The organism is Pseudoalteromonas sp. SG45-2 (genome assembly GCF_014164115.1).
GTDB lineage: Bacteria > Pseudomonadota > Gammaproteobacteria > Enterobacterales > Alteromonadaceae > Pseudoalteromonas > Pseudoalteromonas distincta.
This window is the reverse complement of sequence record NZ_JACJEO010000019.1, coordinates 57,672-106,863: the sequence shown is the minus strand read 5'-3', so window position 1 is coordinate 106,863 and position 49,192 is coordinate 57,672. Positions and strand designations below refer to the sequence as shown.

Sequence of the window (49,192 nt, the reverse complement as noted above, 5' to 3'; positions counted from 1 at the left end):
TGACAATAGCGTTTTGGACCCACCTGACTCCATGCCGAACTCAGTAGTGAAACGAAACAGCGCCGATGATAGTGTAGCATTTGCTATGTGAAAGTAGGACATTACCAGGCTTCAAATTGTAGAGACCCGTTACAGCAATGTGACGGGTTTTTTGCTTTCTGGGATTTAGTAAATAGCCAAGAGCCCATGCCGAACTCAGTAGTGAAACCAAACAGCTCGAAGGCGAGCCCCGGCCAACGATAGTGTAGCATTTGCTATGTGAAAGTAGGACATTACCAGGCTTCAAATTGTAGAGAGCCCGACTAGAAATAGTCGGGCTTTTTTACGTCTGCAGAAAAGTGAAATACGCGCAATTAATACACACTCATATCGCGACACTAAGATAGTGTAGCATTTGCTATGTGACTTTCTACCGCTGTGGGCACTACGACATCATCAGGCTTCAAATTGTAAAAAGTAAAATGTGGTGAATTACTCACATATCGCATTATAATTTAGCTAATTTACATCCTACCAAGCACTTATGTTAAGCACTCAATCTTGGTGAACGAGATAAATTAAGAATCAGTTTGATCCCCTACTTAGTTGAAAAGTATCTATATAAATATAGTTAAGCTCTATCTCGATAATACTGAATGGGATTGAGGTAAAAACAGTGTTACCTAGGTACTTAATACTCTTATAGAGCACATATATTGTGCCAACATGTAATTCATTGACTATAATCATTAATCCTAGGTCGCGGTAAAGAGCGCTACTTAAAATAATTAAATAATTGATTATCCGAACTGGTGAATTATTTCCTTGTTAGCATAATTAATCTTCATTGTACTTTGCATAATTCAACAAAGGATTTAATTTTCTCTGATGCGATATAAAATATCTTGGTGCTTACTTTTTACCACTATGCTTACTCATTTTTCAGCTTTTTCTAATGAGTTAGAATTTTCTGGTTATGCTCGAGTTATTGGTGGTTACTTAGACGAAAAAAATGTCGAGTTTAAGGGATATGAAGACAGTCTTAAATTTTCTCCATCTAGTTTAATTGGATTCCAAGGCGAGTATCAGTTTGATGATAAGTGGTCTGCAACAGCTCAATTTTTGTTAAGAAGCAATAACACAACAGCTTCCGATAACTCAGGGTTAGAGTGGTTATATTTAACATATAGACCGACAGATAATATTCAAATAAAACTCGGAAAGTTACGCACACCTTTTTTTACCATGAGTGACTTTTCGGATGTTGGTTTTGCGTACCCATGGATCAATCCACCTCAACAAGTTTATGATACTTATTTATTTAAAACGTTTAATGGCATAGATGCTGTTTATAAATTTGGTGCAGAAAACTTTGATTTGAGCTTTGAAGGTTACTATGGTGAAGAGTCGGGTGATATAGGGATTGGCGCCTTAAGGACGGGCTTTGAAGTTGATAATCTTTTAGGGTTCATTGGTAAGATTAATATTGAAAACTTAGAATTTAGAGTTTCCCGTTATAATGGGAATATCAAGCTTGATATTGATGAGATAAGACAGCTAGAAAATGTGCTTAATAGCCTTAATTTTACAAAAAGCGCCAGCTCGGTAAAAACAAAAGGTAGAGCACATGCAAATCAATTTGGCGTAATTTACGACAATTTAGATTATTTTTTTAGAGGTGAATGGGTCCGCATTAAAACTGATTTAGGGATAGTGCCTATAATTCAAAGCTATTATTTAACTGCCGGTGTTAATCATGCTCCTTTTACTTACCACTTAACATTTGCAGATAGCGACGTAGAAACTCGTTCTGCTGAAAATGAAATTCCGTTAGGTATTAATAGCGACTTAGATCAACTTGCATATGGGTACAATCGTATTTTTGATGAATCTACGCCTGACTCAATTAAGAGTTGGACGGTTGGTGTACGCTGGGATGTGTTGCCAAACCTTGCCTTAAAAGCTGAGTTTTCAACCCTAGAAGGCGACGATGTAAAAGACTCGTTTTTTGTTACTCCTGATGACTCTGATTTTGATAAAAAAACTAATCTTTATCTTATTGGTTTGGATTGGGTGTTTTAATGATATTTTTTAAACCTATTAATAACATTAAAAAAATAATGATGCTCTTTGTAGTCGCTAGTAGCCTATTTGGTTTTAGCATTTCAGTTTATGCAGAAAATACAAACCCCTCGAACGTCATTATTGTAGTAAATACCACAGATAAAAACTTATCTTTTAGTAAGCAACAAATTCGCCATATTTATATGGGCGGAGCTATGAGCAGACAATTTAAAGCAGTTAACCTATTTGTCGGCAATCCGCTTAGAATAAATTTTAACACTAGGATGGTAGGTCTTACTGAGTCTAGAATACAAGCTTATTGGGCCCAAATGCGATTCACGGGGCGCAGCAAGCCCCCTGTTGAATTTGAGTCTACAGAAGAGGTTATAGAGTACTTACTAACCGTTGAAGACTCAGTAGCTTACCTTCCAGCAGGAATTACTATACCTAAAGAGCTCACCATAATTGCACTAAATTAAAAGTAAGCCGTTTGCTTAGTAAAAAATCAATTGCACTGAGTTATTTTGAAGTTATTGTTAGTTCTTTAAATAATATTTTCGCTCGTTCAATTGCGTGTGGTAGTTGTGCAATGCACACTGGTTTTGCAAAGTAATAGCCCTGCATTTCATCACTACCATTTGATACTAGGTAGTTAGCTTGGTCGGTTGTTTCAATTCCTTCGCTACATATTTTTAAACCAAGGCGTTGGCCTAAATCGAGTATTGCTTGTAATACTGCAGTGTCTTTTGCTGAGCTTGCATATTGATTTACAAACATTCGATCTATTTTTAATGTATCAATTTCAATTTTAGTAAGGTAACTCAATGAAGAGTAACCTGTGCCAAAGTCATCTAATGCAATTGAGCCTCCCATAACTTTAACTTGATTAAAAAATTGATTCGCGTTTTCAAAATTTTCTAAATAGCTTGATTCTGTTATTTCAAACTGAATATTTGAAATATCGACGCTATGTTCAAGTAGTTTACTTTTTACAGTATGAATGAAGTTATGATCTTTTAAGTCATGGCTTGAAAGATTCATGGAGACGAGTACATTATTCCCCATAAGTTGTTTTAGCATTTGCATATCTTTAAATACTTGTGTGATCACCCATTGAGTAATCGCTTTTATTTTACCTGCTTGTTCCGCTATAGGTATAAACTCACTAGGAGAAACAAAGCCTAGCTCTTTGCTTTGCCATCTTATTAAGGCTTCTAAGCCTTGAGCTTCGCCTGTATTCGACATTTTAAGCTGATAAAATAACTCAAATTCATTTTGCGCTATTGCGTGAGATATTAAGTTAGCGACTTGCGCTTTTCGTTTGTTATCTTCAAGCATTTTATGGTGGAATATTGTATATGCGCCTTTGCCTTTTTCTTTTGATGTGTACATTGCAATATCGGCATTACTGATAAATGTATTTATATCAAATTCAGCTTCTTTGGCACTTGCAATACCAATACTAATACCCGCTGGTACGTCCCACTCATTTATAGTGAATGGCTCTTTCATACCCTCAATGATACTTTCGGCAATATCTATAACAATAGATTGCTCAGTGATATTAGGTAGCATAATTAAAAACTCATCACCGCCTAAGCGTGCAATTATGTCGTTACTACGCAGATAACTTTTCACTTTTTTAGCCACAGCTTGTAAAAGCATATCTCCGGTTTCATGGCCTAGGGTGTCGTTAACGCCTTTAAAACTATCAACATCAAAGAACATAATCGCAACGTCTTGATCGTTACTTTTACTACTAGCCAGCTCGAGTTTGAGTAGGTCCATAAAAAACATGCGATTAGGTAAACCTGTTAATATATCGTAGTTGGCGAGGCGCTCCATTGAATGCGTTTGTACTAAAAGTTGTGCGGTATGTTTATGATTGGTTTGAACTTGGGAGTCAATTGTTTGTAGTAATGCATTAATGTCGTTACCAAGTTGAGATACTTCATCATGACCAGTGACTTGGTATTGAAGCTTATAATTTGTTGATTTTTCAACTTTCTGTGTGAACTTCGAGAGCGCTAAAAGTGGGCTTAATAAACGCTGATATATCCAAAATGAAATAATAATGGTGAGTGCAATAATTAAAACAACAAATGGAGCTGCACTATAAAAAAGGCTAATTTTACTTTCATTCAGTGGCTTTTTAAAGTCTTGCACAATGAGCAAATATCCAATAGGAAACTGCTCCTCCCCAATTGCCTTTAAGGCCACTAGTCCTTCATTGGTTATTGTAACCGCATAAGGTAAATTTTTTGGTTGAATACTTATAAGCTCAGGCTTAAAGCTCTCAAGCTCTAAATAGTTAGGGTGGACATACGATTGGATTAATTGCCAGTCAGCGTCAAATACATTAACAAACTTAATGTGTTCATATCGATCAAAACCGAGCAATTCGGTGGTTATAGAGAACAAATCAACTTGCTCAGACATAACACGTAATAAGCTATCGGAAATATTTGAAGACATTGCATCTAAGTTTTGTTTAACAGATTGGCGATATAAATCTTCGTGTTCATTAATTGCGAGGAAAAAAACTAAATTTGCGCTAAATATAATTAAAACCGTTGTTATTATAATAAATTTATATCGAATACTATGAAGCATCAAATCTAACCCTTAACCATCATTTAATTATGTTTTAGTTATTATTGTGTAATCAGGCAATCCATAATTACAAAAAAGTTACTTACTACGCCCTTTGTAGCACTAAAAGCTTAACATTGAGAATGCTTTTAAATTCATATACTAAATATAGCTGTTTATTTAATTTTGTACTGACTTACTTTGTTGCAATTTCATTCTTGGTTTAATAAGTGACCTGTGTAAAACTACCTAAGTTAATTTAGTAAATCAGGTGACATGAATGTCGAATATTAAAGCTTGGAAACTTATAAGCCTGTTTTGTTTGTTCGCAGTGCTTATGGGTTGTCAATCTAAAGAAGAGCAGCTGCAACAAACAATTCAAGAGTCTATTAAAAAAGCAGATACAGAGCTGTCACAGCTTGGTACTGCGCTTGATAATGGGAATGTGCGCAATGCTGTATTACTTAAAGAATATGGCGAGCTCCTTAAAAAACAACAGCCAGAGCTTACAAAAGTTGTTGATGTAATTACCCTTGATGCAACGCGCCGAGGCGCACTTTATAGTGGTTTAACACAGCGACTTAAAGATATTAAAGGAACTTACTTAATTCCTCCTTACGAAGATACGTTGCATAGTATTGATTTGTTGCGTGATGCGTCTAAACCTACGCTATTTTCTGATGCGTTAACCGATCCTATTAATATGCTAGCTGATATGTCCAAAGGCACTTTAGCGCGTGTAGGCGCAATTAGTAAGCAAGCTGAAGGTGAGGGTGTTGGTAACCAAATGGTAGGTAACCCTAACTATGGTAACTGGCAAACAAATAGTAATGGTATTAGCTTTTGGCAATGGTACGGCATGTACCGTATTTTAGGCGATGTATTTGACCGTGTTGAATATGGAAGTTGGAGCAAACGCCGAAAGTATAGTTATTACAATGACTATGGCCGTTCGCGTTATTCAAGCCCTAAACAAATTAAAACCCAAAGCGCGCTAGAAACACGCACGCGCCAAACATACCAACGCCAAGGTAAGCAGTTTACAAGCCCTTATGCGAGTAAAAAAACAGGTGCATCCGGTTTAAGCCGTAGTAGTTATACGCCACCAAAAAGCCGCAGTAGTTATTCTCGTTCGAGCAGTTATAGCAATAGCTCAGGATCGGTGCGTGATAGCGGTAGCAGAACCTCTCGTGGCGTGAGCCGTGGTAAGTAAAAGAATAAAGTTGGAGTTAGAATAATATGTATGAATTTAATGGAATAACTATGTGGTCGCTACAAGCATTGGCGATTGATTTTGCAATTATTGTTTTATTATTTGTAAGCCTTAAATATATAAAAGGCTGGGTTTCAAACTTACACGCAAATGATGAAATAACAGAGCGTGATAACTTTGCTTTTGGTATTAGCTTTGCCGCTGGTTTAGTGGCACTGGCGATTGTATTAACAGGTGTAAGTAGTGGTGCTTTTGCTGCAACACTGCAACAAGAAGCACTGCAAATGTTAGCTTACGGCGCATTAGCAATTGTACTTATTAAGTTGGGTCACTTTTTTCAAGATAAAGTAGCGCTTCGTAAAGTAAGCCTGCACGACGAAATAGTTAAAGGTAACGTTACAGCTTCAATAATTGATTTTGGTCATGTTGTTAGCGTTGCAATAGTTATTCGCTCAGCACTTTTATGGGTGGCTACTGATGGCTGGCATGGCCTTCCAATTGTAATTGCTGCCTTTATTATAGGTAGTGTTGTATTACTACTTGTTAGCCAGTACCGAGTGCAGTTATTTAAGCGTACAAACAAAAGTGGCGACTGCCTACAACAAGCAATTGTTGATGGTAACTTAGCTGTGGGTATTCGTTACGCTGGATTTTTAATAGGTAGTGCATTAGCTATTACAGCTGCAACGGGTGTTGCGCCATACGCTGCTGATAACATTAATGCGAGTTTACTATACTGGGCTATTAGCGCTGTAGTGAGCCTTGTCGCATTTATTATTTTGCACTTAGTGACAATTAAAATAATTTTATCTGGTTGCGATATTTCCGATGAAGTTAATCGTCAAAAAAATGTAGGTGTAGCAGCTATTTCTGCAGCAGTATCATTTGCTGTAGGTATCACTATGGCAACCTTACTAGGCGCATAATCAGTGTCATCAACCAACACTCCCCCAAGTAAGTCTCGCTTACTTGGGCACGATATATTACTAATTACTGTTATGGCCGTGCTTGCTGGGTGCGGCCTTATTTATGAATACTTACTGTCTCATTATGCGGGCCGTGTACTTGGCTCAGTAGAAAGCGCTATTTACGCCATGATCGGTACTATGATTGTAGCAATGGGCTTAGGCGCTTTTTTAGCGCGCTGGTTTAAAGATGCATTTACCGCTTTTGCTTGGCTAGAAAGCATTATTGCTTTGGTTGGCATGGGCTGCATTTTAGCGATAGCGGGTGTAATAGCTGTAAGTTATTCTCTTCCTCATTTATTTTCGAGCATTTTTAACTTACCCCCAGACGTTGTACTTAATGGTTACGTATTTCAAAAGCTACAAGAGTGGTCACGTTTTCTACCTTATGTTTTTGGTTTAATACTGGGTTTATTTATTGGTATGGAAATACCGCTTATAGCGCGCATTCGTCAGCACGTTTATGGCCGTTTTTTAGAAAACAACGCAGGGACTATTTATGGTGCCGATTATATCGGTGCTGGTATTGGTGCAGCCATTTGGGTAAGTATCATGCTCTCAATGCCTATAATGCAAGCTGCAGCGTGGACGGCGTTATTTAATATCATCGCAGGACTCGCTTTTTTATGGCGTTACCATGCCCATGTGCGCTTTGCTAAGGCACTTTTAGTTTGCCATATAGTACTGTTGGCATTGTTTGGCTTTATTTTAGTATTTGGCAGTAGCTGGATGAACAATCTAAGTAATGTTTTATACAAAGATAAAGTAATTTATTCGCAAGCAACCAAATACCAGCACGTAGTTTTAACCGAAAGGTTAAGCAAAAACCAACCTCAGCCAATTACCGATTTATATTTAAATGGGCGTTTACAGTTCTCAAGTATTGATGAGCAAATATATCATTCAATGCTGGTTTATCCTGCAATGCTTGCCTCTAACAGACACGACCGTGTATTAATAATTGGTGGTGGTGACGGGCTTGCACTTAGAGATGTTTTAAAATGGCCTGTGAGTGAAGTAACGTTAATAGATTTAGACGCGCAGCTTCTCAATTTATTTGGTCATAAAGACGGTGACTTTACGCCCCCAGAGCACATCAATAAGCGATTACTACAGCTAAACAATAAATCGATGCAAGACTCGCGAGCCAACATAATTGTGGGTGATGCATTTTTAGAAGTTGAAAAGCTGCTTGATCAATCTAAGCAGTTCGACACTATCTTAATTGATTTACCGGACCCAAATCACCCTGATCTAAATAAAATGTACAGTGACTACTTTTATAATCATGTACGTCAGTTATTAGCACCCGATGGCGCAATGGCGGTTCAATCAACTTCACCTTACCACGCTAAAAAAGCGTTTTTAAGCATTGCTAAAACAGTTAAAGTCGCAGGGTTTGGCTATGTTGAGCAGTATCAGCAAAACATACCTTCGTTTGGGCAGTGGGGCTGGACTATAGCCACTAAAATGGGTCAGTCGGCCAGTGGCCGTATTAATGATGCGACGGCTATGCCTGTGCCATCAAGGTGGATTAGTAAAGAATATTTATTGGCAAGCTTTGTATTTCCTAACCACTACTTTGAACAAGTTAAAAGTATTGAGGTCAATAGGTTAGGATCTGGTCAGCTGTATGATTACTACCGAACTGCATGGCAAATAGAAAGCGAATTGTATAAAAACTAACAAAACATGGTTGACATAATATGTCGACCATGAGAATCTTAACTCAGACATAATATGTCAAACGACAAAAGGCAGAGACATGGAATTAAATGAACTTTCAATAAAATTAGCTTCTTTTGAAACTGAAGGCGCTAACTTTGAGTCTTTCTTGATTGCCAACCCAGGCGAGCAAGATGTTTTACAAGTCATTGTTGATGGAAATGATGAACTTCCAATTTTTGTTACACAAACGCAAGAGCAGTTGTTATGTATTAGCTACTTGTTTGACGAAGATGAAGTTAAGAGTGAATTACGCAACGAGTTAAACGAAACATTACTACGTTTAAACGTGCCAATTCCACTGAGTGCATTTGCTAAAATCGATAACAAATACGCGATTTTTGGTGCACTGTCGGTAAATTCATCATTAGATGACGTTACCCACGAACTAGTGACATTAGCCGATAACGCTATCGATGCACTAGAAGCCGTGACCTTGTATTTAAACGATTAATAGCCAGTTAGTGGAGTTAAGATTATGAGTATTTTAAAAAAATTATTTACAGCAGTACGTGGCGGCGCTCGTGAAGCAGGCGAAGCAATTGTAGACAAAAATGGCATCCGTATTTTTGAGCAAGAAATTGCAGACGCGCAAAATGCACTTCACCGTGCTAAAAAAAGCCTTACAGAAGTAATGGCTAAAGAAATGCAAACTAAGCGTAAAATTAGCGCTGTAGATGCATCAATCGCTGAACACGAAGCGTATGCAGGCCAAGCTCTTGAAAAGGGCAACGAAGCGTTAGCATTAGAGATTGCAGAAAAAATTGGTGACTTTGAAGCTGAAAAAGCCGAAAACGAGCAAGTATTATCTGGTTTTAGTAACCATATTGTTGCGCTTAAGCAGCAAGTTAAAGATGCTGAAAAATCGATTAAAGAGAATCAGCGCCAGCTTACAATGGTTAAAACCACTGAAAGCGTACAGCAAGCAACAATGGCTGTTAACAGCACGCTTAATACAAACAGCTCGTCTATGACATCGGCTCGTCAATCGCTTGAACGCATTAAACAGCGTCAACAAGATCGTAGCGATCAGCTAGGTGCTGCAAAGCAACTTGAGTCAGACGTAAATGGCGATGACTTAAAAGCAAAAATGGCTGAAGCAGGCATTGGCGACACAAGTCCAAAAAGCGCTGATATTTTAGCTCGCATCAAAGCGAAGCAAAATAGCTAACCATTACGTTTATACTTTAAAAAGGTAACCGAGTTTTGCTCAGTTACCTTTTTTGCTTAGAAGGCAGCCTTCCTATGTTTAATTTTTTCAAATCTAAAAAAGAGCCAGAGCGTCAGCTTAATCATCCGAGCGAGCTAAAAAAAGGCGACATGTTTAGCGTTATCGACTCATTTGCTTATCCGGCATGGTTAAAAGGTGAAACACTACGTGTTACTGATATTCAGACTTACCAATATCAGCACAGCAGCGATACTGAATTTGTACTTGAGACAAATAGCGGCCAAGTTGTATTTTTACAAATTGAGCAAGATGACGGCGAAGAGTGGGCTAACTTTTCTATTAAAATTCAGCGCAACGAAGTTGAAGAGATATTTGGCCTTGATGAGTTTGCGCGTATTTTTGATGAAGAGTCGTTAACCCACATTACAGTGCAAAATACACCAGAGCGCTTTATGCAGTTTTTAGCTAAAAGTTATCAACAAAGCGAGTCGCCTTATGTGTGTTATTTCCATAATAAAGATTACCGCAACCAAACATTGCCTCGCTATGAGCAAGAAGGTGGTGAACCATGCGAAATGATTTGTTTAGCATCAGATAATGAAGGCTTTGGTTTAAATATCGAAATTTGGGATGGTGGCGAAACCGAAGTATCGCTAACGCTCATGCGTCCAATGTCTGATATTGTAGACTTGTTTCCCGGAGATGCTAAGTGAGTGATGCTAAAGACAAGTGGTTGCGTCAGGAACAAGCTGTACGTGCCACACAAATGGCATTTGATCTAAGCAGTGAAGTTCAAAAGCTGATAAAAAAGCAAGCTATTGACCAAGAGTTAACGCCGTCAGATATGATCCGTAAAATACTTGGCTTAGATGTAAAGTCTAAAAAAACGCGTCAACGTTTATCGTTTAATTTAAATGATGATGAGATTGCGCAACTAGCCAGTCGCTTTGATGTCCCAAGTGATGATAAGCGAGCCGTAAAACAACAAGTAGCTGACTTACTAATTGCTCACACTAAAAAAACTAAGTAGTTGCACTAGATTATTATGAATATTACTCTAATTGCTTATCTACTTATTTTTGCGTTGTTTGGTACTGCGGCGAGTTATTTTGTACGCTTTATTTATGCATATTGGGTGCTTAAAACAATGCCCATGAAGTACATTATAAAAGCGGGTATTTGCGTAGTGCTGGTTGTTGTAATTTCAGCGTTAATTCCGTATTTAGGTTAACGCTGAAATTAGCTTATACGCGACCGTTTTTATTTTATATCAAACGACTGGCATTGGTGATTAATACACAGCGATTGCACTTCAAGTACTGGTGAACAATCGTTTAAGCCTTGTGCTTTATTTTGTATTTTTTCTTGTTTTGTTATTTGTTGAGCAAGCTGTTCAGCTTCTTCTTGAGATGTGTTCAGCGTTGAATAAACAGCATACTTACTCGGTCCGCCGCATGCGCGGGCGCCCACTTCAAGTACTTTGCACTGAAAACTTGCGGTGCAGCTGTTATTACTCACCATGTTACTAAGATCATAGTTTAAGTCAGACAAGTTTTTACTTTGCTCATTTGACGTCACAGTACTAGCACAACCACTTAGTAATAAAATGCTGCTAGCAATGCTTAAAATTGATAGTTTAATTGCCGATGGTAAACAACTCATAACGTTATCCTTAAAATGCACTTACCGCTGAACCTTCAAGTTTAACACATTTATTTTCAACACACTGCGTGCTTGGCGTTGTTAAATGCTGACAAATGCTCATCATCCCTTTTTGTGAATTATAGTTACTTTCAAGCTTAGTAATTTTATCGCTAAGGGCTGTTACTTGTTTTTCAGACGCTGATTTTGTTGAGTACACAATAAAGCTGCTTGGCCCACCACATGCGCGACTGCCTACTGCACTTATTCTGCATTGGGTGCTGGTATCACATTGCTTATCTGTAATTAGCGTATTTAATTCGGCTTTAGCTGTTTTTATATCGTCTATTGAAACGCTTTCAGCAATTACATTATTTTTTGTATTTTCTTGTAATTGAGTATTTTCTTGTAATTGAGTGTTTTCTTTTAGCTTTTGTAGCTCTTTCTGTGGCGCTTCAGTTTCTGAGGTTATTGTTACTTGCTGCGTTTCAGTTGGCGTTTTATCTAAGCATGCAGTTAAACAAAGTGGTAAAAGTATGGCTAACAATCGGGTACGCATAACAAACCTTGATAGTGATGAAATATTCATCACTATCATACACGGTGCATTTTTTACGGCAATAAAAACTATATTATCAAGTAATTAAAGCCGTGAAAAATATCGTTTATTAAAGTCCACCCTGCGTTAGTTTGGTGGGATTAAGTAGCTTTTCGAGTTCACTGCGTGGTAAATCGGTTTCTTGTTCGGCTACATCAATAATAGGGCGGGCTTCCTTATAAGCCTGCTTTGCTATTTTTGCTGCTTTTTCATAACCGATCACCGGATTGAGCGCAGTCACTAAAATTGGATTTTTAGCGAGTGCTTTATCTATATTAGGCTGATTTACTTTAAAGCTGGCAATGGCTTTATCGCCCAATGCTTGTGCGCTATTGGCAAGTAATTCTATGCTTTGCAAAATATTATAAGCAATGACTGGCAGCATAACGTTTAGCTCAAAATTACCCGCTTGGCCTGCTACTGTAATGGTTGCGTCGTTACCGATTACTTGTGCGCTTACCATGGCTGCGGCTTCTGGTATTACCGGATTTACCTTACCAGGCATAATAGACGAGCCTGGTTGAAGTGCTTCTAGCTCTATTTCGCCTAAGCCCGCAAGTGGTCCTGAGTTCATCCAACGTAGGTCGTTCGCTATTTTCATTTGTGCTACAGCGAGTACTTTTAATTGCCCCGAAAGCGCTACTATGGCGTCTTGTGAGCCGATGTTATAAAAAAAGTTACTACTAGGCGTAAATCTAATGCCTACATTGGCACTCAGGTTTTCTGCAAATTTGGCTGCAAACTTAGGGTCTGCATTTATTCCTGTTCCAACAGCTGTACCGCCTTGTGCCAGCTCGCATACACGCTCTAAGCTATGTCTAATTCCTGCTGCGGCATGGTTAACTTGTGACTGCCATGCACTTAGTGTTTGATCAAATGTAACAGGCATTGCATCCATTAAATGCGTACGGCCCGTTTTAACTATATGGCCTATCTCAGCTTTTTTCTTTTCTAGGCTTTGCGATAAGTTTTCAAGCGAAGGAAGTAATTCATACACTACATTTATTGCGCTACTGAGTGCGATAGCAGTAGGGACTACATCGTTAGAGCTTTGCCCCATGTTTACATCATCATTAGGGTGAATGCTTTCACTGCCTAATCGGCTAGCAAGCGTTGCAATAACTTCGTTGGCATTCATATTTGAGCTTGTGCCCGAACCTGTTTGAAAAATATCAACAGGGAAATGCTCAACATGCTCGCCATCAATAATACTTTGGCAAGCTTGCTCAATAGCATTTGCTTTGTCTTTACTTAAATGGCCAAGCTCACAGTTACTTTGCGCAGCGGCTTGTTTTATATAAGCCAGTGCAGTGATAAATTGCTTTGGCATTGATAAGCCACTAATGGCAAAGTTATTAACTGCTCGTTGTGTTTGCGCCTGATAGAGCGCATCAGTAGGTACTTGTAGCTCGCCCATGCTGTCTGATTCTGTTCTAAAGTTGCTCATAAGTGTGCTCCTTAAAAAGGGTTGAATTCGTGACTAAGAATACGAGCTTCACGCTCAAGTATTAAAAATTGTGCAGTATTGTTATGCACCTTATAAAACCGTTTTAATGCTAATAATGGTTTGTATAGCTGCTCTAAACATTGTTTACGAATAGCATTATGTATAAGAGGGTCGCACATTTTGTTCATAATTTCATGGTGTGTGCGCCTAAGATAAAACTCTTGAAGCAAGGGATTATGTTGTTGCTCAAATTTTTTGGCGACGTTAAGGGCGGTTTCTATGTAATCGGCAACGAGCATGGGTGCATGCAGGCCAGGTCTTAAGCAATGACAAGAGAGTTCTTGATGGTAACGATGCTGGGCATAATTTGAAGACATAAAAAAACCGACTCAAGTTAACGATAATAGTTATCATTACATTCAATCGGTTTCAGTGTAAACAGTTATTATAAAAATTATTTGCGATACTAATTTGAGTATTAATTGTAGCCAAGAATAAATATCTGATCTGTTTCATGTTTGGTCATCGCCTGTTGATTATGTTTAGGGTGCGAAAGTAAATCGATTACTGTAGCTCTCATATCAACGGCGTAACTATGATCGTCGGTGGTTTTTTCGGTTATAGCAATGGCCGCGTCTACAGCGGTATAAGGGGGTATATGCATAATTTTATCCTTTGAAATTTAATATAAGTTAAACCCTTTAGTGGGTTAACAATATAAAAGCATATTACGTACCAACCATAATGAACCAGCTCAACCATATGATAGTTATAGTATTTAAAAATTAGCTTTTTTTCATCACGACAAAATAAGCTAAATTTGCTTTACTGTTGTGCATTAATCTACAATTTTGGTGCACAGTAATGACAAAGCCATTTTCACAAGCCTGTGAAAACAATAAAACCTCTATTTTAGAGCAATTAAAGGACGTATTAAAAAATACTAAAACAGTACTCGAAGTCGGATCAGGAACAGGCCAACATAGTGTGTTTTTTGCAGAGCAATTACCACATTTACAATGGCATACAAGTGATCGCGCTATAAACCACGAAGGGATTAATTTATGGCACCGCGAAGCTAATTTAACTAATTTACATGCACCACTTGAGCTTGATTTAAATAATGAATGGCCTGTAGATAAGGTTGACGCTATTTATACTGCAAACACATTTCATATTGTAAATTGGCAATTAGTTGAACGTTTTTTTGATGGTGTTAAACGTCACTTAAATAGCGACGGTATGTTGTGTATTTACGGACCATTTAAGTACCAAGGTGAATTTACCAGCCCAAGTAATGATGACTTTAGTGCCTTTTTAACAGAGCGCGATCCGTTAAGTGGAATAAGAGATTTTGAAGCAGTTGAACAACTAGCTAAGCAAGCAGGGCTTACGCTTATTAGCGATACTGCCATGCCTGCAAATAATCAGTTACTCGTTTTTAAACGGCAGTAATGAGCTACATTGCTCTTTATATATATCAATATGGCCGCGTTCACGCTTTAAGTAGTCGCTTATTGCATTACTGAAATCGCCATCAACAATATGGTGAGCAGAGTAGGTAAGTACGGGTTCAAATCCGCGTGCTATTTTGTGCTCACCTTGTGCTCCCGAATGAAAGCAGCTGAGTTTATGCTTTATTGCAAACTCAATACCTTGGTAATAGCACAACTCAAAGTGAAGCGAATCTACTTCCTCATTTGCTCCCCAGTAGCGCCCATAAAGTGTATTCTCACCTACTAAACTAAGTGTTGCAGCAATCACGTTGTCGTCTTTTTTGGCCAGCATAATAACGAGGTTATTAGCCATTAATGCATGTAAAAGCGTAAAAAACTCCATATTTAAATAGCCCAAATGACCAGATCGCTTTAAGTAGGTACGCTGATAAAACTCACAAAACAATTGCATTATCTCGGGCGTAATTTGCGTTCCTTGCAGCCATTCAATATCAATATTTTGTTGCGCTATTTTAGCTCGCTCTTTTTTAAGTGATTTACGTTTTCGTGAGCTAAGTATTTGCAAAAAGTCGTCAAAGGTTTCAAAACCTTTATTAAACCACTGAAATTGCACACCCACTCTTAGCATGGCGTGTTGCTCAGTTAATGATGTTGCTTGGGCTTGGTCGCAAAAATTAACATGCCACCCCGACCACCTTTGCTCAGCACTGTGTATGCTAAGTTGCTCTGTAATGTACTGATACACCGCATTTGGATTCGCGTGCTCGATAGCAATACGCTTGCCTTCAATAGGGCTAAAGGGAATGCCAGATAGCCACTTGGGATAATATTCTAAACCGTGTTTTTCGTATGCCTCAGCCCATGCCCAGTCAAATACGTACTCGCCGTATGAATGACTTTTTAAATACCCAGGTGCAAGCGCAATGAGCGTATCATCTTCAAAAATAGCGAGGTGATGGGGCTGCCAACCGCTTTTTTGTGTTACGCATTGGCTTTGTTCAAGGGCATATAAAAAAGCATGTTGAGTAAATGGTTCATCACCAAATAAACGTTGCCACTGCGCCTGATCAATCTCATTAATACTGCTAAACCATTGGTGCGAAAACGTTCCCATGACTACTTACCTTGTAGTTGTTCTAAGCTGTTCTACGTTTTTAATAAACGTACTAATTTGCTTTTTAAGCTCGGTAAAATGAGGATTATAAGTTAAGCGTTGTAAAGCCGGATAGTGTTTTAAGTTGGCGCTTGTACGCTCTCCTAGTTGTGGATTTTTTGTTGTTTTACATGTTTTATACAGGGACTCGTCGTTAATAAAGCTGCCACAATTACGATAGGTTGCGTTAATTCCATAATGTGGATTTTGCGGTGAGTTAACAATAGCAATATGCGACATACCATGAATTTTTTTACACTGAGGCGATGTGCATTGCGGGTTATTTACTGTGTAGTCACTAGCAAAGTCTGGCGGTAAAATATCAGTGCTTCCATAAAGTACTAAAGTATCGAGCGGCTTATATTTTACTGAATTATCTTTATGTAATGCACTTAATAATTTTAGCGTGGCACGCGTATCTATCGTGGTATCAATATCGCTAAGTACACTAAAAATAGGTAATTTAAGTGCAGAGCGTTTGTTTAAGCTACTTACGCTTACAAGTGACATAGCATAGTACGACGTGGCAGCTGCATTTAAAGGAAATGATTCATACTTAGCAAAGTCTACATCGGCGTCTTTATCTATCCAATTAACAAAGGGTATGGCATCAATCCACTTTGCTATCCAGCCGTACTTATTATGTGGCTCGGAGCCTGGCGAATAAAGCATAAGCGCTTTAATTTTGGGTGAAACAGTGTGCTTGGTTGCGTAATCAATAAGTAACGCTGCACCGGTAGAGTAACCTGCGAGTATCACCTCATCAAAGTCTTGCACCGAGCGTTTAATACCGTATTTTATTGCCTGTTGCCATTGGCTAACCTCTACATTGAGTAATGCACTTGCGGCGCTTCCATGTCCTGGTAATAAAATAGTACGCACAGTATAGCCTTGTTGATAATACACTTGTGCTAAATCGTGATACGTAAAGGGTGAGTCAGTTAGCCCGTGAATTAATAGTGCAACTTTATTGCTGTTTGGATGCGTAAGCTCAAAAGGGGCAATAATATCTGCAATAGTAGGGTCAGGTTTTCGAGTACCTTGTGTTACTAATTGCTGGTACGTTTGTGTAATAACAGGGCATGGCATATCTGCACGTGGATTGGTTTTATTTATATGTTTATATGCAAAATCTAAGTAATCGTTAAATGGTAAAAGTGCGTGGTAATTAAAGCGCTGGTGGTTGTGCTCTTTTTCAAAGCGTAATAAGCCTTGTTGCTTACTTTTTGTTATAAATTTAAAGTCGCTCGCCTGCGAGATACAGTTTTGAGCGACAGCTGTATGCGAAAAAACACTTAAAACAATACCAAAAGCGACTCTTAAAACTACTCTTAAAATTAAACCACTATTGTTCATTAACTTCTGCATATTGGACAAGACACTCGGTTAGCTTAATGAGTTCAAGCGGTTTTGCAAGATGCTGGTTAAATCCAACTGCTTGTGCATGTGCTTTATCCTCTGGCATAACGTCGGCAGTTAAAGCAATAATCGGGAGCTCTTGTTCAGTTTTAAACTGGCGGATCAGTGCCGTTGCTCTATAGCCATCCATTACAGGCATTTGGCAATCCATAAGCACTAAGTCAAAATGCTGCTTTTTAACTATATCAACGGCCAGTTCGCCATTTTCTACTATATACGGCACAATTCCTAATGAGCCAAGCATCGCTTTAATAACCATTTGATTTACCGGGTTGTCTTCTGCGACCAAAATATCTAGCGAAGCAATATTAGTATTATCAAATGCAATAACATGTTCTTTTTTAGGTTCTGTTGTTTCTAATCGCATTGAAAATGTAAAAGTAGAGCCTTTATTTACTTCACTTTTAAGTGTTATATCAGCCCCCATTAATTGGCTTAACTCTTTCGCTATGGTTAAGCCAAGGCCTGTACCACCAAACTGCCTTGAGGTAGAACTATCCGCTTGGGTAAATGCGTTAAATAATTTTTTATGTTGGCTTGGTTTTATACCTATGCCGGTATCACTAACGGTTATAACTAGCTGTACTTTATTGGCGGCGGTAAACTCTGTTTCTATGTTTAAAGTAACGCTGCCTTGGCTTGTAAATTTAATCGCGTTGCTACATAAATTAAGTAATATTTGCTCAATTCGCATAGGATCACCAATAAACCAGGTATCAACAGGTAGCTTTGAATTAACTTGCCATTTAATACCTTTGTTAACTGCGCTTTGCTCAAACATGTTGTTTATACGTGTTATTAAAGCACCTAAGTCGAATGCAATAGATTCAATAACTAACTTTTGGGATTCTATTTTTGATATATCAAGAATGTCATTAATTAAGTTTAATAAGCTTTTAGATGCTGAGTTTATTTTATCTAAATAGCCAATGAGTGTATTTGCATTGTCTGTTTCTCTAGCAAGTGAAGAAAAACCAATAACGGCGTTTAATGGTGTTCGTATTTCGTGGCTCATATTCGCTAAAAATTGGCTTTTAGCCTGATTAGCTAAATCGGACTGCTTCTTTGCTTGTGCGAGTGAGTGAGTACGCTCTGCAACTTGACGTGTAAGTGCGATTTGTTGCTGATTAAACAGCAGTAAAACCATTAAAATTAAAGAACATACGGCAACTTGAAGTATGAGTAATAATAAAGTTAGTTGACTATTATGTTGTGTTAAAAAGCTTTCTTTAAGGGCTAGTTTTACAATCCATTTTTGCCCTGCAAAGTCCACATCAAACGACATTAAGCGGCTGCCTTTAGCTTGCTGAACATTTTGAGAGTAATTACTATAAAACGGCGGAGTGTTTGTATCTTCGTATATACCAATCGAAAACATATCAGACTGTTCTTTAGAAATTGCCTGCTCAATAATACTACGCACTAAAAATACACCAGTGGCATAGCCTTTAATTGTTTTTTCATCACTATGCTGGGAGTACACAGGGGCAAATAATAAATAGGCTGGTTTAGGTTGTTTGGTTTGCACTAACTGAATTATTTTAGTTCCTACTGGCATGTACTTTATAGCGGGGTTAAGCAGAGAGCTTTTTCGATCAGGGTTTGAAAATACATTAAAGCCAATAGCTTTTTGATTACCATTAAAAGGAGCTATGTATTTTACTATCACAAGGGGATCGCTACTTTCAAGAGGCTCACCTACTACATCAATATCTAAATGATAAATGTTTGATATTTCTTGGGCAAAGACGTCGCGTTGATCTTGAGGTATTTTTGCGTTCCACGATAAGGCGTTAATAAATGCGTGCTGAGTTAGTAACTGGCTAGCATAAGAATAAAAATCTTGCTGGCTTAGCATGGGAGATGACTGTACCTGACTTGCTAGGCTCTGCACTGCAATAATACTACGATTTGTATATCTATAAAGGCTGTTTTCTATAACATGGACTTCACGTTCAGCAATTTTAATAGTGTTTATACGATTTTCTTGATCGTATAACTGCGTTGTTACCGCGACTGATAAAAATAAAATAGAGCATACTGCAATTGTCGGAAACGCCGATATATTATGTTGATTAGACTTTTGTGGTAATAAAGAAAGTAAAAGCGGAGTCGCAATTAATACTCCTAATGTATCACCAAGCCACCAGTAAGTAACATTCTTCCAATGATTATCAACACTGTAAACCGAGTTGAATTGGCTTAAGGCAAATACGCCAAAGTTAGCCGAAATTAAGCTGACCAATATTGCTATGACAAGGATAAAGTAAATTATATTCTTGCGCTTTTTAAAGCGCAGCGGGTGCCCAAGCCAATACTTTAAAAGAGCTGCGCCGACCATTGCCTGTATAACAACACCAAAGGCGATATACATAGCCTCGTTAAATGAGTTACCGACCAGGACTAGCTCATGAGCAGAACTGTCAAAAATATTTAGATTAAATGCAATTGCAGCTACAAATAAAGGCGGGATAAAGCGCCACCACCAAATATAACAACCGACTAGTGCTATGCCGGCAGGTAACCAAATTGGAATTATTTGCGAGTTAAAAGCAAGTTTAGTGAGTGCTATGCCGACTAAAAAATATGCTAAAGCAAACATGATGTAAAAAATAATGGAATGATTTTTAGAGTTAAAATTTTTCACATAAGGTCCAAGCAATTATTATTGTCGTTTTGAAATATCAGTATAGCTAACAGTAAGTTATTTTGGTTATTTTTATAAAGGTAACTGTTTTTTGCTAAATGATTGTTTAAGCACAACTGTTGATTCTATATTTGCGATACAGCTTAAGCCACCTAGTTGATGTTTCACAAACGTTTCGTAGCTCTCAAGATCATGTGCAATGATTTTTAATAAATAATCATAGCTTCCTGATATTACACAACACTCTAATACATGTGGTAATTTTTCTACATGTTGCTCAAATTGCTCTGCAGCACTGACCGAGTTTTGGCTTAATCGTACAAACGCATATACCAATACATTAAGATTAAGTGCTTTAGGGTTTATGGCAGCGTGGTAGCCGGTAATAATGTTTTCTTGCTCTAACTTTTTTATACGCCTTAAACAAGGTGTATCCGATAGGTTAATACTGCCAGCTAAATCTGAAACCGACATACGAGCTTGGCTTTGCAGTGCAATGAGTAATTGCTGGTCTTTTTTATCTAACATAGTTGTCGGCTTTTATTAATTATTTTTATATTTGTAGTGATTATTGCTAAGTATTGCAGTTTTTACTAATTTTTTTGGCGTTTTACCCTCATTGAACTCTGTTAGCATTTAACTATAAAAATAATAGAGCACAACAATGAACACACATACCGCTATTTTCGATCACTGGATACGAACTGAGTTTGTCACTTTAAATAGTGAATTAGAGCAGCTTTATTGGCAGCAAACCGATAAAGCAAATGTAGAAGGGGTAGGCGAGGCCTTAAAGCAACAATTAGAAAAGGAAGGCAACGTATTAATTAGCAATTTATTAGCCGAGGGAAACACAGATCAAGGCTTTGATAGCGCTTTTGACTTACTCGGTAACGTAGGATTATTTATGGCAGCGTGTAGGCGCCATGAAATTACTGAGCCAAGCAGAGAAACTACTTCACCGCTAATAGAAGCCTCAGCGCTTGCTATGCATATAGGCGCATCCATTGGCATAACCCCTCGTTTTGCTACCGCCCACTTAACTACTCATAACAAAGCACTTAACGGTATTTATAAACGATTTACTAATTTACCTGATGAAAAGCTATTTATTGATTACAACACCCAAGGCATTTTGGCCTACAAACGGGCAAGTGATGCATTATTAAAAATATTGCCGTTAGGTATTTCACATCCCTTGTGTGGTGAGTTATTAAAAGTAGCTAAACAAGCGCTTATAGATGTAATTGAGTCAAACAATGCACTTTATTCTGAGCTCGATACAGATCGCTTTTTTAACTGCGTTCGCCCTTATTATAAACCGTACCGTGTAGGTAAAGAGGTTTACAGAGGGGCAAATGCTGGTGACTTTGCAGGTATTAACGTGATTGATATGCTGTTAGGGCTGTGTAGTGCAAACGAGCCTAGTTACTCGCAAATGCTGGTGGATAAGTTTTTATATATGATGCCAGAGGATCAACAAATCCTGCGAGAAGCCATGCGTATGCAAAGCTTTATGGATGACTTTTTACAAGCAGAGCAATATAAAAATACAGATTGGTTTAAAAGCCACGCAACGTTATTTATCCAAGTGTGTAAATTACATGGCGACACCGCAGTCGGTCATCATAATCAACTGGTTGAAAAGTTTATTGCTCAGCCTTCAAAAAATATGCAACAGCAGCATATGAGCAAGGTAACAGCAAGTGGTCCGCCGCTTAATGTGTTACTTGATTCGCTCGAAAAATTAAGAGATAGGCGAGCCAGTGCCAAACGCGACGATATAAAAACACGTTTTGACGATCTAAATACACTTAAAGAATGGGTTAAATAGCATGCTTAAAAATGATTTTTGTATGGCTGATGGCTGTTATTTACTAAACCACTCGGTAGGGCGTCCTCTTAAAAATACGCAGCAATATTTAGCACAGCACTACTTTTTACCGTGGGAGAGCTCAAATAAAGAACCTTGGCAACAATGGCTGCCCGCAGTTGAGCAATTTACTACCGCGCTTGGTAAGTTATTTAATGCGCCTAGTTCGCAGTTTTGTCCTCAGGTTAATTTATCAAGTGGCTTAACAAAATTGCTTATGTCGCATCCACGGCTACAGCAAAAAAATTGTAAAGTGCTTATGGCGCAAAGTGATTTTCCGAGTATGGGTTTTGCAATGCAAAAAGCGTTGCCAAAGTGCGCGCAAATCATATTTATACCTGAGCACGAAAACCTAACTGATATTAGTGTTTGGCAGCGTTATATAACCGCCGACATCGATTTAGTTTTTATAAGTCATGTATATTCAAATACAGGTGTACAGGCGCCTGTGTACGATATTGTAGCTATAAGTAAATTTACCAATAGTTTATCAATAGTTGATGTTGCTCAGTCAGCGGGTGTTATACCGCTTGATTTAAGCGTGCTCGATGCGGACTTTATGATTGGCTCGAGCGTTAAATGGTTATGTGGTGGCCCAGGTGCAGCTTATTTATGGGTTAACAAAAATCAAATAGAGTATTGTGAGCCTAAAGATGTGGGTTGGTTTTCGCATCAAAATCCATTTGAGTTCGATATTAACCACTTTGAATATAACGCCAGTGCGCTCAAGTTTTGGGGTGGCACCCCTTCTGTAGCGCCTTATATTATTGCCGCAAATAGTATTACCTACTTTGCAGAGCTAACAGCTCACAAGGTAAGGGTGCATAACTTAGCGATGCTTACGCTTATTCATGAGCAACTAAGCGAATATGTTGTATCACCTATGAGTGGTGATAAATGCAGCGGGACTGTTATTTTGTTTTTTAACAAGCAGCAAGACCATGTACTTACAGAGCTTAATAAAGCGAAAGTCAGTGTAGATGCTCGCAAATTTGGAATACGAGTATCGCCACATATTTATAATACTCAAGAAGACGTTGCGCAATTTATTTCTATAGTAAAACGAGCGCTTAAGGGTTTTGGCTAAGCTGCTGCTTTCTTTGCTTTAATGACTCTATTTTTTGCTGCGTTTGACTAATTGATGCGTCGTAGGCTTGTTTTAATGAATTTGTTTTAGTTGCGATAGCATCAGCAATAGACGAAGCGCCTAAACGATTGGCCTTATCTTGGGTCATATAATCTATTTGTTGTTTTTTAGCTGCGTATTCTTTTTGGCTTTGTTCAATAGATAGCTCAAGGCGCTTTATTTCACGCTCTATTTGCTGAACCTCTAAGTAGTCATCAACAGAGGTATCGGTAATACCTTTACCGGGCGTAGAGCTTTTATATGCTTCAATTACATTTATATCTTTTAGAGTAATAACTTGTGCATCTTTAGCGCAAGGCGTTTGGCTAAAAGTAGGAACGCCCTTAATTACACACTTATACACTGTTGTACTTTGTGCCAAGGTAAAAAATGGTGCTGCCGCGCAAAATGATAGCAATATGAACCGGATCATAGCTAAACCTAAAAGTGGCTAAAGTTGTGTTAATAATGCCCTAAGTTATTACTAGGCACAATTTGTTTAGTTTTTATAAATTTTAGGCACAAAAAACCACAATCAAGTGGTTTAAATTACGTATGGTCCAGAGGGAGGGATAGACTTGCTTACATCCATGTAATCAATCGCTACGCGACGCTTGCAGCGGCCTAAAATATTCCAGACATTTTGTCGAACCATGTCGAGGGTTCTCACCCTCCCAATTTAGTATCGGTGTTAAATTTTAGGCACAAAAAAACCACAATTAAGTGGTTTAAATTAAGTATGGTGGAGAGGGAGGGATAGACTTGCTTACATCCATGTAATCAATCGCTGCGCGACGCTTGCAGCGGCCCAAAATGTTCCAGACATTTTGTCGAACCCTGTCGAGGGTTCTCACCCTCCCAATTTAGTATCGGTGTTAAATTTTAGGCACAAAAAAACCACAATCAAGTGGTTTAAATTAAGTATGGTGGAGAGGGAGGGATTCGAACCCTCGATAGAGCTACAAACTCTATACTCCCTTAGCAGGGGAGCTCCTTCGGCCACTCGGACACCTCTCCAACGCATAACCGTTTGTATTGATGGAAGTAAAGAAAGCCACCAATTAAAATATGGTGGAGAGATAGGGATTTGAACCCTAGATGGGCTATAAACCCATGCCGGTTTTCAAGACCGGTGCATTCGACCACTCTGCCATCTCTCCGTGACGCAGAATAATACTTAGGTGATACCGCTGTGTAAATAGCAAAATGACTGTTTGCCTAAAAAATATACGTAAATGAGGTTTTTTTTGTAAATAAGGGGAAATTAAGGCAATTTTTAATAAAATAAATAGGTTGCAGCAAACAATGGGAGCTAAATAAGTGACTTCATTTAGTGGTTGAGTGTTCGCTGCACCGAAAAATAATCATGGTTGGGTGATTATTTATATTGAGCTGCACCGCTAAGTGCTAGTCTTTTACCAATCGTGTTAAGTTTAGCTAACATTCTTGCTTTACGGTTAGTTGGTTTAACGGCTACTTGCGCTACTGCTGTTTGATTTAATGTATTAATTGGTTTCATTATTTTGCTCCGGTCGTATCTGTTGAAATCGCGTGCATTTTGCACGTTGTTTGATTAAAAATACAACGATAAAAATTGAGCCTGAGGGATTAGTTAAACTAATCTGAATTGATTTTATTAATATGCGATTCAGTAAGTTGCATTACTGTTTTTGCATAGCTATTTATATGACGGTTGGTTTTAACCCCTTTGATGTTGGGGTTTTTGGTTTTTTAATTTATTTTTATGCATTTTATACAATGTTTTTTGATTATTTATTCAGATTAAAAAAATTTAATTAAACGTTTGTTATCTCACTCTAAAATACATTGCTGGAAACAAAAGCTTGTCACTACTTATAATTATTAAACCAAGTATCAAAAAACAGAGCCAAAAATCATTGGCATGGCTTAAAAATATCTGTAAAAAACGCAGCTTTTCTTATTGTATATTTACTACAACGGGAAGCTTTGACGATGACTGCGCTCAAATAAGGTTGTTACTGAGTAAATTTCCCAAAGTAGTTGCACTAGGTGGCGATGGTACATTGAACTTGGCGGTCAATGCGCTAATAGGGAGCAGTTGTTCGTTAGCATTATTACCTTGCGGTACAGGTAACGATTTCTCCAGAGGGTTTAATTGCAAAGAAGATGATTGGCGAAAGGCATTATTTAATACACCGACAGCAATTGATATAGGAAAAATTAATAGCCGCTATTTTATTAATATTGCAGGGGTAGGATTTGATGCTCATGTGATTAAAACTATTAACGATAAAGCTAATTTTTCATCTTTTGATTACAGTTGGACGAGCATTAAAGAGCTATTTTATTATCAAGCTCAGCAGTTACAAGGTACGTTTAATAACGATGCTCGGCAGTATCAAAATTTAATTACTGTATTTGCTAATCATAAGTACTTTGGTGGCGGGCTAAAAATAGCGCCAAAAGCAGATTTAACTGATGGCCAGCTTGAGTGTTATCAAATGCGATCGGGTGGGCTTTTTTATAATCTAATAAGCTTTATGAAGTTGTTTTTTAAGCGCCATCAGCATATAAAAAACCTTAACTACAATCGCTTAAATACAGCTTCTATAAAAACTGAAGGGTTATTGATTGAAGCAGATGGTGAACTGGTAGGTAAAACTCCAGCCGTTATTAGTGTGCATGGGCAGGCTTTACTTTTTCATATGCCAATAAAAAAGCGCCTACAGTAGGGTAGGCGCTTTTGTGTTAGTTGCGTTAATAACGCGTCTAACTGGGGACGGAGCCACTTTTAGCTACTGCTCTATTAGCTAAAAAGGCGTTAATTCGTTTTGTTGGGGTAAGCACAATGGCGTTACCTAATAGCACTAGGCTAAATCCTGCAAAGGTATTTGCGTGCCATTCAAAGCCTTCAAAAAAGCTACTCAGTGTTACTGCCACTAATGGGAATAAAACAATAACGTAGCTGGCTTTTTCAGGGCCTATATTTCTTAGTAGAGCAAAGTAGCAACCAAAAGCGATTACAGTGCCAAATATTGATAGATAAAGTAGTGATAACCAGTAACTTGGTGGAGCATTCAAACTAAATTGCACATCGTTCATTAATACATATAAAGCCAAGCCTATAGCGCTGTATAGCATGCCCCATGCATTGCCTTGCAATACACCAATTTGTTTACGAGAATTACGAACGCTTACCATGTTTCCTAATGAAGCCACAAAGGTGCCACCAAGGGCAAGTAGTAACCCGACCAACGCACCATTACTCAAGTCGAACTGCTGTAACTGTGGCCAAAACAGACACGTAATACCTAATACAGCGAGAACAGCACCTGTATAAATTCGTTTTGAGATAGGTTTACCAAAAAATAGTCGAGTGTTAACTATGTTCATAACCAGCAATAGTGAAAAGGCGATAGAGGTCATAGCGGAGGTTAAGTAATTTTGTGCCCAGTAAAGCATTAAGTAATTTAAGGCAAAATTACAAATAGCCAACAAAGCAAAAAAGCCATGATCGATTAATGAAAAGCGCATATCCGGTTTTTTGTACGCTACATATAACCACATTAAAAGTGCTGCAATAGCAAAGCGATAAAATAACGATAGCTCTACCGCAATATCACCTAGCTGAAATTCGATGGCTAACCAAGTAGAACCCCAAATTAAAACGGTTGTAATGTATAGCGCTGCACTTTTCATGGTTACTCTCCAAAGCCCGATTGAATGGCTATTTTAAGACCTGTCTGTATACTTACCATATACAGAAAAGTAAAAATGTAACCTATACAGATTTGGATGCGTGATGATAAGACAAAAAAATAGCCAGGGGCATGAGTTTCTATATCAGCAAGTTATTCAGTTGATCAGAGATATGAGCGCCCAGCAGGTTTTACTTCCTGGCGAAAAACTTCCATCACTGCGTAAAATGGCAGATAACTTAAACATTAGTATTCCGACAGTGAAGCAAGCTTATCAAACACTTGAAGATCAGGGGTTAGTAGAGGCACGTGAAAAATCAGGGTATTTTTTAAAAGTCGTTAGCATGGCGCATAATTTACCTAAGCGAGTTAAATTAAGTCGCGAACCTGTTGTGGTAAATAAACAAGCCTTAATAGAGCAGGTATACAGTGCGATTCATCAAGCTAATGTAGTTCCTTTTGGTATCGCTAATCCAATTGCTGCTGCACCCACCGATAAAGCACTCGCCAGAAACATGCGCCGTGTAATGACAATTGCGGGCAGTAAAGCTATTAACTATGGACCAACAGATGGGTTTGTACCGCTGAAAAAGCAATTGGTGCATCGCTATTTAGATTTTGGTATTGGCATAAATATGGACGAGCTTGTGATCACCAATGGTGCGCAAGAAGCCATGGCTATTGCACTTAAGTGTGTGACAAAGCCAGGCGATGTAGTTGCCATTGAGACGCCTTGCTATCACGGGATTATCGAGTTAATAGAAAGCCTAGGGCTTAAAGCGCTCGAAATACCACTGTGCCCAGATAATGGTATTTGGTTAAGTGATTTGGAACGCGCTTTAAATGAGCATGATATAAAAGCGTGTTTATTCTCGACTGCAATTAGTAACCCTGTGGGCAGCTTTATGCCTGATACAAACAGACAGCAGCTGGTGGAGCTACTTGAAAGTCATGACGTAGTGCTTATTGAAGATGACGTATATGGCGATTTATATTTTACGGCAAAACGAGGCACACCTGCTTTAGCGTACTCTAAAAAAGGATTAGTGATTAGTTGCTCATCTTTTTCTAAAACGGCAGCGCCGAGCTATCGTGTAGGTTGGTTAGTTGCGGGTAAATTTGCAACGCAAGCAAGGCGATATAAAAGAGCACTAAGTTGCTCTGCTTCGTTAATAAACCAATGGACGTTATCTGAGTTTATTGCCAGTGGTGAGTACGACCGAAATTTAAAAGTACTTAGGCAACGCTTGCGCGATAATAAAGAGCGTATGCGATGGTGCTTACAACAAGCTATGCCAAAAAACACACGTATAAGCGATCCAAAAGGAGGCTGCGTTATGTGGCTAGATTTAGGAGGCGAGTACGATAGCCAAACATTGTTTTTACTTGCGCTTGAGGTTGGTATTAGTATTACCCCTGGGCTTGTTTTTTCGGCCTCTAATAAATATAAAAGCTGCGTAAGATTAAGTTATGGTGTGCAATGGAACGCGCAAATTGAGCAAGCAATAGTTACATTGGGTAAGCTTACTTTATTAGCTAAAAAATAAGTCAACGAAATACAAAAAAGCAGCATTTAAGTAAACTTAAGTGCTGCCAAAGGGATGTTAAATAACATTTGCTGTACTAATTTTGTTTAAAGCTAAATAACTGGTAACCTTCAAGCTCAGGCACTTGCATTACTAATTGCTCTTCTTGTTTTGCAATATCAGCAAAGTTTCCACATAAAGAGTTGGCACGTTCTTCTAGTGCGCTTGCATGTAGCTCTACTTTTTCTTCTATTTGTGCACCCATATTTTCCATACGTTGTTCAAAGGCATCCATATCACCGCCTGAACCAAGTAACTCAGAACCTAAAGCTACTAAAATACTGCCCATTGATTGCATTACTGCTGATTCAACCGCTGTTTCTATCTGCTGCTCAAATTGTTGTTCAAAGTTTTCGCCAAATTGATTAAAACTTTGTTGGCCCATCACAAATGTACCTTGCTGGTAAAATGTGTTTTCTACTTCGATTTTAATGTCATCCATAAGCTCAGACATATTATCAAGACCGTCAATATTAAATGCATTGCCTACTTCTTCTAATGCTACTCCGGCAATTTTAACCCCCTCAAGCGCTATATTAGCTACTTCAGGTAATTGAGTGCGTAAGCTATCAGAGTACTTGGTTAGCGCGTCGCGCTGCGAACTATTCAGCGCTACAAGTTCGCCATTTACGGTTAAGCCACCATGGCTATTAAACTGCATGGTTTTATTGTTGGCGGTAAAAATTTCCAATTCGTTTGGCTTAATGCGCACATCATTTTTAAATTCGACGTTACATTCATCATTACTAAATGAAATTGCAGAATCGTTATCGTTATGAGCCATAGCGGCTGGTGAGCAAATTAATGCGCTAACTAATAGTAATTTTTTCATGTTTGTTCTCTACTTTTGTTGATGACGATTAATTAATAACAAGTTTGATGCCAGTTTTATTTTTTAATATAAAACATATGCTTAACTGTTTTTGTTTGTTTTTTAGTAAATGAAATTAATTAATAAATAACTATTTTTTAGTCAAATTGGCTAACTAATAAAAATTAATAAATTTTATTTATCGATACGATAAAAAACTCTCACTTTCCTCAATTCAAATTTAGCGCTATTTATTCACATTACTGACATGAAGACTATTTACAGTAGTCACGTGGCTTTATTTTGATGTTAATTTGCACAGCATTTTGACGTTAAACATTTTAATTTTACCGACTATTGCGATAATAAAATCCTTGGTTGGTCTCAAACACTTTATGGAGTGGGTTGTGGGTAAGACATTTAGTTACGATGCGCTAGATGACGATTTTGTTGAAGACGAGTACGAAATGCTCGGCCGTAATCAACACGATAAGAACAAGCAAAAGGTTAAAAAGAAGTTGGAAGACTACCTTGAGCAAAAACGCTTGCGTAAAAATCTAGGCGAAGACGATTTAAGCGATTACACCGATTAAATTTCACTAGTATAAATAAAATACCAATTAATATTGAGAGTTTAAATGTGCAGTTATGCGTATGTTTAAGTTTCAATAGTATTGGCAATAAAGAGGCCTTGCGCCTCTTTATTACTTTTTAAAGCGTGCTTTTAGCCTGTGCCAAAGCTTTTTGAATTGTAAGTTCTAGCTTTTCGGGTTTAGTAAAAGGTGCATAACGTTTAATTGGCGTGCCATCTGCGGCAATTAAAAATTTAGTAAAATTCCACTTTATTTTACGTGTTAAAAAACCAGGTAAAGCCGATTTTAAAAAACGAAAGACTGGGTGAGCATGCTTACCGTTTACATCTACTTTGGCCGCCATTAAAAAACTCACACCAAAATTAATTAAACACCCTTGCTCTATTTGTGTAGCGTCGCCGGGTTCTTGCTGACCAAATTGATTACACGGAAACCCTAAAATAACTAAACCTTGGCTGTCATATTTATTATGCAAAGCTTGCAGCGACTCGTATTGGTAGGTAAATCCACATTTACTTGCGGTATTAACAATAAGCACAACCTTACCTTCAAAATCACTAAAGTTAATAGGTTGACCCTGCAAGCTTGTTGCGCTTAATTGATGGAATTTGTGCATATTGGCGTCTTTTTTATTATTGTTATAGGTATTTTAACCTGAGTACAGTATTTCATAAAGTATAAAGAGCGCTCTAATTTAAAATCAGAAATAGCCCCATACCGGCAAGCGTTGTGTAATAAATATTATGTGTTTTATAGGCAACAATGATGGCGACTATCGCTGCGCTTAAATAAGGGTTTTGCCAGTTTAAGTTAATGCCATCTTCATTCAAAAACACGATAGGCACCCAAATTGCTGTAAGCACCGCAGGTGCGCTAAAGCTTAAAAATTGCTGCATTTTAGGACCTACTTTAAACGGTAAAGCGCGGTGTAAAAATAAATAACGCGTAAAAAATGTAATGCACGCCATGAGTAAAATAGTTGTCATCATAGCGTTGCTTCCTTTTTAGCGGTTAGCCTTGCTGTGCTATAACCTGCGGCCATTGCCAGCAGCGCTGAGCAAACAAGCCATAACTCAAATCCGGTACTTTTTAAAAGCGTTGCGCTAACGCCTGCTACAATTACCGTAACGAGTGAGGCCAAATTTTTGATTCCCGGAATAACTAACGCGATAAACGTGGCAGCAATCGCAAAGTCGAGCCCTAAATTAGTTAAGTCGGGCAGCATTGTGCCCGCTACAATGCCAATTAACGTCCAAATATTCCATGCAATATAAAAGCTAAAACCAGCGCTCAATGCGTATATTAAGCGTGTTTTTGTTCTATATGCTTTTCGATGATGAGAAAACGCAAACAGCTCGTCGGTTAAAACAAAGCTCACCGGTAAGCGCCAACGCATAGGTTGATCAATGACCTTATGACGCACAGCTAAACCGTATAAAAAGTGTCGAGAGCTAATAATAAATGTTGTGAATAAAATTGTGAGCAATGGTGTGTTGCCCGCCATAAGTTCAATCGCAACAAGCTGTGCAGAGCCTGCAAATACTAATAACGACATTGCTTGGGTTTCAAAGGCGCTAAAACCATTTTGAATCGCTAAAGAGCCGCATAAAATACCCCAAGGAACAACGGCTAAACACAGTGGTAGCATATCTAAAAAGCCTTTTAAAATAGCTTTTTTAACTGGTTGCATGATATTTACTCTCACGGCTTGTAGAATGGATCATAAGGATACCTTAATATTATGATGTTAAAGTAGTTAACAAATTAAATAATACTGTTTTTTTAAGGATAGGCACAATGACGACGTTAAAAGTGTGGGATGGGTTTATTAGATGCTTTCATTGGTTTTTGGTTGTAAGTATTGCAGTGCTTTATTTTAGTATTGAAGAGGGCATGATTGAGCTTCACTTTGTCGCTGGTTTTTTTACTTTAGCACTTATAGTAACACGTTTAATATGGGGTGTTATTGGTAGTAAAACCGCGAGATTAAGTGGGTTACTGCACTCTTCTCGTGCTATTTTAAAGGCGCTAAAAACACCAAGCGAATCGTTAGGCCATTCAGCACCCGGCAGCTGTATGGTGATAGTTTTTTTTATATTGATCATAACGCAACTTGTAAGTGGCTTAATGAGCAGTGATGGTATTTTAACTGACGGGCCGCTTGCTCAATATGTGTCTAGCGATACGATTGATTTTGCCAATTGGCTACATGAGCTGAATTTTGACATTTTACTTTATGCTATTGGCTTGCACGTATTGGCTATTATCATTTATAGAATAAAAGGCAAACCGCTAGTTAAGGCTATGATCACAGGCTCAAAAGAGTTAAAAGCGGATGACTCTGAGGCTAAAGTAACTAAAGCGTCTTGGCCTGCGTGGTTAATATTTATATCTTTATTGGTGTTGCTGGTATTTACGTGGGCGAAAGAGCCTTTAACTTATTTGTTTAGTTAAAAACACATTAAACCAACCTTAAAGGGTTGGTTTTTGTTTTTGGTTACATTCTTTTGTTTGATTGTTATGCGGGGTCGAATTATAATCGCCGCATTGCTGGCAAACTAGCCGAAAGGTTAGGACGCAAAGTTTCCGGTCTAAGGCTTTTTAAAAGCTATGGTAGCGGGACTACTGCATAACGTGTTGTTATGTATCACTTGCCCTCAGTGTATTTTTTGTGTATCCATAGTGTATGGATAAGATTTTGTAACTCTTAAGGTGTTGCCGTGTTTATGCATACGTCGTTGGCCTGTGGAAAGTGGTCAACAATAGGTTGCTTAAATCATCATACCCAATTATTTATTGGTGATGTGGTGAGTGTAACCTTTTACGACATGCAAGGAGAGCTGGTTAGTTTATCATTTGATTACAAGATCACCTCGCTTGAGCAAGGTGAGCCTCACGCATGGCCACGTTTAGTTGCCGAGCATATTAATGTGCATGTTCCTCTGGTTAGCGCAGGTAAAATGACCGAACAGGGTTTAATTGTAGCCTATAGAAATAATGAAATTTTTGCTTTGCAAAGCAGTGGTATATGTAAAGCACACGTCGACTTTCATTGTATTGCAAAATGCGATGAGCGTGTTGTTAAGAACCTTGATACTTATGATTACGTGTACCCTGAAAATTGTGAAAACTATAATGCGGGTACAAAGGTATTGCAGCCAAAAACTGGGCATGTATATCAATGCAGGCCTTGGCCATTTAATGAGTTTTGCCGCACGAATGACGATAATAAGTCTATGTTCGAACCTGGTGTGGGGCAAAGCTGGGCTATGGCTTGGCAGCAAATATAAAGCTTAAATTATCTTCCCAAAGGTATAGCGGTTTTAGTAATGAAGCGTTTACCGTTTTAGCCCATCCAACTATTGGATGGGCTTTTTTATTTTTATGATAAACTGCAAATCACATTATTTTTTTAATTGGTTTTGTTGTGTCTCGTCCTGACTACTCTTTAAGTTTATTACCTAATTTCCCGATTGCTAAACAGCAAGCCCATACATTAAGTACTCATAATAAGATACGTACCGATAATTACTATTGGATGCGCGATGACGATCGCCAGGATGAGCAAGTACTTGCGCATTTACATGCTGAAAATGCGTACTGCGATGAACAGTTAGCTGCTATGAAGCCACTACAAAATACACTTTTTGAAGAGTTAAAAGCACGCATTGTAAAAGATGATAATTCGGTACCCGTTAAAGACGGGAAATACTGGTATCACTCAGAAGTTCGTGGTGATGATGAATACTCGCGTCATTATAGAAGTACGAGCATAAAGGCCGATAATAAAGAGCTTTTACTCGATGTGAATGTATTAGCTGAAGGATTTGAGTTTTTTGAGCTGGGCGAAGTCGCACTAAGCCCATCCGAGCAGCTTATGGCTTACTCTGAAGATACTGAAGGTCGTCGTATTTATAATGTTCGCTTTAAAAGCTTAGCGACCGGTGAAATGCTTCCTGATGTGCTTGAAAATACAGAAGGACAAGTTGTTTGGGCTAACGACAATAAAACTGTTTTTTATGTAAAAAAAGATTTAAAAACGCTATTAGGATACCAAGTATTTAGGCATGAGCTTGGCAGCGAGCAAAGCCAAGACGTAATGGTCTACGAAGAGCAAGACAGCAGCTTTTTTATGGGACTTGGTAAAAGCCGCGATGAAAGCTTAATTATTATTGATTTAGCATCGACAGAGACCAACGATACATGGGTGCTTGATGCTAATAAGCCCACTGGCGAATTTAAAGCATTAATGCCGCGTGAAGATGGCCACGAGTTTGACGTAGATAAGCTAGGTGACACATTTTATATTGTGACTAACTGGCAAGCTAAAAACTTTAGGTTAATGACGGCAACAAACGAAACAATTGCTGATAAAACACAATGGGTTGAGCATACAGCTCACAGAGAGAATGTACTGCTTGAAGGTGTAGAGTTATTTAATGACTTTTTAGTATTGAGTGAACGCGAGCAAGGGCAAGCTCGATTTGTAGTTGTTAATAGGCAAGGGGATCGTATGGCACTTGAGTTTGCCGATCCTTGTTATTATGCTGCAATAGCAATGAACCCAGAGCCAGACACAGGCACTGCGCGTATTTATTACTCAAGTTTAACAACACCAGGTTCTTTATATGATGTTGATTTAGCAACTGGCGAAAAAACACTACTTAAACAGCAAAAAGTACTCGGTAGTTTTAATGCCGATGACTATCAGTCTGAGCGATTAATGGTAACTGCTCGCGACGGAGTTAAAGTACCCGTATCAGTTGTTTATCGAAAAGACAGCTTTAAAAAAGATGGCACAAATCCGTTATTTCAATACGGCTATGGTGCGTATGGCTATACGATTGATCCAAGTTTTTCAAGTTCATCGCTGAGCTTGCTCGATCGTGGTTTTGTTTATGTAATAGCACATGTTCGAGGCTCTGAAATGCTAGGTCGTCAGTGGTACGAGCAAGGTAAAAAAGAGCATAAACAAAATAGCTTTAGTGACTTTATTGATGTGACAAAAGCGCTTGTTGCACAAGGCTATTGTGATAGCAGCAAGGTGTTTGCCTCAGGCGGCAGTGCAGGTGGTTTATTAATGGGGGCGGTTGTAAACCAAGCACCAGAGTTATATTGCGGTGTTGGCTGTCATGTACCATTTTTAGACGTATTAACCACGATGCTTGATGAAAGTATTCCGCTCACAACAAATGAATATGATGAATGGGGTAATCCAAATGAGCCTCAGTTTTATGATGTAATTGAAGCTTACTCGCCGTATGACAATATTCGCGCCCAAAACTATCCGAACATACTCGTTACTACCGGTCTTCATGACTCACAAGTGCAGTATTGGGAGCCTATGAAGTGGGTTGCAAAAATGCGTGAACTTAAGACTGACAGTAATATTTTAGTATTTAAAACCGATATGGATGCAGGGCACGGCGGTGCATCAGGTCGCTTTAAAAGTTTAGAGGAAAAAGCACTCGAAATGGCCTTTTTTATTGCTTTATTAAATTAACTGCAAAATCGGAAAATTGTATTATCCTATATATAGAAGTTGATATATGTAAGGCGATATATGTTTGGTGCACATGGTGAATTTCAAATTTGTTCACAGCCCCCTCAGATGTATTTAGAATTGAAAGGGAGCTTTAATAATGAAGGCATTACGCTGTTAACTAATGGAGTTGTTCAGGAGTTGAGCACTCACCCTGAAAATACGATTAAGTTTGTGGTTGTTAATTTAAAAGAGTTTGAGCTGTTAACTTTGGATGGCCTCGATTCATTAGAGGCCTATTTTGCCGGTGTAAAAGAACGAGGCTATCAACGAGTTGATTATATAAACATTAATATCATAGCTAAAAATATGTTTGAAAAAGTATGGAAAAATAGCGATGTAGAAGTTAATTTTTATAAAGATACCGACAGCTATTTATTAGTGCACCCAAATGACAGTTATATAAAACAGAACTGGTAACTAACATGAGTATTATAAACCGCTATTGAAGAGGGCTTATAATACTCTCTAAACACCCTTTATAGCGCCGTGAAAGGTTTAAACACATATCGTTTTTCAGCCTTACTCTATAATCGCCACTGTCAGTAGGCATCAGTTCGCAAATAGCTTGTCTTCTTACCAGCGTTGAGCGATGAATGCGAACAAACCCTTCTGGTTCTAGTTGTTGTTCAATATTTTTCATGGTTTCGCGATGTAGTACCGGCGTATTACCTTGGGTAAAATGCAGCTCTACATAGTTGCCCGCGCCATTTATCCAAATAATATCATTGATATCAATTAGCCTTACCTTACCTACATCTTTAACCACAATGTGTGATGATGGCTTTTCAGCTTGTGTGCTCTGTTGATATTGGCGCTCAGCAGCACTTGCAATCGGGCAAAGGTGAATCAGCTTATCAAAGCATTTATCAATACGTGATGCAGTTGAATCTAATATTAAAAAATCTACAGCGCCAACTTCAAAGGCAAAACTCGCAAAATGTCCCGATTGAGCAATAATGACTAACTTCAGCTTTTTAGCAAGCTCTGTTAAATGCACTATTTGCATAGGATCAGCCAGGTTGGTTAGTTCGTAAAACAGTACATTGTATTGATCTGTGTCTATTTGATCTAATCTATTTGTTTGAAGAAAAGATTGAGATTCAAAGTGTCGGTGATCTTGCACACGCTTTGTTAAAAATGTTGCAAACTTAGTGTTACTAACAAAAGTTAATGCATGAAAAGAAGCGATCATTATTTTATATCTCTTGCTGTATATAATAATAAAGACCGTGCTTAGCGGAAAAAATGTTATGAAAAGTACAATATATTTATAAAATAATTGTGACGTACTGATTCATCCCATAAAAGCTGCTATTCGTACCAAAGACTACGCCTCATAAATAATGCCCGTAGAGTGTTTAAATAAATCCCCTTACTGTAATCCGCGAAGTAACCATTTAGTTACAAAAATAACAATTCAGGGGAATTATATGACATTAACTAACAAAGGTAGCGCGCGATTATTTAAAAAATCGTCGTTAACAGTTGCGCTAAGCAGCGCGATACTTGCAAGCTTTTCATTTCAAGGTGTTGCAGCAGAAGATGACGAAATAACTAAAATAGAACGCGTACAAGTTACAGGTTCTCGAATTCGTTCAGCTGAGGCAATGTCATCGGCTCCTATTCAAGTTGTAGATAGTGCTGCTATTGATGCATCAGGGTCGTTAAATATTCAAGACTTATTATTAGAGAACCCTGCATTTGGTACACCAGCTATTAGCCGTACTAACTCAAACTTTAATACCGCAAGTGCGGGTGTTGCTACTGTTGATTTACGTAATTTAGGCTCTAACCGCACATTGGTTTTAGTGAATGGTCGTCGTTATGTATCAGGTGTACCAGGTAGCTCTGCTGTCGATTTAAATACTATTCCGAGTCAATTCATCGAACGTGTTGAAATTATGACAGGTGGTGCTTCATCTGTTTATGGTTCTGACGCTGTTGCTGGTGTAGTTAACTTTGTACTAAAAGATGATTTTGAAGGTATTGAATTCGAAGGCCAATATGGTGAATCAAGCGAAGGCGATGATGAATCACGTCAATTCAACTTTACCTCGGGCTTATCAAGCTCAGATGGGAAAGGGCACGCGATGTTCCATCTTGGGTATTCTGATCAAGGTGCTGTTTTTTCACGTGACCGTGACCGCTCGGCAGTAGACCAATTTTCAGGTATCTTCTTTGAAGATGATCCAGTAGCAAACCCAGGCTCTGTATTTGATGCTGTAAGTCCATTTTTATCTTCATTTCCGCCACAGGGTCGCTTTAGCGCTGGGGATGAAACATTTACGTTTAATGATGCAAACACCCTACAAAACTCGTTTAGTACTAACGGTGGCGATGGCGTAGCTGCAAATGGTTTTAACCGAAGTGGCGTACGTACGATAGCGATACCTACAGAACGTTACTTATTTGCCTCAAATGGTAGCTACGAGCTAAGCGACAAGCATAGCTTTTTTTATGAAGGTACTTACGCTGCAACAACAACCGTTTCTGAATTAGAGCCATTTCCTTTTGCCTCTGACGACATCTATGCAAATGGCCAAGTACCAATTGAATTTAATGTAAACGGTGAAATATTGCGTAACGCATTTGTACCTGATGATATATATAACGCAGCAACCGACACCGACGGTGATGGTATGCGTGATATCTTTTTTGCAAAGCGCTTAAGTGATATCGGTAACCGTGGAGCACGAGCTGAGCGTGACACATTCCGTTTAGCACTAGGCTTTCAAGGTGAAATAGCAGATGGTTGGTTCTACGATACTTACTATGTATACGGTAAAACAAAAGAGCAGCAAGTTTCTGGTGGTTTAGTTAACGTACAAAGCTTTCGTCAAGGTTTAGAGGCTGTTATCGATAGCCAAGATTTAGATGGTGATGGTATTACTGATGAGGCTATTTGTATCGATGCGACAGCACGTGGCTTTAACTGTGCGCCGGTAGACATTTACGGTTTCAATTCGCTATCGCAAGGTGCTATTGATTTTGTAAGTGCACCTAGCTCACTTTCAACGTCGGTTGAGCAAGAAATCATTGGTGGTAATATTTCAGGTGATTTATTTGATTTACCGGCAGGTACGGTAGGTATCGCTGCTGGTTTTGAATACCGTGAAGAGTTCTCACGTAGTGAATTTGATGCTCTACAGCAAGCTGGCCTTAATGCGGGTAATGCAATTCCAGCAACAGAAGGCTCGTTTGATGTAACTGAATATTATGTAGAAGCAAACATCCCCGTGCTTGATTCTGTAACAATGAATGCAGCAGTTCGTTTGTCTGACTACTCAACAGTAGGCAATACTGAAAGTTGGAACGTGGGTATAGACTGGGAAGTAATGGATAGCTTACGTTTACGTGCTACCCGTGCACGTTCAACACGTGCTCCAAATATCGATGAACTATTTTCTCCACCTTCACAAACTTTCCCAAGTGGTTTAAACGATCCATGTTTAGGTGTTACTAATAGTGGCGGTGGTGCTGCAGGTGATGCTTGTCGTACAGATGTTGGTGTTACAACTAATATCGCTTCAAATGGCGAGTTCACGCTTAACCAGTCTGACTTACAAGGTATTAGTGGTTTTAACCGTGGCAACCAAGATTTAAAAGAAGAAGTTGGTGACTCTGTGACAGTAGGTTTAGTATTTACACCAGAAAATCTAATATCAGGTCTAGACATTACGCTTGATTACTTTGATATCGAAATTACAGATGCAATCGTATCAACACCTCGTCAGTTTATTCTTGACCAATGTTATGGTGGTGGCGATACAAGCTTTTGTGACTTTGTAACTCGTCGTAGTGCGCCATCAGGTAATAATAGTGCTGGTTCACTAGAGTTTATTGACAGTGGTGTATCTAACAGTGGTGGTTTAGGTACAGAAGGTGTTGATTTAACACTAACGTACTCTACTGATATTGGCCCAGGTGCGTTTAGAACTCGCCTTGCTTATACTTACCTAATTGATGGTTATAGCATCCCACTTCCAGGCGCTGATAAAGATGAGTTTGCTGGAGAAATTGGTGCATCAGAGCATAAAGCTAACTGGAACTTTGGTTATAAACTTAACGACTTTGATTTTAACTGGAGCTTAACTTACATTGGCGCTGCAGACTTTGATGATCAATTCTTAAGTGGTTTTGGTATTGCTCCAGGTGGAGTAGGGATTGGTTCAGTGACATATCATGATGTTCAAGCAAGTTACCATATCAGCGATTCAACAGAGCTTTACGCTGGTGCGAGTAACTTATTTGATAAAGAGCCACCACGCATTTTATCGGGTGTGAGCGGTTCAAGTACTGGTACTGAAACAGATGCAGGTACGTATGACCCAATTGGCCAATCATTCTACATAGGTTTTAGAAGTAAATTCTAACCAGCAATAACGACACTAATATAGTTACTTAATTAGTTACGTTCACAAAGCCTCAGTATTGCTGGGGCTTTTTCATGGGGAAAAATAATGTAGTAGTAATGCTTATACATTGTTTATCCCAATATATGAGCATTACACCCACTTAAACCCAAAACAACGCCACTGGTAACAGGGGCGTTGTTTAGTATGGGGAGGAGGCTAATATAGTAACCGAATCGCTTGATTATTTAACGATTTATCCCTATTTGTGGCCCTCTTCATTGAGGGCTTTTTTTTGCTGGTTTAGTCTAAGTAAGCCTTTAGCATCCAAACCAGTTTCTCTTGCTCTGAAATGTAATCGCTCATTAGTGAGGCTGTACCTTCATCGTCTGCATCACCAGCTTGGCTTAAAATATCACGCTGCATGTGAATTAATGTACTGTAACCAGCAAGTAGGTTTTCTACGGCTGTAACACCATCACTAATACCTTTAGCTTCTTTAATTTTACTTACTTCAAGGTAATCAGAAAATGCATGTAGTGGTGCGCCATCTAACGTTAAAATACGTTCTGCAACTTCATCTACCTTCAAAAGTAGTAAGTTATAAATTTCTTCAAACTTAACGTGTAGTTCAAAAAAGTTACGGCCTTTAATATTCCAGTGAAAACCACGCGCATTCATGTATTGAATCTGGTAGCTACTCAATAATGTATTGAGTGACTTTATGATGTCTTCGCTTTTTGCGCTGTTTAGACCAATTGCGTTTACATGTGACATAACTTGCTCCTGAATAACCGTTTGTTTGTGAACTTGTGATAAGTATTACTAATTTCGATAAATTAGTAAAATCGTTTAAATGTATCTAGTTAATAGTTTTAACCTATTAGCTGTTTTGATACCTGTATTCACTTTAGACTATTAATAGAAATGGGACTGATTAATAAAAATACTACCCCTCAAAAATAAATAAAACCCAGAAGTATATAAATCATGATCTAAAACAAACTTTATTCAAGGTAATAACTTAGCTATTTTTTTATTGATGTAGGTCAAAAATCATCCACCCTAACGGCGCATAATAATGTTGTCGAAATAATTAGGAGAGATAACATGCATGCAAAAACAGCGAAACAAAATAAAGCAGAGTTAATCGTGGTAGGAATTGCAGTCATCGCATTTGTGCTTGGGCTAGTCGCGCACTTAGCAGGAGCAAGCTTTGCGAACTCAGATTTTTTTGGTTACATTGCGGCGCCCATTCCGTTGATACTGGCTGTGATATTTTTAATTAGTTATAAAATAGCAGCCAATGCTGAGGATTAATCTTTCTCGTTTAAGCACTTTAAAATGTAATCGAGTACTTGGCGCGAGTAAATCATACTGGTATGGCTTAAATGAAACACTTTATGTTCGGCCATACCTTTAAGTTTGGTTTCATCTAGTAATACAGTGCCATCTGACTGGCTACCTTTGACTATTAAAGGCATAAGCCCAATAGGTAAATCCCCTGCGATACTATAAAGCTTAGCTTTAAAAGGCCAATTACCATTTTTAGTAAGCAAAAATTCAACACTATTTTTTAAAAATGATTCAAACCCTTTTTGCTTCATTTTTTGCGCTATATGGCTGCCTTTATGTGGAGTACCCAGTGTAATTACCTTCGTAATATTCTGGCTAGCAGGAGAGTTTGCCTCTAGGTAAGCACGTGCAATCAGCCCTCCCATTGAGTGGCATACAAGCGCTGCAGGTTCGTTAGAAATACACTCATCAATTTGTGCAAATATGGTATCGCGGTGAGGATCGAGCGTATTATAGGTAATGTTTAATACCGTCATACCCGACTCTTCAAGTCGTGAACAAAGTGGGCGCATAACAAAGCCAGACATATACAAGCCATGTAAAACAATAACGTGTTTAACTTTCATATGCTCCCTAATACCAATTTTATTAAAAACATGATCATCCTAGCGTATTAAATAATCCGCTACCTGCGTTAAAAGTTATTTAGATAGAACAACTATATGTCATAATTTTCGCCTTGTTATCGACTTATTTATTTGTCGCTATAATAGATAACTAATTTAATGCAATTGATATAACTACCGTAATTACATTAACTGTAGCGGTTTTATTTCAATATTGGTTGTATCGGTATTTACCCATACTTCACCATCTTGAATGGTAATGGCGAGCTTAATTCCACGATCAACCAAAGCAGCAAGTGCTTGTGTTGCTGCGTAATCAAGGCTAAAAATACTTAGATTTTTAAATTCATACAATTTAGGTTGATGTTTTTGCCACCAAATTGCTTGATTGTTTTCACCATAAGTATATAGCACCACTTTTTTAGATTTATTACAGGCTTTTTTAAGGCGTTTCTCATCTGGTAAGCCAAGTTCAACCCATAGTTCTATTTCTTCACTATAGCTTACATGCCAAAGTTCAGGCTCATCATCAGCACTTAACCCTTTAGTAAATTCTAAACCATCACAGCTATTTAGCGCAAAAGCGAGTAAGCGAATCATCAACCTTTGGTCGGTTTCTGATGGGTGTTGAGCCAAGGTTAAATTAAAATCTTGATAAACGTGGCGGTCCATATCGCTAAGCGATAACTGCACTTTCATAATGGTGGATTTAAGAGCCATAACAACTAATCTGAAAAAATTTGCGCCAGTATAGCGCAATTAAATGAATTGCCAGTTAAAATAGCGGTTAATTATACGTTAGGAGTTAAAAATGGCTATCCAGTGGTTCCCTGGGCGCTAGCATTAACTTCCACTCACATCCGTGGTGAGTATTTTGTTTTTATAAAATCAATGGTTTATTTGTTTTTTGTTCCGTTACATTCCGCAAGGTGCTTGCTAAATCCGAACCGACCAGTACCCCACTCAGTACCCCCGACTATAAAAATGCTATATACTCACGCTACTAACTGTATATATAGGTTCTGCGAAATATGCGTTTAACTGATCGCAAGATAAAGTCAATTGTGGCTAAGGGTAAAGAGCAAACCTTCTCTGATGGTAACTGTTTAGTGTTGCGCGTTAGGGCAAATGGCACTAAATCTTGGCGATTTAAATATACAGTTAATAAAAAAGTAACCAAACTCTCTTTAGGAAGCTACCCGGCAGTTACTCTAGCTGAAGCCAGAAGTGTGGCAGTAAACTATATGCAGCTTTTAGCTAAAGGCACTGACCCTAAAGAATACGAAAGTGCGAAAAAGCTTGAAGCAAGTAGGAAGCTAGCTAATACATTTTATGCTGCCGCAGAGCTTTGGTTTGAACGCAAACAGCCTACTGTGACCGCTCATCACGCAGCTAGGGAGTGGCGAACGCTTGAGATGTATATTTTCCCTAAGATGAAAGATATACCGTTAGAGAGCATTACAGCGATTGATACTATTGAAATACTTAGGCCACTTGAGACTGACGGTAAACACTCCACAATTAAGCGTATTTGCCAAAGCTTAAACCAGATCATGGATTACTCGGTAAATCATGGTTTTATCAATGCCAATCCACTAGCAAAAATTATAAAAGTATTTACTAAAAATACTGTCGAGCATATGGCAACGATTAGACCTGAAGAGCTACCTGATTTTTTAACGGCTTTGAATAACTCTCGAACCATTCAGAACAAAACAAAGCTTTTAATTTTGTGGCAACTGCACACTATGACTCGCTCAAAGGAAGCCGCAGGCACTAAGTGGGCAGACATTAACGTTGAAGAGGCTGTTTGGATTATTCCAGCTAAAGAAATGAAGCGTAGAAGGGATCACAGAGTGCCTTTAACGCCTGCTACCTTGGCAATACTTGAACAAATAAAGCCATTAAGTGGCCATCACGAGTATGTGTTTCCGAGTGAGCGTAATGAAAAGGGCCATGCAAGCACCTACACAGTCAATGCCGCGATTAAACGAAGCTTAGGCTACAAAGATAAGTTAGTAGCCCATGGCTTGCGATCCGTTGCATCTACAGCGCTTCACGAGAAAGGTTATGACAGCCTTTTAGTTGAAGCGTGTTTAGCCCACGCAGATGAAAATGAAACAAGGGCGGCATATAACCGCTCTGACTATTTAGAGCAACGCAGGCCAATAATGTTGTGGTGGAGTGAGCATGTAAATTCTTAGCTCTTGCTTATGGACTTAAACTCACTATCAATCAACGCTTTTAAAGCTTTCGATTCACTTACGCCATAGGCTCGAGATCTTCAACGTTAAAACGAAAGGAATTATTCTCATTATTAAAGGGATGAATGGATGAAACCAAGTACCATATATAATAGCAGTCTAAGCTATTCGTTTCATTTAACCAGCTAAATTCAGATTCATTAAACTTACCTTTTTTAAACATCAAAAGGCAATATTCTAAAATTCCATTGGCTTCTTCTTGGGTATTTAAATAAATACGCATAAAGTTATCTAGCTCTAAATTTGAGAGCTTAAAAGCATTATCCGCATCATTAATTTTCAGTTCGCTAACTAAGCAATTAAATAAGTATGTGTTTTCGCGCCTACTTTTTAGGGGTCTTTGATTGAGTTTCTTTAACTCTACACTTAGTTGCTCCCATTTCATTTTACATACCTCTTAACGGATTAATTTCTTATTATTTAAGCTTACCATAAAGATGATTTTTATGTTTTATTTCTATTTTTAGTAATTTTTAATGTTGCTTTAAATTTGCATTTTTTGTGATTTATTTATGACTTAAATTTATTTAACCCTTAATTATAGTGGGGTTTAGGCGTTTTTTTGTTTTAAAGCTAAAGTTTAAAAATAAATAACTTCAGAGTAAGTTTTTTATAAAGCAATTAAGTAGTCATAGGATTTTAGCTTAATGATGTAAGTAGCCTTTAACTTAGAGATCCTTCTTAGTGTCGGATAGGTAAGATATACCAATTTAACTTAGCCATTTATAAACACTAATAATGTAAGAACATACACAAAAGTCTCTTTGTATAGCTAACCAACGAAGAGACTGTAAAATGACAAAACAACTTTCATATAACTCAGCATACCAACAACGCATTGAATTGGTTTTAAACCATGCCATTGAGCAATACCCTCGATTGAATGTAGTAAGATTTGACTTATACCTCCCTGATTATTATCAGTGTCTTGATACACCTAAAGCAGTAGCGAATAATTTAATATCAAGGTTCTTTGCTTCATTGAAAGCAAGGCTTAGCAGTGACGCAATACAGCGTAGACGTTTAGGGCATAGAGTTCATGACACGGAATTGTACTATGTCTGGGCGAGAGAGTTTGGAGAGCTTGCAGGTAAAGAGCACTATCATATTGCGATTTTTATAAATAAGGACAGATTCCACTCCTTAGGTAGCTATGATTATAATTCCGGTAGCTTAGCATCATTAATAATACAGGCTTGGGCTAGTGCACTCGATATCCCTGAGTATGAAGCACAAAGCCTTGTTAACTTTCCTGATAATGCCTGTAACTGGGTTGAAAGAAACTCTAAAAATTATCGTTCACAAAGAGATATATCTGTATCTCGATTAAACTATTTAGCAAAAAATAAAACAAAAGTTTATGGTACTGGTAAGAGAAACTTTGGTACTAGTAATATACCTAAGCTTTTCTAATGGTTCTTTTAAGAAAGCGCCCCAAGTAGGGCGCTGGTTTATTTAATATCATCTTCATAGATCTTCTGAATTATCTTCAAAATAGCAATCGTATGAATAATGATTCTTACCGTATTAGAATTTAGCAATATATCCTCCTCTTAGTTGTTACTGTCTAAACTTAGTAGCTGCCTTTCTGCAAAAGAAACACATGTTTCACCTACGATAATGTGATCAAGCACTGTCACGTCTATCAGCGCTAAAGCACTTTCCAACTTCTTTGTAATGAGTTTATCTGCCTGTGATGGCGTGGGATCACCTGAAGGGTGGTTATGGGCAAAGATAACGCTGGTGGCATTTTTATTTAGTACAGATTTAACAACCTCCCTTGGATAAACCGAAGCGGCATTAATAGTTCCAAAGAAGAGCTCTTGATAATCAATAATTCGATTCTGGCTATCCAAATACAACGCTGCGAATACTTCACGCTCGTATGCACCGAGTTTTGCTTTTAAAAAGTCTATTGCCGTAGAAGGGCTGTTAAGCGCCCCTAAGCGAGCATACCTTTGCTGCATTATTTCAGCAGCTCTTTCTAAGATTTTATCTTCTAAACATTTAAATTTTGATTCGTATTGCTTGGTTTTAATTAAAGCCATGATCAAGTCCTTAGGTGGGTAATGAATACACCTGAGTGATATATGCCTTCAATATTTTTGATTTGGTCACCAGCTTAAAAAGTAACTTTCTACATAACTGACATATCTCTTGAACCTATAACGGAGATAGAAAAATGCGGTTAATCAAATTAAAAGAAGTTATTCAAAAAACGTCACTTGGCCATTCAAGTATTTATAAATTTATTGCTGAAGGCACATTCCCAAAACAAGTGTCGCTAGGTGCTAAATCAGTGGCATGGTTAGAATCAGAAGTTGATGATTGGATAATTGAAAGATTAGAAGAAAGAGGTTAATTGTTTTATTTTGTAAGGTAATAAGAGCTATCTAAATAGATAACTCTTGGAGAGCAGTTGCTACGGTGTGTATTCTGTTTCATGACATTTAGGACAAGGTGGCAAAGTATCATCATTATCGTCAAGTGTTACAGTGTTGCCACAATTATCACATTGGTAGGTACCGGTACCTGGTTTTTCCCCTGTTGTAGACATTTTTATATCCTCTGAAAGTTTACCTAAAAAGTGACTTCTATTAGTGAATGCTTTAATGAAAAGATTCTTATAAAACTTAGTAATAAGATATCTATCTGTAAAGGTATTAGAGTAATTTATAGTCTTAAAATCGTTGGCAATATATTGGCTACTTATTTAACAGCGAGGTAAGGATATTAACGCTGAGGATTAATTAGTCTGTAGAAGCTTTGCCACAGTTAACCCTAAAGCAGCACCTAAAACAGGGGGTACTGCATTACCAACTTGCGTATATTGAGGGACTTCAAACTTCCTCATTTGCCCTCCTGTTGTGATCTTAGAGCGAAATACAAAGTTATCAGGGAATGACTGTATTCTAGCCATTTCTCTCACTGTTAAAACTCTTAGTTCGTGTTCATCATAATGACAAGCATCGTCTGGTATTGATAGTGCGGCAGGAGCTGGTAAGTTCGCAATTAATGCTTTCTGTGTTTGTTTTTTGGTTGGGTGAGCTTTAAGGTAGCATTCAAACTCTGCTTTAGAGGCAAACTGATATAGCTCACCATTTTCATGCAAGTACTCAAAACTCGAAAGGGTTGACCAAACAGCAACATCCAAAGAGCTCGTTTCGCCTTTTAAGATTTTAAAGACAGCCTGGGTGATAGGTCTTTGGCCAACTTGCTGCAATACTTGATAGAGCCTAAACCTTCTTTTTACAATCGGACTATTATTTCTTAACTCATGGTTTTGTAGCTCGGAGCGAGATTCGAGTATGTTAAATCGGTCATTTAAGTTCTGGACGAAACTTGATAGGTTCGATGGATTATGAACTTTAAGATCGTCAATAGCTTCACTTACTGACACTTCCACTGAGCCCACCAAATTGTTTAAGAATGACCCCTCAAAAATGTGTAAATCGCTTGGCTTATTAGAGTCATAATAATTTAATTTACCGAACTCTAGCTTTTCACCATTTTCTTCAACTAGCTTAAAAAACTCCACGGATTGCGAGAATATTTCTTGTTCTATATGGCTGAAGTCATTTTTGATCTTGTCCAAGTGATCTTGCCTTACACCTATTAAGATAAAGCGAGGGCGGTTTTGTGCTACCCCTGCTTTTCTTGCATTAACGTGTAAACATAAAGGTATATAACCAATAGAAGCAAATACTTTTGAAACTTCATACCAAGCATGGAAGCTATTGCCTTCTTCGTCCTTAAACGGACGAAGAATACCGCTCACGTTTTCAAGTAAAACCACCTTTGGGCGAGTGATGTTTACAAACTTCGCAAACTCCCATGGTAGGGTATTTTTATCACTATTCTTCTCTCTTTTCCCTGCCATTGAGAATGACTGGCATGGAGGCCCTCCAGAGACTAGATCTAATCCACCTCTTCGGTTAAATGCACTTTGAAGCTGTTCTACAAGTGCAGGAGAAGATTCTAATAACTTATTTAATTCAATAATACTTCCCACAACTAATTTTCCATTTAACGTGGATAGATCATCTGGAATATCTGAATGACCTGCTTGTTTAAAAGATGGGAATTCAAAAGGGTTCTCTCGTAAGCGAGGTTTGAGATCTGCAAATTTACTATTTAGCCAAATAGCATTCTCAGCACTTTGGCTTTTATTTGCTTTTTCTTCTAAGTTTTCATCAAAAAAGTTATACGTGAAAGTCTCCGCTGCCATAGGGGATAGCTCATTAGCTAAAACTAACTCAAAGCCGACACTTTCAAGGCCAAGCGATAAACCACCACAACCTGCAAATAACTCAATATGATTCAATTTAAATACAACTATTATTACGAAAACTTAAAAGCCATTTTAAAGCTAGGCAATTCAAAAGTCCAGGTATTTTGAACTTTTATTTTACTTTATCAGTTCAATCACTTAGGATATTGATTGCTGTTTGAGAGCAGCAATTGAATTACTTCCTAAAGATCCCCCTGTGGTCCTCTCTGTAGATACCGAAATTTTCGGACGTTTACAGTGAGCGCTTTCTAAATCACTTAGTAAACATATCTACGCACTCGGTTAGAGCCTGAGGGTGTACTATTTTTTCTATCCTCATCTTCTCTAGCCATTGGCTCGGGATATTAAGCCTTCCTATTTAGGTAAAGCAATTTATGCAAATCCTTTAATTCTAGTTTGTGCCGTTAGAGCACTTAATTTAAAGGAATAGTAGTTATGTCTAATACAAACTACCCTAGTGAAAAAAGATTAAAGCAACTGGTAAAACAGTTTAAAAAAGAAAAACAAGTTAAGACTCATCAGGCGTATCAGCTTATTAGCCAATCACTTGGTTATTCGAGTTGGCAGGAGCTAAAACCTATTTTAGAACTCCACTGGAAAACTCAAATCCCATCCCCTCAAATATCTCTAGATTTTATTGCTGATAACGATGTAAACCTAACAAATGAAGAACTGAAAGACATTGGTTTGGAGCGCAGTGCAGAGCTTGAAAAAGCCATGAAAGAAATCGTTGAGAAAAATAAAATTCAATTGGCGAAATTAGGTGTAGAGTATTCTATATTTGAGCCAACATTAACAGGCTTAAAAAAGTCGATTCTAGATGCAACTCAACCAGTAAGAACTCATTTTGAACTTGAAAAATTTCACTATTATTTTTCTCAAGGTCAAGGTCCTGATCATAAAGTTGTAAAAAAAGCTTATCTACTGACCCCTGAAAAAACTATCAATTCTTCAGCTCGTTTATATCGCCCAAATACAAAGAAAGGCGATCCACGGATGTGGTTTAGTAAGTTGGGTGAGCTAGCAAGCGCTGGGGACCAGGTTGCCATTGTTATATATGAGGATGAGCCATACCTCA

The 49,192-nt window shown here is 38.1% G+C and carries 51 protein-coding genes, 2 tRNA genes, 1 rRNA gene and 1 riboswitch (1 of these 55 running past the window's edge); of the genes, 27 read left to right on the top strand and 27 right to left on the bottom strand.

Annotated features, from left to right (window positions below):
- The 3 genes from rrf to H5116_RS14680 form a co-directional block, all read left to right on the top strand.
- Positions 1 to 110: ribosomal RNA gene (gene rrf, locus H5116_RS14690) — 5S ribosomal RNA — on the top strand; the annotation flags it as partial.
- A gap of 757 nt (positions 111 to 867) precedes the next feature.
- A complete protein-coding gene (locus tag H5116_RS14685; RefSeq protein ID WP_182716512.1) occupies positions 868 to 2,061 on the top strand; it encodes a porin in 1,194 nt (397 codons plus the stop codon).
- Positions 2,061 to 2,522, top strand: coding sequence for a hypothetical protein (locus H5116_RS14680; protein WP_024597417.1), 462 nt, complete (start codon positions 2,061 to 2,063; stop codon positions 2,520 to 2,522). The genes H5116_RS14685 and H5116_RS14680 overlap by 1 nt, the downstream gene beginning before the upstream one ends.
- Positions 2,523 to 2,562: 40 nt before the next feature.
- Here the strand turns inward: H5116_RS14680 and H5116_RS14675 are convergent, their stop codons facing one another.
- Positions 2,563 to 4,656 (bottom strand): bifunctional diguanylate cyclase/phosphodiesterase, encoded by a 2,094-nt coding sequence (locus tag H5116_RS14675; RefSeq protein WP_182712672.1) that lies wholly within the window; start codon positions 4,654 to 4,656, stop codon positions 2,563 to 2,565.
- A gap of 259 nt (positions 4,657 to 4,915) precedes the next feature.
- On the opposite strand from H5116_RS14675, the gene H5116_RS14670 reads away from it, so the two are divergent.
- The 8 genes from H5116_RS14670 to H5116_RS14635 all read left to right on the top strand — a co-directional run bounded on the left by H5116_RS14670 (position 4,916) and on the right by H5116_RS14635 (position 10,940).
- Positions 4,916 to 5,848: a hypothetical protein gene (locus tag H5116_RS14670; protein WP_033020991.1), complete on the top strand. Its 933-nt coding sequence runs from the start codon at positions 4,916 to 4,918 to the stop codon at positions 5,846 to 5,848.
- Between the two features lie 26 nt (positions 5,849 to 5,874).
- Positions 5,875 to 6,774 carry a DUF350 domain-containing protein gene (locus H5116_RS14665; RefSeq protein WP_024597420.1) on the top strand — a complete coding sequence of 300 codons (900 nt, stop codon included), beginning with the start codon at positions 5,875 to 5,877 and terminating at the stop codon, positions 6,772 to 6,774.
- Between the two features lie 3 nt (positions 6,775 to 6,777).
- A complete protein-coding gene (locus H5116_RS14660; RefSeq protein WP_182716511.1) occupies positions 6,778 to 8,499 on the top strand; it encodes a polyamine aminopropyltransferase in 1,722 nt (573 codons plus the stop codon).
- A gap of 79 nt (positions 8,500 to 8,578) precedes the next feature.
- Positions 8,579 to 8,992 (top strand): YjfI family protein, encoded by a 414-nt coding sequence (locus H5116_RS14655; RefSeq protein WP_004335098.1) that lies wholly within the window; start codon positions 8,579 to 8,581, stop codon positions 8,990 to 8,992.
- Positions 8,993 to 9,016: 24 nt separating this feature from the next.
- A complete protein-coding gene (locus H5116_RS14650; RefSeq protein ID WP_004335088.1) occupies positions 9,017 to 9,709 on the top strand; it encodes a PspA/IM30 family protein in 693 nt (230 codons plus the stop codon).
- A gap of 74 nt (positions 9,710 to 9,783) precedes the next feature.
- Positions 9,784 to 10,422: a DUF4178 domain-containing protein gene (locus H5116_RS14645; RefSeq protein ID WP_024597422.1), complete on the top strand. Its 639-nt coding sequence runs from the start codon at positions 9,784 to 9,786 to the stop codon at positions 10,420 to 10,422.
- Positions 10,419 to 10,739 carry a hypothetical protein gene (locus tag H5116_RS14640; RefSeq protein ID WP_024597423.1) on the top strand — a complete coding sequence of 107 codons (321 nt, stop codon included), beginning with the start codon at positions 10,419 to 10,421 and terminating at the stop codon, positions 10,737 to 10,739. Before H5116_RS14645 ends, H5116_RS14640 begins: the two co-directional genes overlap by 4 nt.
- Positions 10,740 to 10,754: 15 nt before the next feature.
- Positions 10,755 to 10,940: a hypothetical protein gene (locus tag H5116_RS14635; protein ID WP_024597424.1), complete on the top strand. Its 186-nt coding sequence runs from the start codon at positions 10,755 to 10,757 to the stop codon at positions 10,938 to 10,940.
- A gap of 29 nt (positions 10,941 to 10,969) precedes the next feature.
- Here the strand turns inward: H5116_RS14635 and H5116_RS14630 are convergent, their stop codons facing one another.
- The 5 genes from H5116_RS14630 to H5116_RS14610 form a co-directional block, all read right to left on the bottom strand.
- Positions 10,970 to 11,371 (bottom strand): hypothetical protein, encoded by a 402-nt coding sequence (locus H5116_RS14630; protein ID WP_182716510.1) that lies wholly within the window; start codon positions 11,369 to 11,371, stop codon positions 10,970 to 10,972.
- 10 nt (positions 11,372 to 11,381) lie between these two features.
- Positions 11,382 to 11,909, bottom strand: a complete 528-nt coding sequence (locus H5116_RS14625; protein WP_182716509.1) for a hypothetical protein — start codon at positions 11,907 to 11,909, stop codon at positions 11,382 to 11,384.
- Between the two features lie 109 nt (positions 11,910 to 12,018).
- Complete coding sequence (locus H5116_RS14620; protein WP_182716508.1) at positions 12,019 to 13,395, bottom strand: aspartate ammonia-lyase; 1,377 nt, start codon at positions 13,393 to 13,395, stop codon at positions 12,019 to 12,021.
- 11 nt (positions 13,396 to 13,406) lie between these two features.
- Positions 13,407 to 13,772 carry a hypothetical protein gene (locus H5116_RS14615; protein ID WP_223231703.1) on the bottom strand — a complete coding sequence of 122 codons (366 nt, stop codon included), beginning with the start codon at positions 13,770 to 13,772 and terminating at the stop codon, positions 13,407 to 13,409.
- 101 nt (positions 13,773 to 13,873) lie between these two features.
- The gene (locus tag H5116_RS14610; protein ID WP_010554833.1) at positions 13,874 to 14,059 is read right to left on the bottom strand and encodes a hypothetical protein; all 186 of its coding nucleotides are present in this window, start codon (positions 14,057 to 14,059) and stop codon (positions 13,874 to 13,876) included.
- Between the two features lie 200 nt (positions 14,060 to 14,259).
- On the opposite strand from H5116_RS14610, the gene H5116_RS14605 reads away from it, so the two are divergent.
- Complete coding sequence (locus H5116_RS14605) at positions 14,260 to 14,850, top strand: DUF938 domain-containing protein (protein WP_182712677.1); 591 nt, start codon at positions 14,260 to 14,262, stop codon at positions 14,848 to 14,850.
- Here the strand turns inward: H5116_RS14605 and H5116_RS14600 are convergent.
- From H5116_RS14600 to H5116_RS14585, 4 genes are all read right to left on the bottom strand, one after another.
- Positions 14,827 to 15,966: a GNAT family N-acetyltransferase gene (locus H5116_RS14600; RefSeq protein ID WP_182716507.1), complete on the bottom strand. Its 1,140-nt coding sequence runs from the start codon at positions 15,964 to 15,966 to the stop codon at positions 14,827 to 14,829. The genes H5116_RS14605 and H5116_RS14600 overlap by 24 nt on opposite strands.
- A gap of 6 nt (positions 15,967 to 15,972) precedes the next feature.
- Positions 15,973 to 17,361 (bottom strand): carboxylesterase, encoded by a 1,389-nt coding sequence (locus H5116_RS14595; RefSeq protein ID WP_182716506.1) that lies wholly within the window; start codon positions 17,359 to 17,361, stop codon positions 15,973 to 15,975.
- Positions 17,351 to 20,071: an ATP-binding protein gene (locus tag H5116_RS14590; protein ID WP_182716505.1), complete on the bottom strand. Its 2,721-nt coding sequence runs from the start codon at positions 20,069 to 20,071 to the stop codon at positions 17,351 to 17,353. Before H5116_RS14590 ends, H5116_RS14595 begins: the two co-directional genes overlap by 11 nt.
- Before the next feature lie 72 nt (positions 20,072 to 20,143).
- A complete protein-coding gene (locus tag H5116_RS14585; RefSeq protein WP_024604725.1) occupies positions 20,144 to 20,599 on the bottom strand; it encodes an Lrp/AsnC family transcriptional regulator in 456 nt (151 codons plus the stop codon).
- Positions 20,600 to 20,735: 136 nt separating this feature from the next.
- On the opposite strand from H5116_RS14585, the gene H5116_RS14580 reads away from it, so the two are divergent.
- Positions 20,736 to 21,905 (top strand): monodechloroaminopyrrolnitrin synthase PrnB family protein, encoded by a 1,170-nt coding sequence (locus H5116_RS14580; protein WP_182716504.1) that lies wholly within the window; start codon positions 20,736 to 20,738, stop codon positions 21,903 to 21,905.
- Position 21,906: 1 nt separating this feature from the next.
- Positions 21,907 to 23,031 carry an aminotransferase class V-fold PLP-dependent enzyme gene (locus H5116_RS14575; protein WP_182716503.1) on the top strand — a complete coding sequence of 375 codons (1,125 nt, stop codon included), beginning with the start codon at positions 21,907 to 21,909 and terminating at the stop codon, positions 23,029 to 23,031.
- On the opposite strand, the gene H5116_RS14570 is transcribed toward H5116_RS14575, so the two are convergent.
- From H5116_RS14570 to H5116_RS14555, 4 genes are all read right to left on the bottom strand, one after another.
- A complete protein-coding gene (locus tag H5116_RS14570) occupies positions 23,015 to 23,503 on the bottom strand; it encodes an RNA-binding protein (RefSeq protein WP_024597153.1) in 489 nt (162 codons plus the stop codon). The two genes, H5116_RS14575 and H5116_RS14570, sit on opposite strands and share 17 nt — an antisense overlap.
- Before the next feature lie 491 nt (positions 23,504 to 23,994).
- Positions 23,995 to 24,087: transfer RNA gene (locus tag H5116_RS14565), tRNA-Ser, on the bottom strand.
- A gap of 52 nt (positions 24,088 to 24,139) precedes the next feature.
- Positions 24,140 to 24,230 (bottom strand) — tRNA-Ser (locus H5116_RS14560).
- 218 nt (positions 24,231 to 24,448) lie between these two features.
- Positions 24,449 to 24,589 (bottom strand): hypothetical protein, encoded by a 141-nt coding sequence (locus H5116_RS14555; protein WP_164487637.1) that lies wholly within the window; start codon positions 24,587 to 24,589, stop codon positions 24,449 to 24,451.
- 325 nt (positions 24,590 to 24,914) lie between these two features.
- On the opposite strand from H5116_RS14555, the gene H5116_RS14550 reads away from it, so the two are divergent.
- Positions 24,915 to 25,784 (top strand): diacylglycerol kinase family protein, encoded by an 870-nt coding sequence (locus H5116_RS14550; protein WP_182716502.1) that lies wholly within the window; start codon positions 24,915 to 24,917, stop codon positions 25,782 to 25,784.
- Positions 25,785 to 25,821: 37 nt separating this feature from the next.
- Here H5116_RS14550 and H5116_RS14545 read toward each other — a convergent pair whose 3' ends face one another.
- Complete coding sequence (locus tag H5116_RS14545; protein ID WP_182716501.1) at positions 25,822 to 26,751, bottom strand: DMT family transporter; 930 nt, start codon at positions 26,749 to 26,751, stop codon at positions 25,822 to 25,824.
- A 103-nt stretch (positions 26,752 to 26,854) separates the two neighbouring features.
- On the opposite strand from H5116_RS14545, the gene H5116_RS14540 reads away from it, so the two are divergent.
- Complete coding sequence (locus tag H5116_RS14540; protein WP_182196311.1) at positions 26,855 to 28,297, top strand: PLP-dependent aminotransferase family protein; 1,443 nt, start codon at positions 26,855 to 26,857, stop codon at positions 28,295 to 28,297.
- 76 nt (positions 28,298 to 28,373) lie between these two features.
- On the opposite strand, the gene H5116_RS14535 is transcribed toward H5116_RS14540, so the two are convergent.
- Positions 28,374 to 29,168, bottom strand: a complete 795-nt coding sequence (locus H5116_RS14535; RefSeq protein ID WP_182716500.1) for a YggN family protein — start codon at positions 29,166 to 29,168, stop codon at positions 28,374 to 28,376.
- A gap of 386 nt (positions 29,169 to 29,554) precedes the next feature.
- On the opposite strand from H5116_RS14535, the gene H5116_RS14530 reads away from it, so the two are divergent.
- Positions 29,555 to 29,740 carry a PA3496 family putative envelope integrity protein gene (locus tag H5116_RS14530; protein ID WP_007579801.1) on the top strand — a complete coding sequence of 62 codons (186 nt, stop codon included), beginning with the start codon at positions 29,555 to 29,557 and terminating at the stop codon, positions 29,738 to 29,740.
- A 118-nt stretch (positions 29,741 to 29,858) separates the two neighbouring features.
- Here the strand turns inward: H5116_RS14530 and H5116_RS14525 are convergent, their stop codons facing one another.
- The 3 genes from H5116_RS14525 to H5116_RS14515 form a co-directional block, all read right to left on the bottom strand.
- Complete coding sequence (locus tag H5116_RS14525) at positions 29,859 to 30,356, bottom strand: glutathione peroxidase (protein WP_182716499.1); 498 nt, start codon at positions 30,354 to 30,356, stop codon at positions 29,859 to 29,861.
- Between the two features lie 73 nt (positions 30,357 to 30,429).
- Entirely contained in the window at positions 30,430 to 30,729 is a 300-nt protein-coding gene (locus tag H5116_RS14520) for an AzlD domain-containing protein (RefSeq protein ID WP_004335020.1), read from the bottom strand.
- Positions 30,726 to 31,430 carry an AzlC family ABC transporter permease gene (locus tag H5116_RS14515; RefSeq protein ID WP_004335013.1) on the bottom strand — a complete coding sequence of 235 codons (705 nt, stop codon included), beginning with the start codon at positions 31,428 to 31,430 and terminating at the stop codon, positions 30,726 to 30,728. Before H5116_RS14515 ends, H5116_RS14520 begins: the two co-directional genes overlap by 4 nt.
- A 107-nt stretch (positions 31,431 to 31,537) precedes the next feature.
- Between H5116_RS14515 and H5116_RS14510 the strand changes: the two genes are divergently transcribed.
- The 4 genes from H5116_RS14510 to H5116_RS14495 all read left to right on the top strand — a co-directional run bounded on the left by H5116_RS14510 (position 31,538) and on the right by H5116_RS14495 (position 35,702).
- Positions 31,538 to 32,194: a cytochrome b/b6 domain-containing protein gene (locus H5116_RS14510; protein ID WP_182716498.1), complete on the top strand. Its 657-nt coding sequence runs from the start codon at positions 31,538 to 31,540 to the stop codon at positions 32,192 to 32,194.
- Between the two features lie 88 nt (positions 32,195 to 32,282).
- Positions 32,283 to 32,370, top strand: a riboswitch (cyclic di-GMP riboswitch).
- A gap of 96 nt (positions 32,371 to 32,466) precedes the next feature.
- Positions 32,467 to 33,030, top strand: coding sequence for a hypothetical protein (locus H5116_RS14505; RefSeq protein WP_024597144.1), 564 nt, complete (start codon positions 32,467 to 32,469; stop codon positions 33,028 to 33,030).
- Positions 33,031 to 33,167: 137 nt separating this feature from the next.
- On the top strand, positions 33,168 to 35,243 hold the full coding sequence (locus H5116_RS14500) for a S9 family peptidase (RefSeq protein ID WP_182716497.1): 2,076 nt from the start codon (positions 33,168 to 33,170) through the stop codon (positions 35,241 to 35,243).
- 60 nt (positions 35,244 to 35,303) lie between these two features.
- Positions 35,304 to 35,702, top strand: coding sequence for a hypothetical protein (locus H5116_RS14495; RefSeq protein ID WP_182196302.1), 399 nt, complete (start codon positions 35,304 to 35,306; stop codon positions 35,700 to 35,702).
- A gap of 22 nt (positions 35,703 to 35,724) precedes the next feature.
- On the opposite strand, the gene H5116_RS14490 is transcribed toward H5116_RS14495, so the two are convergent.
- Positions 35,725 to 36,477 carry a LytTR family DNA-binding domain-containing protein gene (locus H5116_RS14490; protein WP_182696288.1) on the bottom strand — a complete coding sequence of 251 codons (753 nt, stop codon included), beginning with the start codon at positions 36,475 to 36,477 and terminating at the stop codon, positions 35,725 to 35,727.
- A 238-nt stretch (positions 36,478 to 36,715) separates the two neighbouring features.
- Here H5116_RS14490 and H5116_RS14485 point away from each other — a divergent pair, with 238 nt between their 5' ends.
- Positions 36,716 to 39,658 carry a TonB-dependent receptor domain-containing protein gene (locus H5116_RS14485; protein WP_182716496.1) on the top strand — a complete coding sequence of 981 codons (2,943 nt, stop codon included), beginning with the start codon at positions 36,716 to 36,718 and terminating at the stop codon, positions 39,656 to 39,658.
- Between the two features lie 282 nt (positions 39,659 to 39,940).
- Here the strand turns inward: H5116_RS14485 and H5116_RS14480 are convergent, their stop codons facing one another.
- Positions 39,941 to 40,414, bottom strand: a complete 474-nt coding sequence (locus tag H5116_RS14480; RefSeq protein ID WP_004334993.1) for a Dps family protein — start codon at positions 40,412 to 40,414, stop codon at positions 39,941 to 39,943.
- Between the two features lie 333 nt (positions 40,415 to 40,747).
- Here H5116_RS14480 and H5116_RS14475 point away from each other — a divergent pair, with 333 nt between their 5' ends.
- Entirely contained in the window at positions 40,748 to 40,957 is a 210-nt protein-coding gene (locus tag H5116_RS14475; RefSeq protein ID WP_024597139.1) for a hypothetical protein, read from the top strand.
- Here the strand turns inward: H5116_RS14475 and H5116_RS14470 are convergent.
- Together H5116_RS14470 and H5116_RS14465 are read right to left on the bottom strand one after the other, a co-directional pair.
- Complete coding sequence (locus H5116_RS14470; RefSeq protein WP_004334986.1) at positions 40,954 to 41,559, bottom strand: alpha/beta fold hydrolase; 606 nt, start codon at positions 41,557 to 41,559, stop codon at positions 40,954 to 40,956. The genes H5116_RS14475 and H5116_RS14470 overlap by 4 nt on opposite strands.
- Positions 41,560 to 41,742: 183 nt before the next feature.
- Entirely contained in the window at positions 41,743 to 42,279 is a 537-nt protein-coding gene (locus tag H5116_RS14465) for a YaeQ family protein (RefSeq protein ID WP_024593828.1), read from the bottom strand.
- 311 nt (positions 42,280 to 42,590) lie between these two features.
- On the opposite strand from H5116_RS14465, the gene H5116_RS14460 reads away from it, so the two are divergent.
- On the top strand, positions 42,591 to 43,763 hold the full coding sequence (locus H5116_RS14460; RefSeq protein ID WP_182716495.1) for a tyrosine-type recombinase/integrase: 1,173 nt from the start codon (positions 42,591 to 42,593) through the stop codon (positions 43,761 to 43,763).
- Between the two features lie 58 nt (positions 43,764 to 43,821).
- Here H5116_RS14460 and H5116_RS14455 read toward each other — a convergent pair whose 3' ends face one another.
- Positions 43,822 to 44,208 carry a hypothetical protein gene (locus tag H5116_RS14455; protein ID WP_182716494.1) on the bottom strand — a complete coding sequence of 129 codons (387 nt, stop codon included), beginning with the start codon at positions 44,206 to 44,208 and terminating at the stop codon, positions 43,822 to 43,824.
- Between the two features lie 410 nt (positions 44,209 to 44,618).
- Here H5116_RS14455 and H5116_RS14450 point away from each other — a divergent pair, with 410 nt between their 5' ends.
- A complete protein-coding gene (locus tag H5116_RS14450; protein WP_182716493.1) occupies positions 44,619 to 45,236 on the top strand; it encodes an inovirus Gp2 family protein in 618 nt (205 codons plus the stop codon).
- Between the two features lie 140 nt (positions 45,237 to 45,376).
- Here the strand turns inward: H5116_RS14450 and radC are convergent, their stop codons facing one another.
- Entirely contained in the window at positions 45,377 to 45,871 is a 495-nt protein-coding gene (gene radC, locus H5116_RS14445; RefSeq protein WP_182716492.1) for a RadC family protein, read from the bottom strand.
- A 134-nt stretch (positions 45,872 to 46,005) separates the two neighbouring features.
- Here radC and H5116_RS14440 point away from each other — a divergent pair, with 134 nt between their 5' ends.
- Positions 46,006 to 46,185 carry an AlpA family transcriptional regulator gene (locus H5116_RS14440; RefSeq protein WP_182716491.1) on the top strand — a complete coding sequence of 60 codons (180 nt, stop codon included), beginning with the start codon at positions 46,006 to 46,008 and terminating at the stop codon, positions 46,183 to 46,185.
- 60 nt (positions 46,186 to 46,245) lie between these two features.
- Here H5116_RS14440 and H5116_RS14435 read toward each other — a convergent pair whose 3' ends face one another.
- Positions 46,246 to 46,380 (bottom strand): zinc ribbon-containing protein, encoded by a 135-nt coding sequence (locus H5116_RS14435; protein ID WP_182716490.1) that lies wholly within the window; start codon positions 46,378 to 46,380, stop codon positions 46,246 to 46,248.
- A 189-nt stretch (positions 46,381 to 46,569) separates the two neighbouring features.
- Positions 46,570 to 48,147 carry a DNA cytosine methyltransferase gene (locus tag H5116_RS14430; protein ID WP_182716489.1) on the bottom strand — a complete coding sequence of 526 codons (1,578 nt, stop codon included), beginning with the start codon at positions 48,145 to 48,147 and terminating at the stop codon, positions 46,570 to 46,572.
- Positions 48,148 to 48,549: 402 nt separating this feature from the next.
- Between H5116_RS14430 and H5116_RS14425 the strand changes: the two genes are divergently transcribed.
- Positions 48,550 to 49,192 carry the 5' portion of an MvaI/BcnI family restriction endonuclease gene (locus H5116_RS14425; RefSeq protein ID WP_182716488.1) on the top strand. 800 nt of this gene lie beyond the right edge of the window, so the window shows 643 of its 1,443 coding nt (coding positions 1–643); its start codon is at positions 48,550 to 48,552; the stop codon falls past the right edge of the window.

Coding starts and splice junctions, on each gene's coding strand:
- H5116_RS14435 (WP_182716490.1), bottom strand. CDS start 46,380: ATGTCTACAACAGGGGAAAAACCAGGTACCGGTACCTACCAATGTGAT.
- H5116_RS14630 (WP_182716510.1), bottom strand. CDS start 11,371: ATGAGTTGTTTACCATCGGCAATTAAACTATCAATTTTAAGCATTGCT.
- H5116_RS14680 (WP_024597417.1), top strand. CDS start 2,061: ATGATATTTTTTAAACCTATTAATAACATTAAAAAAATAATGATGCTC.
- H5116_RS14525 (WP_182716499.1), bottom strand. CDS start 30,356: ATGCACAAATTCCATCAATTAAGCGCAACAAGCTTGCAGGGTCAACCT.
- H5116_RS14605 (WP_182712677.1), top strand. CDS start 14,260: ATGACAAAGCCATTTTCACAAGCCTGTGAAAACAATAAAACCTCTATT.
- H5116_RS14535 (WP_182716500.1), bottom strand. CDS start 29,168: ATGAAAAAATTACTATTAGTTAGCGCATTAATTTGCTCACCAGCCGCT.
- H5116_RS14540 (WP_182196311.1), top strand. CDS start 26,855: ATGATAAGACAAAAAAATAGCCAGGGGCATGAGTTTCTATATCAGCAA.
- H5116_RS14455 (WP_182716494.1), bottom strand. CDS start 44,208: ATGAAATGGGAGCAACTAAGTGTAGAGTTAAAGAAACTCAATCAAAGA.
- H5116_RS14440 (WP_182716491.1), top strand. CDS start 46,006: ATGCGGTTAATCAAATTAAAAGAAGTTATTCAAAAAACGTCACTTGGC.
- H5116_RS14480 (WP_004334993.1), bottom strand. CDS start 40,414: ATGTCACATGTAAACGCAATTGGTCTAAACAGCGCAAAAAGCGAAGAC.
- H5116_RS14665 (WP_024597420.1), top strand. CDS start 5,875: ATGTATGAATTTAATGGAATAACTATGTGGTCGCTACAAGCATTGGCG.
- H5116_RS14515 (WP_004335013.1), bottom strand. CDS start 31,430: ATGCAACCAGTTAAAAAAGCTATTTTAAAAGGCTTTTTAGATATGCTA.
- H5116_RS14505 (WP_024597144.1), top strand. CDS start 32,467: ATGCATACGTCGTTGGCCTGTGGAAAGTGGTCAACAATAGGTTGCTTA.
- H5116_RS14655 (WP_004335098.1), top strand. CDS start 8,579: ATGGAATTAAATGAACTTTCAATAAAATTAGCTTCTTTTGAAACTGAA.
- H5116_RS14650 (WP_004335088.1), top strand. CDS start 9,017: ATGAGTATTTTAAAAAAATTATTTACAGCAGTACGTGGCGGCGCTCGT.
- H5116_RS14460 (WP_182716495.1), top strand. CDS start 42,591: ATGCGTTTAACTGATCGCAAGATAAAGTCAATTGTGGCTAAGGGTAAA.
- H5116_RS14625 (WP_182716509.1), bottom strand. CDS start 11,909: ATGCGTACCCGATTGTTAGCCATACTTTTACCACTTTGTTTAACTGCA.
- H5116_RS14495 (WP_182196302.1), top strand. CDS start 35,304: ATGTTTGGTGCACATGGTGAATTTCAAATTTGTTCACAGCCCCCTCAG.
- H5116_RS14675 (WP_182712672.1), bottom strand. CDS start 4,656: ATGCTTCATAGTATTCGATATAAATTTATTATAATAACAACGGTTTTA.
- H5116_RS14520 (WP_004335020.1), bottom strand. CDS start 30,729: ATGATGACAACTATTTTACTCATGGCGTGCATTACATTTTTTACGCGT.
- H5116_RS14685 (WP_182716512.1), top strand. CDS start 868: ATGCGATATAAAATATCTTGGTGCTTACTTTTTACCACTATGCTTACT.
- H5116_RS14615 (WP_223231703.1), bottom strand. CDS start 13,772: ATGTCTTCAAATTATGCCCAGCATCGTTACCATCAAGAACTCTCTTGT.
- H5116_RS14485 (WP_182716496.1), top strand. CDS start 36,716: ATGACATTAACTAACAAAGGTAGCGCGCGATTATTTAAAAAATCGTCG.
- H5116_RS14600 (WP_182716507.1), bottom strand. CDS start 15,966: ATGGGAACGTTTTCGCACCAATGGTTTAGCAGTATTAATGAGATTGAT.
- H5116_RS14555 (WP_164487637.1), bottom strand. CDS start 24,589: ATGAAACCAATTAATACATTAAATCAAACAGCAGTAGCGCAAGTAGCC.
- H5116_RS14450 (WP_182716493.1), top strand. CDS start 44,619: ATGACAAAACAACTTTCATATAACTCAGCATACCAACAACGCATTGAA.
- H5116_RS14575 (WP_182716503.1), top strand. CDS start 21,907: ATGCTTAAAAATGATTTTTGTATGGCTGATGGCTGTTATTTACTAAAC.
- H5116_RS14470 (WP_004334986.1), bottom strand. CDS start 41,559: ATGAAAGTTAAACACGTTATTGTTTTACATGGCTTGTATATGTCTGGC.
- H5116_RS14475 (WP_024597139.1), top strand. CDS start 40,748: ATGCATGCAAAAACAGCGAAACAAAATAAAGCAGAGTTAATCGTGGTA.
- H5116_RS14545 (WP_182716501.1), bottom strand. CDS start 26,751: ATGAAAAGTGCAGCGCTATACATTACAACCGTTTTAATTTGGGGTTCT.
- radC (WP_182716492.1), bottom strand. CDS start 45,871: ATGGCTTTAATTAAAACCAAGCAATACGAATCAAAATTTAAATGTTTA.
- H5116_RS14610 (WP_010554833.1), bottom strand. CDS start 14,059: ATGCATATACCCCCTTATACCGCTGTAGACGCGGCCATTGCTATAACC.
- H5116_RS14645 (WP_024597422.1), top strand. CDS start 9,784: ATGTTTAATTTTTTCAAATCTAAAAAAGAGCCAGAGCGTCAGCTTAAT.
- H5116_RS14580 (WP_182716504.1), top strand. CDS start 20,736: ATGAACACACATACCGCTATTTTCGATCACTGGATACGAACTGAGTTT.
- H5116_RS14635 (WP_024597424.1), top strand. CDS start 10,755: ATGAATATTACTCTAATTGCTTATCTACTTATTTTTGCGTTGTTTGGT.
- H5116_RS14490 (WP_182696288.1), bottom strand. CDS start 36,477: ATGATCGCTTCTTTTCATGCATTAACTTTTGTTAGTAACACTAAGTTT.
- H5116_RS14570 (WP_024597153.1), bottom strand. CDS start 23,503: ATGATCCGGTTCATATTGCTATCATTTTGCGCGGCAGCACCATTTTTT.
- H5116_RS14595 (WP_182716506.1), bottom strand. CDS start 17,361: ATGAACAATAGTGGTTTAATTTTAAGAGTAGTTTTAAGAGTCGCTTTT.
- H5116_RS14585 (WP_024604725.1), bottom strand. CDS start 20,599: ATGTTAGATAAAAAAGACCAGCAATTACTCATTGCACTGCAAAGCCAA.
- H5116_RS14670 (WP_033020991.1), top strand. CDS start 4,916: ATGTCGAATATTAAAGCTTGGAAACTTATAAGCCTGTTTTGTTTGTTC.
- H5116_RS14620 (WP_182716508.1), bottom strand. CDS start 13,395: ATGAGCAACTTTAGAACAGAATCAGACAGCATGGGCGAGCTACAAGTA.
- H5116_RS14465 (WP_024593828.1), bottom strand. CDS start 42,279: ATGGCTCTTAAATCCACCATTATGAAAGTGCAGTTATCGCTTAGCGAT.
- H5116_RS14510 (WP_182716498.1), top strand. CDS start 31,538: ATGACGACGTTAAAAGTGTGGGATGGGTTTATTAGATGCTTTCATTGG.